This window comes from Christiangramia sp. (genome assembly GCF_029937855.1).
Classification (GTDB): Bacteria; Bacteroidota; Bacteroidia; order Flavobacteriales; family Flavobacteriaceae; genus Christiangramia.
On sequence record NZ_JAPYPC010000031.1, the window covers coordinates 1 to 43426 of the forward strand.

The 43426-nt window shown below is 37.2% G+C and carries 32 protein-coding genes and 1 tRNA gene; 16 read left to right on the forward strand and 17 right to left on the reverse strand.

Translation table 11 applies throughout. The features are described from left to right. The first annotated feature begins 270 nt into the window (after positions 1–270). The 6 genes from Q1K34_RS14555 (at position 271) to Q1K34_RS14580 (ending at position 12086) form a co-directional block, all read left to right on the forward strand. Complete coding sequence (locus Q1K34_RS14555; RefSeq protein WP_300440389.1) at positions 271–2994, forward strand: substrate-binding domain-containing protein; 2724 nt, start codon at positions 271–273, stop codon at positions 2992–2994. A gap of 233 nt (positions 2995–3227) precedes the next feature. Further along, positions 3228–4568: a sugar porter family MFS transporter gene (locus tag Q1K34_RS14560; protein ID WP_300440391.1), complete on the forward strand. Its 1341-nt coding sequence runs from the start codon at positions 3228–3230 to the stop codon at positions 4566–4568. A 5-nt stretch (positions 4569–4573) separates the two neighbouring features. Then, positions 4574–6178: a glycoside hydrolase family 32 protein gene (locus tag Q1K34_RS14565; protein WP_300440394.1), complete on the forward strand. Its 1605-nt coding sequence runs from the start codon at positions 4574–4576 to the stop codon at positions 6176–6178. A 10-nt stretch (positions 6179–6188) separates the two neighbouring features. Beyond that, positions 6189–9341 (forward strand): TonB-dependent receptor, encoded by a 3153-nt coding sequence (locus tag Q1K34_RS14570; protein ID WP_300440396.1) that lies wholly within the window; start codon positions 6189–6191, stop codon positions 9339–9341. Between the two features lie 10 nt (positions 9342–9351). Beyond that, entirely contained in the window at positions 9352–11094 is a 1743-nt protein-coding gene (locus tag Q1K34_RS14575) for a RagB/SusD family nutrient uptake outer membrane protein (RefSeq protein WP_300440399.1), read from the forward strand. A gap of 98 nt (positions 11095–11192) precedes the next feature. Continuing rightward, positions 11193–12086, forward strand: coding sequence for a carbohydrate kinase (locus tag Q1K34_RS14580; RefSeq protein ID WP_300440472.1), 894 nt, complete (start codon positions 11193–11195; stop codon positions 12084–12086). 297 nt (positions 12087–12383) lie between these two features. Here the strand turns inward: Q1K34_RS14580 and Q1K34_RS14585 are convergent, their stop codons facing one another. The 9 genes from Q1K34_RS14585 to Q1K34_RS14625 form a co-directional block, all read right to left on the reverse strand. Then, positions 12384–12830: a DUF6730 family protein gene (locus Q1K34_RS14585; RefSeq protein WP_300440401.1), complete on the reverse strand. Its 447-nt coding sequence runs from the start codon at positions 12828–12830 to the stop codon at positions 12384–12386. A 12-nt stretch (positions 12831–12842) separates the two neighbouring features. Further along, positions 12843–13709, reverse strand: a complete 867-nt coding sequence (locus Q1K34_RS14590) for a relaxase/mobilization nuclease domain-containing protein (protein ID WP_300440404.1) — start codon at positions 13707–13709, stop codon at positions 12843–12845. After that, positions 13706–14002, reverse strand: a complete 297-nt coding sequence (gene mbpA / locus Q1K34_RS14595) for a mobilization protein MbpA (RefSeq protein WP_300440406.1) — start codon at positions 14000–14002, stop codon at positions 13706–13708. Before mbpA ends, Q1K34_RS14590 begins: the two co-directional genes overlap by 4 nt. Before the next feature lie 118 nt (positions 14003–14120). Next, the gene (locus Q1K34_RS14600) at positions 14121–15011 is read right to left on the reverse strand and encodes a toprim domain-containing protein (RefSeq protein WP_300440409.1); all 891 of its coding nucleotides are present in this window, start codon (positions 15009–15011) and stop codon (positions 14121–14123) included. 306 nt (positions 15012–15317) lie between these two features. Further along, the gene (locus tag Q1K34_RS14605; protein WP_300440411.1) at positions 15318–16526 is read right to left on the reverse strand and encodes a DUF5906 domain-containing protein; all 1209 of its coding nucleotides are present in this window, start codon (positions 16524–16526) and stop codon (positions 15318–15320) included. A gap of 339 nt (positions 16527–16865) precedes the next feature. Beyond that, complete coding sequence (locus Q1K34_RS14610; RefSeq protein ID WP_300440414.1) at positions 16866–18086, reverse strand: site-specific integrase; 1221 nt, start codon at positions 18084–18086, stop codon at positions 16866–16868. 235 nt (positions 18087–18321) lie between these two features. After that, positions 18322–18403 (reverse strand) — tRNA-Leu (locus Q1K34_RS14615). A 215-nt stretch (positions 18404–18618) separates the two neighbouring features. Continuing rightward, the gene (locus Q1K34_RS14620) at positions 18619–19419 is read right to left on the reverse strand and encodes a LuxR C-terminal-related transcriptional regulator (RefSeq protein WP_300440416.1); all 801 of its coding nucleotides are present in this window, start codon (positions 19417–19419) and stop codon (positions 18619–18621) included. A gap of 321 nt (positions 19420–19740) precedes the next feature. Further along, the gene (locus Q1K34_RS14625) at positions 19741–20553 is read right to left on the reverse strand and encodes a LuxR C-terminal-related transcriptional regulator (RefSeq protein WP_300440419.1); all 813 of its coding nucleotides are present in this window, start codon (positions 20551–20553) and stop codon (positions 19741–19743) included. A gap of 548 nt (positions 20554–21101) precedes the next feature. On the opposite strand from Q1K34_RS14625, the gene Q1K34_RS14630 reads away from it, so the two are divergent. From Q1K34_RS14630 to Q1K34_RS14640, 3 genes are all read left to right on the forward strand, one after another. Further along, entirely contained in the window at positions 21102–21689 is a 588-nt protein-coding gene (locus Q1K34_RS14630; RefSeq protein WP_300440421.1) for a HupE/UreJ family protein, read from the forward strand. Positions 21690–21778: 89 nt separating this feature from the next. Continuing rightward, the gene (locus Q1K34_RS14635; protein ID WP_300440423.1) at positions 21779–22210 is read left to right on the forward strand and encodes a dCMP deaminase family protein; all 432 of its coding nucleotides are present in this window, start codon (positions 21779–21781) and stop codon (positions 22208–22210) included. Beyond that, a complete protein-coding gene (locus Q1K34_RS14640; RefSeq protein WP_300440424.1) occupies positions 22207–23796 on the forward strand; it encodes a S41 family peptidase in 1590 nt (529 codons plus the stop codon). Before Q1K34_RS14635 ends, Q1K34_RS14640 begins: the two co-directional genes overlap by 4 nt. A gap of 309 nt (positions 23797–24105) precedes the next feature. Here Q1K34_RS14640 and Q1K34_RS14645 read toward each other — a convergent pair whose 3' ends face one another. From Q1K34_RS14645 to Q1K34_RS14655, 3 genes are read right to left on the reverse strand one after another with little or no spacing between them, the layout of a single operon-like run. After that, positions 24106–24714, reverse strand: a complete 609-nt coding sequence (locus tag Q1K34_RS14645; RefSeq protein WP_300440426.1) for an FAD-dependent oxidoreductase — start codon at positions 24712–24714, stop codon at positions 24106–24108. A gap of 2 nt (positions 24715–24716) precedes the next feature. Next, positions 24717–24911: a hypothetical protein gene (locus tag Q1K34_RS14650; RefSeq protein WP_300440429.1), complete on the reverse strand. Its 195-nt coding sequence runs from the start codon at positions 24909–24911 to the stop codon at positions 24717–24719. Continuing rightward, positions 24908–25489, reverse strand: coding sequence for a MarC family protein (locus tag Q1K34_RS14655; RefSeq protein WP_300440432.1), 582 nt, complete (start codon positions 25487–25489; stop codon positions 24908–24910). The genes Q1K34_RS14650 and Q1K34_RS14655 overlap by 4 nt, the downstream gene beginning before the upstream one ends. A 134-nt stretch (positions 25490–25623) precedes the next feature. Here Q1K34_RS14655 and Q1K34_RS14660 point away from each other — a divergent pair, with 134 nt between their 5' ends. The 5 genes from Q1K34_RS14660 (at position 25624) to Q1K34_RS14680 (ending at position 33154) form a co-directional block, all read left to right on the forward strand. After that, positions 25624–26199: a DUF3109 family protein gene (locus Q1K34_RS14660; protein WP_300440435.1), complete on the forward strand. Its 576-nt coding sequence runs from the start codon at positions 25624–25626 to the stop codon at positions 26197–26199. A gap of 579 nt (positions 26200–26778) precedes the next feature. Continuing rightward, complete coding sequence (locus Q1K34_RS14665) at positions 26779–27756, forward strand: ribonucleotide-diphosphate reductase subunit beta (RefSeq protein ID WP_300440438.1); 978 nt, start codon at positions 26779–26781, stop codon at positions 27754–27756. 154 nt (positions 27757–27910) lie between these two features. After that, a complete protein-coding gene (locus Q1K34_RS14670) occupies positions 27911–30370 on the forward strand; it encodes a ribonucleoside-diphosphate reductase subunit alpha (protein ID WP_300440441.1) in 2460 nt (819 codons plus the stop codon). A 194-nt stretch (positions 30371–30564) separates the two neighbouring features. Then, positions 30565–31911 carry a dGTP triphosphohydrolase gene (gene dgt, locus Q1K34_RS14675; RefSeq protein WP_300440444.1) on the forward strand — a complete coding sequence of 449 codons (1347 nt, stop codon included), beginning with the start codon at positions 30565–30567 and terminating at the stop codon, positions 31909–31911. A gap of 109 nt (positions 31912–32020) precedes the next feature. Beyond that, positions 32021–33154: a sensor histidine kinase gene (locus Q1K34_RS14680; RefSeq protein WP_300440447.1), complete on the forward strand. Its 1134-nt coding sequence runs from the start codon at positions 32021–32023 to the stop codon at positions 33152–33154. 59 nt (positions 33155–33213) lie between these two features. Here the strand turns inward: Q1K34_RS14680 and Q1K34_RS14685 are convergent, their stop codons facing one another. Both Q1K34_RS14685 and Q1K34_RS14690 read right to left on the reverse strand, forming a co-directional pair. Continuing rightward, a complete protein-coding gene (locus tag Q1K34_RS14685) occupies positions 33214–34206 on the reverse strand; it encodes a DUF3078 domain-containing protein (RefSeq protein WP_300440450.1) in 993 nt (330 codons plus the stop codon). 39 nt (positions 34207–34245) lie between these two features. Next, the gene (locus tag Q1K34_RS14690) at positions 34246–36021 is read right to left on the reverse strand and encodes a 1-deoxy-D-xylulose-5-phosphate synthase (RefSeq protein WP_300440453.1); all 1776 of its coding nucleotides are present in this window, start codon (positions 36019–36021) and stop codon (positions 34246–34248) included. Positions 36022–36112: 91 nt separating this feature from the next. On the opposite strand from Q1K34_RS14690, the gene Q1K34_RS14695 reads away from it, so the two are divergent. After that, on the forward strand, positions 36113–36562 hold the full coding sequence (locus tag Q1K34_RS14695; RefSeq protein WP_300440456.1) for a nucleoside deaminase: 450 nt from the start codon (positions 36113–36115) through the stop codon (positions 36560–36562). 389 nt (positions 36563–36951) lie between these two features. Here Q1K34_RS14695 and Q1K34_RS14700 read toward each other — a convergent pair whose 3' ends face one another. The 3 genes from Q1K34_RS14700 to Q1K34_RS14710 are packed head-to-tail and all read right to left on the reverse strand — an operon-like array spanning position 36952 to position 39486. Then, entirely contained in the window at positions 36952–37734 is a 783-nt protein-coding gene (locus Q1K34_RS14700; RefSeq protein WP_300440459.1) for a glycoside hydrolase family 16 protein, read from the reverse strand. Then, positions 37734–38894 (reverse strand): glycoside hydrolase family 3 C-terminal domain-containing protein, encoded by a 1161-nt coding sequence (locus Q1K34_RS14705; RefSeq protein ID WP_300440462.1) that lies wholly within the window; start codon positions 38892–38894, stop codon positions 37734–37736. The genes Q1K34_RS14700 and Q1K34_RS14705 overlap by 1 nt, the downstream gene beginning before the upstream one ends. 16 nt (positions 38895–38910) lie before the next feature. Then, the gene (locus Q1K34_RS14710; RefSeq protein ID WP_300440466.1) at positions 38911–39486 is read right to left on the reverse strand and encodes a hypothetical protein; all 576 of its coding nucleotides are present in this window, start codon (positions 39484–39486) and stop codon (positions 38911–38913) included. 197 nt (positions 39487–39683) lie between these two features. On the opposite strand from Q1K34_RS14710, the gene Q1K34_RS14715 reads away from it, so the two are divergent. Next, entirely contained in the window at positions 39684–43301 is a 3618-nt protein-coding gene (locus Q1K34_RS14715; protein ID WP_300440469.1) for a metallophosphatase, read from the forward strand. The last annotated feature ends 125 nt before the right edge of the window (positions 43302–43426 follow it).

The following is a 43426-nucleotide window of genomic DNA, read 5'->3' on the forward strand; positions in this document are numbered from 1 at the left end:
AAACTTGCGCATGGTTCCTGTGCTGTTTTTATAGCGTACGGGAAGTTAAGCGTAATGTAAAAACAACATAGGGCGCACCTACATATACGATTGTGGCAACTGGGTTGGCCGTTTTAATATTGCGATTCTACCATTGATATAGCTTAGCTAGTTTCCTACCTTATCATCTTTGTATTGTCCCCATTTACAATAGAATTATAATTTTATTTGAGCTTTCTGGTGTTAAATAATCTTTAAATTCTATTTTAGAAGGTAGATTAAAACTAATCAATGAAGTCTCTAATTAAGTTTCTACATCTCATATTTATTTTTTTATTATTTATCTCATGCAATCGGGAAAATATTGAAGATAAATATAAAATCGGTTTCTCACAGGCGATGACCACAGATAATTGGCGTAGGGAAATGAACAAATCCATGAAGCTGGAAGCCGCTTTACATCCGAATGTCGTACTCGAAATTAAGGATGGAGAGAATAGTATAGCTAGACAAATTATTCAGATTGAAGAGTTTATCAAAGATGATATAGATGTACTCGTAGTTTCTCCTATTCAGTCCATCCCTATCACCCCGGTTATTGAAAGGGCTATGAATGCGGGAATCCCAACGATAGTTATAGACAGAAAGATTGAAGGAAGCAATTTTACGGCTTATATAGGTGCAAATAATATTGAGGTAGGGCGCAATGCCGCCAAATATATTATATCTAATTCAAAAGGACCAGCAAATATTTTTGAGATCACCGGCGAAGAAGGTTCTTCTCCTGCCTTTGAGAGAAGCGAAGGCTTTAGAGGAACGATCAATCAGGTTTCAGAGTTTAAAATCACTCATACTATTAAAGGAAATTGGGAAAAGGCCTCTATAGAAACTGAATTATCAAATCTTTTAGATTCCATTGAGCCACCTAAATATATTTTTGCACATAACGACCGAATGGCTTTAGGAGCCTGGGAAGTTGTGAAAAAAAAATCTCTTGAAGATCAAATTGAAATCATCGGAGTGGATGGCCTATTTGGCCCTAATGGGGGTATCCAGTTAGTAAAGGATAATATTCTGGCCGCGACCGTGCTCTATCCAACGGGAGGCATGGAAGCAATAAAGCTGGCAGAGGATATACTTAATAATGAAAGTATAGATAAAAGTAACATCCTCAAAACAGTTATTATTGATTCTGTGAATGTTGGTATTATGCAAAATCAGTTTGATAAGATGAACCAACAGCAAAATGATATTGAAAATCAACAAGCTGTTATAGACAGACAGATCCAGACCTATAATTCACAATCTGAACTTGTTCAGTTGATGATAGTCTTATTAAGTTTGCTTTTAATATTAACTATCTGGAGTATTTATCTTGTGGTTAAACTTAGAAAAAGAAAACGAAATCTTGAATCAAATAATACTAAAATTACAGCTCAACGAAATAAGATTAAGGAATTTGCCGACAAGTTAAAAATTTCCAATGAAAGTAAGATTAACTTTTTTACCGCATTATCGCATGAATTCAAAACGCCCTTAACGCTTATTACAAGTTCAATCGAATCTATTTCAGAACGTCCGTTAAGAGAATCTCAAGAAATCACCTACGAAACCAATCTTATAATCAATAACTCCAGAAGATTATTAAGGCTAATAAATGAGCTATTGGATTTTAAAAAATTAGAAAATGGAACTTTTATACTCAGACCTACAAGAACTAAAATCAAGACCTTTTTAGAAAATATTGTAAATGATTTTAAAAGTGAAGCCGTAAAGAAATCTATTGAATTAAAATTTTTTTCAAAATCTGATGATCTGGAAGTATATATTGACAGGGAAATGATGGATAAGGTTTTCTTCAATATTTTGTCAAATGCCTTCAAGTTCACACCAAAGAATGGATCCATCCAAATTTCAATTGAAGAAGATGAAGAGCATATTAAAATTATTTTCAAGGATTCAGGAATTGGAATTCCGAAAGAAGAATTCCAACATATTTTCGATCCTTATATGCAAGGCAGCAATAATTCAAAACCTAGTTCGGGGCTAGGTTTATATATTACCAGGCAATTTGTAGAATTGCATAAAGGAAAAATCGTTGTTTCCTCTCGTCAGGGAGCTGAATTTAAAATTTCGTTATTGAAAGGCTTCTCACATTTAAATGAATATGATTTTACTGATATTCGGCAAAAAGATGAGGGTGAAGACCGCCGCAATATAAGAGAAGTCACTATTCCGGAAAATTTTTCTAAAAATATTAATTTAAATGAAAATGCAGAATCTGTTCTAATTATTGAAGATAATATGGAACTCTCCTATTTACTTCAGAAGAGATTAAGTTCTGAGTATCATGTCCAAATTTCCGATGGAAGCGATGGAGTTGAGAAAGCTCTGGAATTAATTCCAGATATTATTATTTGTGATATCCATTTACCTGATAAGGATGGCTTTGAAATTTGCACAGAATTAAAGAATGATTTGCGAACCTCTCATATCCCAACTATAATCCTAACAGCTTTAAATGATCAGGAATCCAGGCTGAAGGCCTTAAAGGCTGGTGCAGATGTTTATATCACCAAACCATTCAGTAATGAGATTCTTATGGAGTCTATAAAATCAGCTCTGTTCAACCGGGAAAAGCTTCGATATTATTATACAAATAGAATAGACAAAGTAACCGATGAGAATTTCGCCGGAGCTGAGCAGTTGTTTTTGAGGGAGCTTAATACTTTGGTGGATGCTAATCTTAAAAATTCTGCATTTACTGTAGAGGATTTGGCCTTGAAATTAGAAATTTCGCGAGTACAATTATATAGAAAAATTAAAGCGCTGTTGGGAATTAGTGTTAATGAATATATTAATTCTCAGCGTTTGCGTAAAGCTAAAATCCTTCTACAGGAATCTGATATGAATATTTCACAAATAGCTTATGACGTTGGGTATTCTTCTCCAGGTTATTTTTCTACATCTTTTAAGAAAGAATATGGAGTTTCTCCAAAAGAGATAAAACCCTGATTTAGTCAAAAGATAAATTTCTCTATTAACCATGATACATATTTGTAATTATAGTATCATATTTAAAACTATATCGATTTCGTGTTTTTATCGGTTATCTTCTAAAGCCCTACCAATAAAGAGTTTAACTAAAAATTCACTATTCCTTAACATTATTGAAACTATTTGCTGAATTATTAAAATATAGCGAGATATTTTAAACATAATTTAGTTTTTAGATAAAATAATTAAGGATGAATAAAATTATCACCTGGTCTATAAGTGCTGCACTCGCCGGTTTCTTATTTGGATTTGATACGGTTGTCATTTCAGGGGCAGACAAACAGCTTCAAGAATTATGGAATACAACAGATGCTTTCCATGGTTCTGTTGTAATGGCTATGGCATTATGGGGTACTGTAATAGGCGCTATTTTTGGAGGAATCCCTACCAATAAATGGGGAAGGAAAAATACTCTTATAATTATAGGAGTTCTATATTTTGTTTCAGCCTTAGGATCTGCATTTGTTAATGACCCTATTAGTTTTGCTGTGTTCCGGTTTCTTGGTGGATTGGGAGTGGGAGCTTCAACGATAGCAGCTCCTGCATATGTGTCAGAAATTGCTCCCGCCAGTCAAAGGGGAAAACTTGTCTCTCTTTATCAATTCAATATAGTATTGGGAATTCTTATCGCTTTTCTTTCTAATTACTTATTACGAAATACAGGAGCACAACCATGGAGATGGATGGTTGGTATTGAAGCTTTGCCTGCCCTTATTTATGTTGTTTTTGTATTCTTTATTCCAAGAAGTCCAAGATGGCTTGTTTCGAAAGGAAGAATAGAGGAGTCTAAAAAGGTCTTGCAAACTCTCAATCCAAATATTGATGTTAGCAACAAAATTATGGAAATCCAAGAGCTAGACGCAAAGGAGAAAACAGGGGAGAATATTTTCATGAAAAAGTATCGTTTTCCATTAATGCTTGCTTTTCTTATCGCTTTTTTTAATCAATTATCAGGTATAAATGCCTTTCTTTATTACGCACCAAGAATTTTCGAATCTGCAGGTTTAGGAGAAAGCACCGCGCTACTTAGCAGTATTGGAATTGGTGTGGTAAATCTATTGTTTACACTTTTAGGGGTCTTTCTTATTGATAGATTAGGTAGAAAACAATTAATGCTTTATGGCTCCGTAGGATATATAATTTCTTTGTCCCTGGTCGCTGCAGCATTCTTCTTAAACTGGGGCGGCCTCTGGGTTCCAATTTTTTTGTTTTTATTCATAGCATCCCATGCTATTGGGCAGGGAGCGGTAATCTGGGTATTTATATCTGAAATTTTCCCGAACAGACTAAGAGCTTCAGGACAGGCCTTTGGTTCTTCAACACATTGGGTGCTGGCAGCAATAATTCCATCTTCCATCCCATTTCTGTTTTCAAGTATAGGTCCGGGATACGTATTTGCCTTCTTTGCTTTTATGATGATTCTGCAGCTAATCTTCGTAATTTTTATGATGCCGGAAACCAAAGGAAAATCTCTAGAGAAACTTAGTGAAGAATTTTCCCTTAATCACAATATATCAATTTCAAATAATTAATCCACATGAAAAGAATAGTCAATTTAATAGTATGCATGGTACTCTTCCTTTGCCTTTTTATCTCCTGTAATGGTTTTAAACAGAATTCCGAAAAAAATTCTGAAAAGGCCATAGCGGAAGTTCAAAAAGATGAGGATTTTCGTCCTAACTTCCATTTTACGCCTGAAAATAACTGGATGAACGATCCTAATGGGATGTTTTATTTTAACGGTTATTTCCACCTGTATTTTCAACATTACCCTGAGGATAATGTATGGGGCCCCATGCATTGGGGTCATGCAATTAGCACCGATATGGTGACCTGGAAAGAGCAGCCTATTGCAATCTATCCAGACGAAAAAGGATATATTTTTTCCGGAAGTGCGGTAGTAGATAAGAACAATACTTCCGGCTTCGGAAAAGATGGTAAGACACCTATAGTAGCAATGTTTACTTATCATGATCCTGAAGGAGAGAAGAAGGGTGAGAAAGATTATCAATCCCAGGCGATTGCATATAGCCTGGATGAAGGGCAAACCTGGACCAAATATGAAGCGAACCCCGTAATTGAAAATCCTGGAATTAAAGATTTTCGGGATCCAAAAATAACTTGGGATGGAATTCATCAGCAATGGGTGATGGTCCTTGCCACCTACGAGAAAACTTTGTTCTATACTTCTGAGAACCTAAAAAGCTGGACTCGACAGTCTGATTTTGGAGAAGGTATTGGAGCACATGGTGGAGTGTGGGAATGTCCGGATTTTTTTCCCATGTATGTTGGAGATACTGATGAAGTGAAATGGGTGCTAATTCAGAGCCTGAACCCTGGTGGATATAATGGTGGATCTGGGACACAGTACTTTATTGGTGATTTTGATGGTAAAACATTTACTCCGGTTAAACAAATGGAAAACCTGGGAAAAGATCACTCCTACTGGCTGGATTTTGGAAAAGACAATTATGCCGGAGTCACCTGGGCAAATATTCCTGAAGAGAATGGCAGAACCTTATTTATGGGCTGGATGTCCAACTGGCAATATGCCCAGAAGGTACCAACAGAAACTTGGCGAAGTGCAATGACTATTGCGCGCGAATTGCAATTGGAAAAAATGGATAATAATTATATCATCAGTTCTACTCCGGTAAATGAACTAAAGAGCTATCGCAGTAAGAATTATAAAGACCAGAATGTTCAAATAGAAGGAAATACAAAAATCATCGATTCAGCTAAAATAGATCTTACCAGTGCAGAGATAAGATTTAAAATTTCAAGTCTTCAGGATTCAAAATATCAGTTCAAACTTTCTAATGCTTCTGGGGATGAGCTTCTTTTTGGATATGATCATTCCTCTCAGGAATTTTTTATTGACAGGTCTAAAGCCGGTCAGACCGAATTTTCTGAAGATTTCGCAAATAAAGTTTCTACAGCCCCTCGAATATCAAATTCAGAAGATTTAAGGGGTATAATAATTCTGGATAAAACTTCCATTGAATTATTCTTTGATGAAGGAAAAACGGTAATGACTGAAATTTTCTTTCCAAACCAACCATGGGAAACACTTTCGGTCAATTCCGAAAAAGGATCATTTACCCTGGATGAAATAGAAGCCTATCAATTAAAATTTAACTAAAACTAATATTATGAGATTAAAACTAATTTTACTCATTCTTTTTATAGTGCCCATAAGTTTTCTTTCGGCACAAGAAATCGAGGTTTCGGGAACCGTTACTACAGCCGAGGAAGGAATGCCTCTTCCGGGTACCTCGGTATTCGTTAAGGGCACAAGCAATGGAACATCCACAGATTTCGATGGAAATTACCTTCTGCAAAATGTTCCGGAAGATGGCGTGCTGGTATTCACTTTTGTGGGATATAAAGAAACAGAGATACCTGTAAATAGCAATACACAGATAGATGTAGCATTGCAGGCAGATGCTGCTTTATTAGATGAAGTTGTACTTACCGGTTATTCAAGAGAAAGAAAGGTAGATGTAACCGGAGCTATCACGGTGGTCGAAACGGCGCCTTTAGAGGGGCAAAGTAGAAGTTCAGGTAATGCCATGCAGGCATTACAGGGAAGAGTTCCTGGATTATTTGTAGAAAAATCAGGAGATCCAACCGGCGCAAGCAGTAGGGTTCTTATTAGGGGTATAACCACCCTAGGTAATAATGATCCATTATATGTAATAGATGGAGTTCCTACCCAAAGACAGGAAGTATTCTCTTCTCTTAATCCAGATGCTATAGAATCTATTCAGGTACTTAAAGATGCTTCAGCTTCTTCCCTATATGGAGCAAGAGCGGGTAATGGTGTGATCGTGGTTACCACCAAGAATAAAAGTGGACGTGCAGAGAAAGTAAGTGTGAGTTTCAATTCAAATTTTTCAGTACAGTCTGAAAAACAACAACGTTACGACATGCTCAATGCATTACAGAGAGGCGAGGTTTTATGGAGAGCTTCTGTAAATGATGGTGCCGATCCTGCTTCCGGTTATGGAGAAATTTATAATTTTGACTGGAATATGGATTTTGATAATCCTGTATTAAATAATGTATCAGTAAGGCCGTTTGTTGGAGGAGACGAAACTGTTCCAGTGGGAGATACCGACTGGCAGGAAGAAACTTATGAAACAGGATATGTTTACAATAATGAACTAACTGTTTCAGCTAATTCTGAAAAATCTTCATTCCTTGTAAATCTTGGTCATCTTAAGAATACAGGTATTCTTAAATACACCAATTATGAACGTTATACAGCTAAGATCAATGCAAATACAAGTTTGTTTGAAGATAAGGTGCGTTTTGGTGTAAATACTCAGTTTTCAACCTCAGACGAAACGCTGGCATCTCCCGATGTAGGAAATGCACCTACTCCTGGTTTGGCTATATCCCTTGCTCCAACAATTCCTGTATACGATATTAATGGAAATTTCGCAGGACCTATTGGAGCCGGGTATTCAGACAGAAATAACCCTGTATTGATACAATTTTTAAATCGCTGGGATAATGCCGAAAAAAATAATTTCTTCGGAAATATTTATGTTGAGGCAGATCTTCTGGAGAATTTAACTTTTAGATCCAGTTTTGGTATAGATTTTAGCGATTTCAAAAGAAAAGATATAGAGCCACGAGTAAATAACGGCTTTATAACCAGAAGTAATAACAGCCTCACATTTGATACTAATAAGTACACGAGTGTAGTTTTTACAAATACGCTTAACTATAAGCTGGAACTGGGAGATCATAATTTTGGTGTTCTCCTGGGGTTAGAATCTGTTAAGAACGATTTTGATAGAGTGCTTGCAAGAGCTGAGGGTTTTGCCGTTGAAGAAGAATCTTACTTTGTACTCGATGCCGGGACAGGTGCCAGAACTTCAAACGGAAATTCTTCAGGTAGCAGATTGCTTTCTCAATTTGGTAAGGTAAACTATTCCTTTGATAATAGATATTTAGCTTCTGTGACTGTGCGTAGAGATGGTTCTTCCAGGTTTGGGAAGAATAATCGATACGGTGTTTTTCCAGCAGTGACTGCAGGTTGGAGGTTAAGTAATGAAGATTTTTTAAATGAAAGCGAAATTATTACAAACCTTAAGCTAAGAGCTGGTTATGGTGAAGTGGGGAACCAGTCTATTGGAGACCTTGCCAGATTCGGACTTTATGAAGCGAGATACGGGTCAACTCTTTCTCAATTTACCGGGGGGTTCTTTGAGCAATATTATAATGTAGGTACTGCTTACGATATCAATGGAAATAATACAGGAAACTTGCCTTCTGGTTTTGTTTCTGTTCAGGCTGAGAATCCAGACCTTAAATGGGAAACCACTAAAGAATGGAACTTTGGGGTAGACTTTGGACTTTTTGATAATAAACTGAGCGGTTCGTTTGATTATTTTACAAGGGAGACAGTAGATATTTTAACCACTCCTCCCATTCCTTCTGTACTTGGAGAAGGACAGCAGCGGGTTTTAAATGGAGCTACAACGGAGACTAAAGGTTGGGAGTTTGCCCTTGCATATAGCAATACTTTAGATAATGGGCTTACTTTTTCGGTGTCAACCAATCTATCTTCCTTTTCGGATGAGATTACATTTCTACCTGAAGAAGTACGCGCAGGATTCCCGGGAACAGCAGAAAACTCTATACTGGGACAATCTCAATTTTCCATATTTGGATACAGAACAGATGGATTGTTTCAAAGCCAGGAGGATATAGATAATTCTCCGGAACAGGTAGGTGCCCGCCCAGGAGGTATCAAGTTTCAAGACCTTAATGGTGATAATGTTATAGATACTGACGACCGTGATTTCATAGGGACAACTTTACCAGACCTTGAATATGGTGTTAGAATAGACCTTGGATATAAGAACTGGGATTTTTCAGTATTTGGATCTGGCGTGACAGGAAGAATTGGTCAGGATCCTTATATATTCTGGAACAATTTCGTTCAGGGAAGGGAAAATGCCGGGCTTGGTGTGCTAGATGCATGGACCCCAACCAATACAGATACCGATATTCCTTCCTTATCACTGGCATTTAACGACTTGAGAACTTCCGATTATTTGTACAGGAATAATTCATATTTCAAGATTAGAAACGCCCAGTTAGGATATTCCCTGCCTGAGGCTCTAATTGAAAAACTAGGTGTCCTGGAAAGCTTCAGAATATATCTTCAGGGAGAAAACCTGTTTTGGTTTACACCTAATGATTATATAGGATCTGATCCGGAAAGAACAGATGTAAATCGAATCCCTGTACCTACCGTGGTTTCCCTTGGTCTAAACGTGAATTTTTAAAAATACAATCATGAAAAATTTTAAATATATTATTACAGGACTATTGCTTTCGAGTTTATTTATATCCTGTTCAGAAGATTTTCTAGAATACGAACCGGAAGGAGTTCTTTCCAACGAAAATGTAGCTACTGCTGAAAATGCTGAATCTCTCGTGATTGCGGCTTATGCAGGCATTGCAAATGACGATATGATAGGCCCGTTAACAAATATGTGGGTGTATGGAAGCGTTCGCTCTGATGATTCTTATAAAGGCGGCGGAGGTCGTGGCGATGTTGGTGAAGTAGACAGATATGAACAGTATTATTTAACAGTTCCAGATCAAGGAGAATTTATGGCTCCAAGAACATGGACTAACTATTATAAGGCAATTTCAAGAATCAATTTTGCCTTAAGGGTTATCAATGATATTCCTGATGAAGAATATGATCTTAAAACTACCAGACAGGCAGAATTAATGTTTTTAAGGGCTCACTGTCACTTTATGCTTAAAAGAATCTTTAAAAAAATACCCTATATCACTGAGAACCTAACACAGGACGAGGTTGCAGATACAGGGAACGACCTTCCGAACCAGGAATTATGGGACATGATCGCTATAGATTTTCTTTTCGCTTATAATAATTTGCCTCAGTCTCAGTCTGAAGTAGGAAGAGCTAATAGGAATGCTGCTGCTGCTTATCTTGCTAAAACGAGACTCTATCAGGCATATGAACAGAATGAAAATCATCAGGTAGTGAATATAAATACTGCTATGCTTCAAGAAGTGATTGATTATGCGAATGAGGTTACTGGTAGCCTCGAACCTGATTACGGTAATAATTTTCTAGTAGAATTTGAGAACGGACCAGAATCGATTTGGGCAGCTCAATTTTCTATTGATGACGGTACCAGAGTTGGAAGAGTAAGTTTCGTTACAGGATTAAATTCTCCTCATGGAACAGGGCTTTATGGATGTTGCGGATTTCATCTAGCCAGCCAAAATATGGTAAATGCATTTAAAACGGACGCTAATGGATTACCTCTTTTAGATTCCTTTAATGATTCAGATATTTTGAATAATGTTCAGGAAGATGGAACAGTATCTGTTCCGTCTAGTCTAACGGTGGATCCAAGATTAGATCATACTGTGGGAGTTCCTGGTAGACCTTTTAAATATAGAAATACGGTGAATGAACAGGGAGATATGATCTACAAATTTAGTTGGGCCAGAGATCCCGGCGTGTATGGATTTTTCGGCAATATGAAAGAACAACAAGCTCCCGATTGTTCCTGTTATGTGAAGGAAGGGCCTTTTGTAGGTACCTCGCGAAACGTCATCTTTATTCGGTATGCAGATGTTCTACTGTTTAAGGCAGAGGCACTTATTCAGTTAGACCGCTATGATGAGGCTTTACCTTTAATTAATGAAGTGAGAACAAGAGCAGCAGCAAGTACCCAGAAGCCTGTAGATGCGGGAGCTTCGGATATCTATAATGTAGGACTATATGATTCTTTTCCAAGTAAAGAAGTTGCCTGGAAAGCACTTAAATTTGAGAGAAGACTTGAATTTGGAATGGAAGGTCCAAGATTTTTCGATCTTGTGAGATGGGGTGAAGCTGAGGAAACCCTGAACGCTTATCTTGAAGAAGAAAAAACAAAAAGAGATTTTTTAGCCAATGCGGTTTTTACTGCTGGTAGGGATGAGTATTATCCCATTCCACAACGTGAGATCGATTTTACCGGGGGACTGTATGTTCAAAATCCTGGATATTAATTTAATTTTTTTGATTTAGTCTTTAAAAACACGGGGTTCATCCTCGTGTTTTTTATTAAAAAAATATTATCTCGCTTTATAATCCTAATACAAAAATGATGACAAGAAAATTAAAAGCAGTATGTTTTGGAGAGATACTGTATGATGTCTTCCCTGATAAAGAGAGAATTGGTGGTGCACCATTAAATGTAGCCAGCAGACTGAGCAGTATGGGAGTATCTACAGAGATGATTAGTAAGATTGGTGCTGATGTGGAAGGAAATCAATTGCTATATTATCTTAACTCACGAAATATAAAAACTGGGAACATTCTTAAAGATGAAAAGTACAAAACCGGAATGGTAAATGTTAGCCTTTCAGCCAATGGTTCTGCTACTTATGAAATTAAGTATCCTTCAGCCTGGGATAAAATTGATGTTACCCAATCCATGATTAATTCAGTTGAGCAGTCTGATGCATTTATATTTGGTAGTTTGATTGGCCGAGATGAAGTAAGCAGAAAGGCCCTCTTTAAACTTATACCACAAGCCAAATACAGGATACTGGACTTTAACCTACGTTCGCCGCATTATTCAAAGGAGCTACTAAAAGACCTAATGCAGCATTCTGAATTTATAAAGTTCAATGACGAAGAGCTTTTTGAAATTGCCGGTATACTGGGTTCCAAATATAACTCCTTAGAACAAAATCTGCTTTTTATTGCGGATAATTCTAATGCAAAATCTATTTGCGTGACAAAAGGTAGACATGGTGCTGTGCTCCTGCACGACAAAACACTTTATTATAACTCCGGTTATAAGATAGCAGTAAAAGACACTGTTGGCGCAGGAGATTCATTTCTTGCTACATTGATTGCAAAACTTATGAAGGGAGTATTACCTCAATCAGCATTGGATCAGGCTTGCGCCATGGGTGCTTTAGTAGCTGGGAATATAGGTGCCAATCCTGATATTTCTGAAGAGACTTTAGAGCGGTTTATACATCCAAAATAAATAATTTTGAATTTTCCACAACGTCATTTTTAATATAAAAAAAATTAGGTTTAATTACCATTTTTAAACTTAAACCTTCTACAAATTTTCCCATTTCTCCCATAACTAACCTTGCGCGTGGTTCCTGTGCTGTTTTTATAGTGTACGGGAAGTTAAGCGTAAAGTAAAAATAGCATAGGGCGCATAACACTTATGCGACAAAATTTACTGTAATAAATTACCATTTTATAGGGATTTCCAAAGCATTTACTGTAATAATTAGGATAATTTGCGACAAGGAAATTGTCATGACAAATGCTACTTATTTTCTTCCAGCCACTCGCTATATCCATTTTTGATTTCTGGATTTTCTGAAAGATAATTTTTAAAGAATTCACTTTCGGAATTCATCATTTGGTACATTTCAAATTTCTCTTCGGCTGCTTTTGTGGCGGATGATTTAAAATATCCCAATAAGCCTAACATTAATATTCCGAAAATACCGAATAGGAGGAGCATATAATTGGGCATCAGCCTGGCATTTTTTAATTTCTGATCAATGCCTTTCAGTATATCATCCTTCAACTGATCATTCTCTTCCTGCTTTTCCAGGAAAGCGTTCAGGTTCTTTTCCAATGCCTCGGTGCTTATGGGAATACTCATTTGCTCAATTTCTCCGGAGAGTTTGCGCAGCTTTAAAATGGCCAGCTTAAAATCAGCCATCTCATCGGTCATCAGCTCCATGATCTCATCTAGTTTTTTCATATCTTATTTATTTTAAAATCCCATCCCGGTATCCAGCCCTCTTTTGATCACTTGTTTTATTAAGTCTTTGGCTATTTTACTAGCCATATTCGTACTAAGCTGTACCGTCTTATCCATCAGTTTTAAACCACTGGATATTTCTTTCATTCCAATACCTTTCGCATATTGGCTAATTTCTCCAATAATTTTTCCTCCAGTCATGGACCGGTGTACCTCACTCCCTTTTAAATTAGCTCCTTTGTATTCAAACCGAAAACCCTGTAGTTGATTTGATTTATTGATGGAAGGAATTACCTGTACATCACATGACTTCATTTTACTGATATATTCATCCAGTGATTTAGGCCGGGTTTCCATTACTTTATTATTGATATGTCTAATGGCCAGTCGCTGCCAGTTCAATTCTTTTAGTTTTTCCTGTTGTACATCCCGAACCCTGGTAAGCCCTAGCTCCTTGGCTACATTGTCTGCTGCGATCTGACTTCGTTTTCCAATGAAACTATCATTATAAGCTTTTCCGTCAAAACCAATCCGGTTCACATATACATGCACATGGGTATGTGCCTTGTCCCGGTGAACAAAAGCAATGGCCTGCCTGTTCTTTAATTCCATTTCTTTGAGGAATCTGCTGGTGATCTCTTTAAGTTGCGCTTTGCTCATCTCCTGTCCATCCTTAACGGTGGGACTTAATATAAAACTGAGGGTATTCTGGGTGCACCGCTCATTCTGTGACTGGATGATCTTAAATTCTTCTGTGATCTCTTTCGGGGTCTCTCCGGCCAGCTGGTCTTTATAAATCACTTCGGCCTCTTTTTCCTGGTTCCATCCATATTCTATAGAGGCACCGGTGCTAGCTATAGAATGTCCTTTCCCAATCATTTTTTGAAGCTTTTTAAATGGTTCCTGATTTCTTCAGCTAAATGCTGTACTTCCTTTGACAACTGGGGATTACTTTTTTTAAACATATTGCTGATCCGGCTAAAATTGTTTTTATACTGAACCAGTAGCTGATAGCATTCTAATTGCTCTGGGGTAATGCGTTCGACCATATTGATCTTAAAAGCAGTAGAACGCAAATATTCAGAAAGGGAAATTCCCGCCCTGGCTGCTCTTTTTTTGAGTAGCTTTTTCTCGTAGATCGAGCAGCGTATCTGGATGTATTCCCGTTTCATTTTTAATATTTATTTTCTTTGCAACCTCCGGGCGCAAAGCAAGATTGTCATGACAATGACACATCTTGCTTTGCCTTCCAAAATGAAATCTCCCTTGTGGCATTTACTTTTTTTAAGGTTATTTTTTATTCAATTCTTTCATTACTATCTTAGTTGAAATCAGCTTTTCATTCAGGTCTTTATATCCCTGAAATAGCTCATTTCTATCTTTTGTGTTCTTATAATCCTGAAGTAGCTTTTTTCTATTTTTATTTCCAGGCAGATCATTGTCGAGGTACAGATCAACTTTCGTATAACTTTTAAAATGGGGAGTGACTTTTTGTAAAAAAGCTAAAGAGTTCAAAACAACGATATCTGAATTTATAAATTCACCGGGAAATAATTCAGCCAGGGATAACAAATCAAACATGCCTTCCAAAAGAATCAAGCGATCTGAATGTGTCTTTAGATAGGTATAGGTTTTTGGTGAACTGGATCCTTTGAAATATCTATTCCGAAGTTCCCATCCCCCTTCGTTGTTTTGCAGACCCAAAGCGAAATACTCCTTCCCATTTAATCGATACCAGACTTCTTTACAATATTGTACTGCTATGTAGATCGAAATTTTCCTGGAGCCTAAATATTGAATCAATCCCGGATGTTGTATTGGCTTCACTTCAAACACTAAAATTTTTGAAGCAGTCCTCTTTTTTAAAATGGGCTGCTGAAAAGAAAAAGAAAGCTGCTTATTGTTTAGAAATTCTAATGCTTGTTTTACCGAACACTTTTGTATTGCTACAATCAAATCCAGCACGTTTCCGCCCGTTCCTATTCCATGGTCATACCATCGGTTCAATTTTAGAGACACCTTGAAAGAGGCCTGCGTTTCTGACCGTAGGGGACTCAGAAACCAGGCTTCTTTTTCCGCTATCCTACTTGGAAAGTGCCCTAGTTTTGCGAGTGTTTTCACGATGCAAATACTACGGGCTCTTTCGCAGGTAAGTCCTGGTATGTTCCTTTTTTCTTTCATCAGCATATTATTTGACTTAAAATGCACCTATATGAGTATTTTCTTGTTTTCTCAATTTTTGTCATCATTTTTATTTTTGATGCCACTTTGATGACAAAACGATGACAGTCTTAAGTCTTACTATTACTGGTCTAAGAAGATTCTGTCATCATTCATCAAAAAATGAAGAAATGATTAATCTTATTTTCTCAGCAGTATCCAAAAAAATGATGAAACGATGCCAACTGACGTAACCTCCCGAAAAACCAGGAGTTTCCGTGTCATCACTTTGTCATCAATTCATCATTCCACTTCAATTTCTGTGATTCAGTCCGAATGCTGATCTTCAAAATTATCCAGGATAAAATTTTTATTTATAGTGAAATAGCGTCCTTTGGTATTCGATAGGTTGGAGCTGCCATCCTCCCAAAGCGTAAACTTTTCATAACGGTTCGAGTTGGATATATTTTCAAGATTCCAGTCTTGCTTTAGAATTTTCCTAATCTGGGTCAAATCTGTCCTTAGCCTTGTTTTACTAAGTGCATTTAACGCGTCCATGGGGCATAAATTTATTTCCTTAAGATCATGCTCTTCCATGACCATTAGTAAAATACTGGCCAACTCCTTCTCTACTCGGTTTCGGTTATTCTGAACCAGCTTGAATAGAGCTGGAGTTTCAATTTGTTTGGGGGTAAACCACATTCGGGTTTGATGTGTACTATGTAAAGAACGGTGCTGAAGGAAGTGTAAAAAAGCTGGGATCTCTTTTTCCAGGGCTTCTAAAAATCCGGTATTTTCCTTTTTAATCGAAGGAATCTTTAATACCCAGAACCGGGTTTCATGATGATCTATTTTTATGAAATTCTCTTCATTATTGCTACAAAGGATAAACTTCCCAAAAAATTCTACTTCCCGCTTGTCTTTGCCCTTAGCCTCCAGCTTGTTGAAATTTGTCGTGCTTAAATATTTGATACGCTCGGTCAGTTCTTCTTTATTGAATAAGACCTCGTCAATACAAATCAGTAATTTATTAGCCCAGTCAGCATTAAACTGACTGCTAAAACTGTCATTGGTAAGATAGGTCAGGTTATTTTCAAAGATCTGTTTCAGCCATTTTAAAAATGTACTTTTTCCGGTAGATCGCTCCCGGGATACCAAACACAAAATGGGAAGTATTTGAGTAGGTTTAGTAAATAATAATTGCAGGTAATCTAATCCCAACTCATAATGATCCCCGAAAATATGTTCTATAAACTCCCGAGATTTGGGACAGCTTCCTTCCACAATCTGATGACTTAGGGGAGAATAAATATTGTAAAAATTATGATAGGTAGATTGAAAGTTTAAATGGCTTGGAATACAGGTAAATCCATCAAATTTCGGAATGCTGGCCAGAAATGTTTTGCCGTGGTCCTGCCGAATGGTTTCAATGTTCCATGACACCAGAATTTCATTTCCATTCCCGTTAATAGTAGGAGCCTCTACAAGTTTAAAATATTGTGTGCCTACTCGTATATATTCAATCTCAGTCTTCATCTTAATCTGGATGTAAATCAGCTTAAAAACTTACTGACAAAACATCAATTAAATATACTGAAAATCGATTATAATTACATATTATTCAGCAATAATATAATTTGACTGAGAATAGTGTAATTTGATGCGCTGAAATTTATTTTATGTAATTTCTGTGTAGCAAATTGTATCAAATGATTGCTTTTGAAATTTGATGTTTTTTCAATAAAAATAAAAAAACAATAAAAAATGTCTAATCTGGAGGTAATTAACAATAGATATTAAATTACGCTGGCTATCCTATTTACCAAATATTATGTTTTTTGGTGATCATATTCACCAAATATTGATTTTTTACTTTTACTCTCGATCATTTGCTAAAATTCGTGCTTTCAATAAATTCATATCCTCACTCAGTTTCTCATCCAGGATTTTCGCATAATGCTGGGTAGTTTTTAAAGAGCGATGTCCAAGCATTTTACTCACCGACTCTATTGGAACTCCATTAGTGAGGGTCACTGTAGTAGCAAAAGTATGTCGAGCCATATGAAAAGTCAGATTCTTTTTGATTCCGCAGCGATCAGCAATTTCTTTTAAATAACTGTTCATACGTTGGTTAGTATATACCGGTAAAAGTTTTCCGGTTGGATTATCCCGGTTCTTATATTTTTCAATAATTTTTTCTGCAACCGGAAGTATAGGAATACTGCTTAAGGTTTTAGTCTTGGCCCTCTTTACCTTAATCCATTGGTTGCCATCAATCCCTTTTACGATATCATCGGCGGTCAAATTAAATACATCCACATAAGCGAGCCCCGTATAGCATGAAAAAAGAAAAATATCTCTCACCTGTTCAATTCTTGGAATATCGAATTGCTTTTCCATGATTTTAATAATCTCCTCTTTGTTTAAAAACTCCCTGTCTATAACCTCGCGTTTAAGTTTTAAATTATAGAAGGGGTCTTTTTCAATCCAGCCGTTGGCATGTGCTACACGAACAATTTTTTTAACATAGGCCAGATACTTCATGGCAGAATTATGGGAAAGATTTAGTTCCGTTTTTAGATAGTAGATAAAGCTGTTTATAAATTTTATGTCAATATCCTTTACTGGATAGTCTTTAAGTTTAAAATAAGACGAGATGAATGCAGCTAAGTGTTTTTTCGTTGTTTTATAACGTTGGAGCGTTCTAAAGGAATAGTCCTTTCCAACCAGCCTGTCCATTCTCGTATTGTGCTCATCAAACATTTCAAGTATGGATTTCTGAGTATTAGAATTACCTAAATAGACATTCTTAATAACCGTCACATTGATATCGTCCTGTCTGTCCAATAGCTTTTGATGGATTTCATGAACCCGGTTACGCATTATATCCAAATTTCTATTAATGATCTTAGCTTCTGAAGAATACCCTCTAACCATATTACCTTTAGAATTCCATTTCGTTAAATCTACCTTTCTCATAGCACTAATCTCTGCTCTTTTACCATTGTAGGTAACTCGCATATATATTGGAACTTTTCCCTGCTTATCTATTTTATTTCTTTTGATATAGAATAGAACTGACAATAAGTGTTGCATAACCTGAGTATTTTGTTTCTAAGATATGCAATTATTTTAAATTTAAAATCTTATAAAACACTGTATATCAACGTTTTTAACACCATTCGGTGACCTATTTTTTGATTCCCAAAAGGTCACCGAATAGGACACCTTTTAGATGTATTCAATTGATATTATATGATGTCAGGAAAAATAAAAAACCCCGTAAACAGTGAAGTTTACGGGGTTTTGATGTAATTTGATACGTTAAAAGTACTCGAGGCGGGAATCGAACCCGCACTCCCGAAAGAACTGGATTTTGAATCCAGCGCGTCTACCAATTCCGCCACTCGAGCTAGTGGATGGCAAAAATATAAAAAAATTGGTTCAGAAAAATGAAATAGCAAATTATTTATCTGAAGATAAAATTGTGAATTATATAATAGAAGTCGATTTTTTCAAACAGAGAATGTTTTACCAAAAATTCGATTACGATAATTTATATCACCACGCAAATCTTGCCAACAGGAGGAATTAATTATAATTAAATGGGACGCATTTTACAAAAAACTTATATTGAGATTACTCCCCCCGTAAGACACTTGGCCACAAGTTGTGGGGTATTGCCACAACCACTTTTTTCAAGTATATTTTTCCTGTGGGTTTTAATGGTATGTGGTGAAAGATTTAAAGCACTCGCAATTTCATTTGCATTACGTCCTTTAGCCAACTCACTCAAAATCTCTTTTTCTCTTTCAGATAAAAGATCTTTGAGATTTTCATTTTTAAATTCTGAAAATTTGGGATCAAAACAACCATGCGAGGTATTGATATTATAATATGACTCCCCGTTTGAAAGATTTATAAATGAAACATCCTTTGTACTGGCAGCTCTCAAATGCGAAATATCTGAGTGTACACTGAATACATGTTGAAATATTCCATCTTCTGTAATTGAAAGGGGTGTTGCTTGCTGTAAAATAGTACGAATTTTGCCATGAGCATCTTCCATCTGGTAAGTATAAAGAACTTTATATGAAAGTATTTCTTCAGAATCGAGAAATCTCAGGTAGAAATCCCGAATCACGTTTTCTTTTTTTTGGATATTTTCAATTTCACCGGGTAGAGCGGTTTTAAGCAGATCCTGCATGCTTACATTTTCACTATCTATCCCAATAAAATCTTCTACTGAATTGGAAACAAGATCCAATTCAAGATTATGAAAGTTGATTATATAATAATAAGATCGCCCGGGAGCGAAAAATGCGGCAAGCTGTTTAAACTGTTCCGAAGCATCGTACTCCTGGTTATTTTTTATCTTTTCAGAATATTCTTTTTTCCAGTAATCTGAGATTTCTCTGAATTGATTCATTTTTTGAAAGTTAAACAATCTCCAATATAAGTAATTCGCCATCAAAATAAAAAGCAGTCAATGACCACTTTTATTAAGCGGATTAAAATTATTCTATTCAGCAGAAATCGAATTTAATTCTGAAGAGCTTAAGGGTAAGAATAAGCATCTTATTTTTTCCGGATATTGCTCTTGAATTTTTTTTAAAGGAGCCGTAGGAACCTTATAATAGTTTGAAATCTTCTCCTAATACATCCTTCAACGATCTAAATCAGGTTTTAGATTTTGGCAAAATATAGGTGGATTGACAAAATTCCAAGACGTGTTCCGAAGCCTTAGCTATTAACCCAGACTTGGAGAAATGATGCCATTAATAAGGCACTTTGCCACTAACTCTGTGGTGTTTGTGCAGCCGCTTTTCTGTAGAATATTTCTTCGGTGGGTTTTAATGGTATGATGGGAGAGATTCAGCTCCCTGGCAATTTGTTCTGCATTTAAGCCTCTGGAAAATTTTACAACTATCTGCTTCTCCCTTTCAGAAATAAGTTCAGATAGATCATTATTACCGTCATGACAGGCCCGGGGATCAAACTTTCCCCTAGCGACATCTACATTAAAATAAGATTTTTTGCCCTCTATATTAATAAACGATACCGCATTGGTACTGCTCACTTTCAAATGAGAAACATCAGTTTGGATACATAATACATGCTCTGGCATCCCATTTTTCAACACGCTTAATGGAATTGCCTGATAAAGCATTGTTTTTATTTCCCCGCTGGGAGCCCTCATTCTATAGGAAAACATATTCTTATATGAAAGTGCACTATCTGTATCTAAAAACGAGGTATAAAAATCACTAACAACCCTGCTTTTAAGTTTAATATTTTCAATTTCTTCAGAAAGTACCGTTTTCATCAGGTCTTGAAGTTCTACATCTTCAGCCTTCATTCCCACAAAACCTTCTACAGATTCTGAAACATATTCCAGTTCAAAATCATGAAGATTTACGATATATAAATAAGAATTGCCAATAGCAAAAAGGGAGGCATAGCGCTTAAAATCGGCAGAAATTTCAAAAGGACGATATTCCTTTACCTTGCTGGAATATATTTCTTTCCAGTAATCTGAGATCTTCTTAAGATCTTTATCCATAATAATTGGCTTGGAAAGGTAAATATAAAGCTTGTGAAAAATCTAACGAATTTGTTTGGACCTTTTTTATTTATCCGTAAAGTTTCCTAAACCGAAAAAGAATCTCATACTGAATTTGTTTCAGAATCTTATAATGTAAATCAAGGGAATATGGAGACCCTCAAATCGAGTCGACGGAATCAAATAAATTCAGGAAATGAAAGAATTTTTTAATCTAAGTGGAAAATATAAAAAGCCTCCAGAGAAATTCTGAAGGCTTTTACGTGACCAATAACAGTCAAAATTGAAAATTTAGATACACATTATCTGTTCTACCCCAACAAAACAATTCGGAAATTCGACCCTACTCAAATTCCCGCAAGTATCAATCAATAATCACAAGTACCATTTATTGGACGATGCTAAGATAACCCCAAGGCTTTGTTTAAAAAATACCATCAAAGTGGTATTTTAAATAGGTAATGATCTGCAATTTTTGGCAGCGTAAATACCACTTTGCTTTTATAGGAATAAATTGTACTTTCGATAATTCCCTAATACCACCAACCATGTCCCAATTTTGGCTGTATTTTGAACTTGGGCTAGACCACGTTTTGGACTGGCAGGCATACGATCATGTACTTTTCTTAATAGTTCTGGTAGCTTCGTACGGTTTTAGCACCTGGAAGCGGGTCTTATGGCTGGTCACTCTTTTTACGTTGGGCCATACTCTTGCTCTTTTCCTGTCGGTTTACGAAATTGTAAGGGTTGATGCCAATTATGTAGAGTTCTTAATTCCCGTAACCATCTTGGCGACGGCTATTTTCGATATCGCCACAGCGGGGAGAAAAGTTAAAAATAACAACTTTAGTATACTTTATTTCACCACCGCCTTTTTCGGAATCATTCACGGCCTTGGTTTCTCTTCTTACTTTAAAATGATCGCTGCGGGATCTGAAAGTAAATTCTGGCCATTGGTAGAATTTGCTTTAGGAATTGAAACTGCACAAATTATAGTGGTGCTGGCTGTTATGATCATCGGCTTCCTGCTTCAAAATATACTGAATGTTTCCAAAAGGGATTGGATCATAGTCACAGCCTCCATTGTCATAGGAATTATTCTTCCCATTCTCGTAGAAAGTTATCTGGCCTTGTAGATTAAAAAATCTTTAACCTCAATTTTTCACAATAATCTTTTAATTTGCAGGCTATTATTAATATCTGCTAATGAGACTTTATAGTTGCCATGAATAAGAAAAAACAGCTAAAATACGATAAGGCATATTTGAGAATTGCCCGGGAATGGAGTAAATTATCTCATTGTAATAGAAAACAGGTTGGCGCGTTAATTGTAAAGGATAGAATGATAATTTCTGACGGATACAATGGTACACCAACTGGGTTTGAAAATTTTTGTGAAGATGAAGAAGGTTATACCAAATGGTACGTTTTACATGCTGAAGCCAATGCAATCCTTAAAGTAGCAGGTTCCACGCAATCATGTAAAGATGCTACGCTGTACATTACCATGTCACCGTGTAAGGAATGCAGTAAATTAATACACCAATCTGGTATAAGCAGACTGGTTTATCAAATTGATTATAAAGACAATTCCGGGCTCAATTTTCTAAAAAAAGCAGGAGTTGAACTTGAGCAAATAACAGCACTCGAAGATTGAAAGGAAGAAAAATATACACGCCACTATTACTTAGTATCGCCTGCGCCATTGGCTTAATTCTCGGCGCCAGGCTGGATTTTGATCCTACAGATGAGCTTTTTTCTGCGAACCCTAAAAAACAAAAGCTTAACCGACTTATAGACTACATAGATTATGAATATGTAGACGACGTGAATACAGATAGTATTGTAGATGTAACGGTAAATAAAATTCTGGAGAACCTCGATCCTCATTCGGTATATATTCCAAAGGAGGAATATGCCCGGGTTACCGAAAATATGAAAGGTGATTTCGTGGGTATTGGAGTAAGTTTTTACAAAATTCAGGATACTATAGTGGTGATAAAAGCACTGGAAGGTGGGCCAAGCGAAAAGATTGGTATTCGCGGTGGAGATAGAATTCTATATGCCAATGGTGAAAAACTATTTGATCGGGAAATAAGTGATGACTCCATTACCACTCAACTTAAGGGTAAGGCAAATACAAAAGTTACCCTAAAGGTTTTAAGAAAAGGAATTAAAGACCTGCTCACTTTTAAACTGAAACGCGGAAAAGTTCCTCTTAAAAGCCTTGATGCTTCTTATATGCTTACTGAAGATTTAGGCTACATTAAAATAGACCGTTTTTCTGAAACCACTTATGAAGAATTTAGCGAGTCAATTAAAGACCTGAAGCGAAATGGAGCAAAACAAATAGCTCTGGATCTTAGAAACAATCCCGGCGGGTACCTTTCAGAAGCCATCAACATTGCCGATGAATTTATTAAAGACGATAAACTCATCCTCTTCACCAAAAATAAAAGCGGAGCTATTGAAGAAACCTATGCGCAAAAAAAAGGCGACTTTGAAAACGGGAAAGTTTTTGTGCTCATCAATGAAAATTCTGCCTCCGCAAGTGAAGTGGTGGCCGGAGCTTTGCAGGATAACGACGTGGGCATCATTGTGGGACGCCGTTCTTATGGCAAAGGCCTGGTGCAACGTGAAATGGAATTAGGTGACGGTAGTGCTGTTAGGCTCACTATTGCGCGGTATTACACTCCAACGGGAAGATCTATCCAGAAACCTTATGAAAATGGCAACGAGTCTTACTTCAATGACTATATGCGGCGCTACAAAAATGGCGAATTGAATAATGCCGACAGTATCGAGGTAAATGATTCTTTAAAATATAAAACTCCGGGTGGCAAAATTGTCTATGGGGGCGGCGGTATCATTCCAGATATTTTTGTTCCCAAAGACACCGATTCTGAAAAAGAGAAGCTTACATTTTTACTTCGCAGTGGATATATGAGCCGTTTTGTTTTTGATATCCTGGAAAAAAACAGGGAATATTACAATGCTGTCCCTAAAGAAGATTTCAGGGACAAGATCATAATTACCGAAGAAATGATCAACGATTTTGATCGGTATTTACGTACTATGAACCTGGGAATTGAAAAAACAAGCGAAGAACGCAAACCACTATTAAAGAAATATTTAAAGGCCGAAATTGCTCAGCAACTTTTTGGCACTAATGCATTTGAACGATATTTAAATGAAGATGATCGAATAATTCAGAAAGTGATTGAGTTGTCCAGGGAAAAATAATACTTTGGAATTCTGATGGAAAATTTTTTACAATATCTATCGGCGATTTGGCCCCTAGCACCTTTATTCCTGTTCATTATCGCCATCTCATTCAGACTCCTGGATAATAGCACTTATCTTTTTCTCAAAAAGGATATTCTGGTTAATTCTTCTAATGTTTCAAGAAACCTTCTAAAAAAACAAATAGCTTCCAGCGATGATACTCAGTTTAAAAAACAGTTAAAACGTGCCTTATTATTTAGAAATCTCCAGCAGAGTTTCATGATAATGGCTGTGGCTACACTTCCCCTGAGTTTTATATTATACTTTTTAAGATAGTTTATCATGCACCTTCGTATGCTCTCCATTATTCCAGTCGGTTAAAATATCGGTTGCTACCGCAGCACCGCTTCCGCTGGCAATAGCAAACTGACTGCGCCATCCGGCCAGTGTACCCGCTACATACAAACCAGGTCTCACTATATGATCCTCATTCTTTAGTTGAATTCTATTTTTAGCGGCTTTAGCCTTTTTATGCGGAATAAGGTACTCTTCAAGTCCATTGATATTAAACGGATTGTTATAGCCGACTGCTACCACGACTTTTTTAGAAGAGTATTCACTTTTATTGGTAATTACACGGTACCCGCCATCTATTTCAGTGACTTCTTTTACTTTTTCCTTCGTAATCTGTTGCATTTCCGGGTAGAGATCAGAAAGATGTTTCGCCCCTGCTTTTAAAACATCCAGTCCTTTTGTCCCGGGTAAAATTCCGAATACATTTTGGAGTAAGGCAGATTGTAGATGGGAAGATTTTTGATGCAGGATAATTCCCGCTTTTCTATTTTCAGCGTAAGGCTTATCAAGGGCAGAACCTATTACGAGTGCGCAGGAAAGGCCTGCAGCCCCACCACCAATGATTAATACATCAAAATCCATATTTATTGGTGTTTTTTAGAAATGGTTCTGGAAACCAGTAGAATTACCATAAGCACAATCACACAAAGACTGGCAGCAATTACAATCAACGCATTACCACTATCACCTTCCAGTACATTATCCAGGTCTAGAGACTGAACACTAATTCCAATAAAAGCGACAGCTAAAAAAATAATAGTATAAATAAAATATTTCATGAAAATAAATTCTGAATGTTCGTAGCGAAAAGCTTTACGGCGATTGCCAAAAGGATAACACCAAACACTTTTCGTATTACATTAATCCCCTGGCTTCCCAGAACCTTTTCAATCTTTCCGGAGGATTTTAAAACCAGGTACACAAATATAATATTGATAACGATAGCTACAATGATATTTACCGTTTCATATTCAGCCTGTAAAGAAACCAAAGAAGTCATAGTACCGGCACCTGCTATCAATGGAAATGCAAGAGGAACCACTGAAGCGGTTTCCGGGGCATCATCCCTGTAAAGGCTTATTCCCAGAATCATTTCTAAAGCGAGAAAGAAAAGTATAAAAGAACCCGCCACCGCAAATGAATTTACATCTATACCTATAAGATTTAAAATCTCCTTTCCCAGAAAAAGAAAAACGATCATAATAATCCCCGCGACGATAGAAGCCTTTTCACTTTGAATGTGACCAACTTTTTTACGCAGATCAATGATGATCGGGATATTCCCAATAATATCTATCACCGCAAAAAGAATCATCCCTGCAGTAAATATTTGCCTGAAATCTAATACTTTAAACATCACCAGTAATTTTCAAAATTGCGTGCAAAAGTACTTTAGATTATCTGATTGACAATTCAAGTACCCTGTTAATTTTATATGAATTTTATCCTTCAAATTCTTCTTCGTAAAACATAGAAAATTATCTTTGTCCCATGTTTCAATTAGGCAAAACTTTAGTTTCTGAAGAGATCATTAAGAATGATTTTGTGTGTAATCTTTCATCCTGTAAAGGCGCCTGCTGTATAGATGGGGAAGCTGGCGCTCCCGTTGAGCCAGAAGAAAGAGCGATTATGGAAAAAATTTATCCTAAAGTAAAACCATATTTGCGTAAAGAAGGTATAGAAGCCATTGAAAAACAGGGCGTTTATATCACCAGGGAAAATGGTGAAATAGAGACTCCCTTAATAGATGATGCCGATTGTGCTTACGTAACTTTTGATGATAAAGGCACAGCGCTCTGCGGAATTGAAGAAGCATACAACCAGGGAGATATCGACTGGAAAAAACCGGTTTCCTGCCATCTGTATCCGGTTCGGGTTCAGGATTATTCTTCTTTTGCTGCTGTAAATTACCATCGCTGGGAAATTTGTGATGACGCCTGCAGCCTTGGAGCAGAATTACAGGTTCCTATTTACAAATTCACCAAAGATGCCCTTATTCGGAAATTTGGTGAGGATTGGTATAATGAACTTGAAGAAGTTGCTAAAAATTTCACTGTTAACAAATAAGGCAATAGATTAATTTTCAGTAATATATATTATATTTTTCGCTACTAATTCCCTATATTTAAATTCTTCAAATCCTGAAACCTACTGAAAAGATTTTTTTTTAAATCTTTCCCCCCCCGCGATTAAATACAAGTAAAAATTTTAGGTGTCAGATTTCTATCCTGGAAGTTGAATGTGGCATATTACCTAATTAAAAAAAATTTTATTCCAATAATTTTATAGGTTGCCAACCAAAAAATTAGTTCTGTTTTCTAGAAAACCGGTAAAAATTTTACCGGTTTTCGTATTAAATAAAACTTCTAAAGAAAGGAATTTGAGTGTTTTTTTGGCTCGTTAATTTCTTTCATTTTAGATATTATATTTTTAAATTCATAAAATTATTAACAATTTATAATATGTTGTAATACAGTATTTTACACTTTACCTTTAACAAGACCCTATGAAAAACTTAGGTTTAAGCGTGTTGAAAACTTTGTTGAAAACGTTTAGCCAGAATTCTTTCATTATACGTCTCATTTTTAAATATTTGTTAAACACTTTTCAATAAAAACCAGCTGAAACCCAAATAACTAGAAAAATATGGCCCAAACAGAACCCATTTTACAGGAAAATAAAGATCGTTTTGTGATCTTTCCAATTAAACATCATGACATTTGGGACTGGTATAAAAAAATGGAAGCTTGTTTTTGGACCGCAGAAGAAATAGATCTTCATCAGGATCTTACAGATTGGAATGACAAGCTAAATGCCGATGAACGCTATTTCTTAAAACATATATTGGCATTTTTTGCTGCATCAGACGGGATTGTAAACGAAAATCTTGCTGAAAACTTTGTAAATGAAGTTCAGTATTCGGAAGCCAAATTTTTCTACGGATTTCAGATCATGATGGAAAACATCCATTCTGAGACTTATTCTTTACTAATTGATACTTATGTAAAAAATGAAAAGGAAAAAGATCAGTTGTTTAAAGCTATAGAAGTGTTTCCTGCCATCAAGAAAAAAGCAGACTGGGCATTGAAGTGGATCGAATCTGATTCATTCGCTGAAAGATTAATTGCGTTTGCAGCGGTAGAAGGAATTTTCTTTTCAGGAGCCTTTTGTTCTATATTTTGGCTGAAAAAACGTGGATTAATGCCGGGTCTAACCTTCTCTAATGAATTAATCTCCAGGGACGAGGGGATGCACTGTGACTTTGCAGTACATCTTCATAACCACCACCTGGTGAACAAAGTGCCTAAAGAAAAAATACGCGAGATCATTATTGATGCTTTAAATATAGAACGTGAGTTTGTAACTGAATCACTTCCGGTAAGCCTTATAGGAATGAATGCCAAGTTGATGACTCAATACCTTGAGTTTGTAACCGATAGGCTACTGGTAGAGCTGGAATGTGAAAAAGAGTACAATGTGTCTAATCCATTCGACTTTATGGATATGATCAACCTGCAGGGTAAAACCAATTTCTTCGAAAAACGCGTTAGCGAATACCAGAAAGCAGGCGTTATGAACAAAGACAAAGAATCAGATGAAATCAGTTTTGATGCTGATTTCTAAAGAGCAACTGCGCTGCGTCCCCCAACGTAGCGCCGGTTGAGCTTTAATATTTTCACCCGAAATTTTAATTTAATAATCCGGTTATAACCACCGGCCTGGGATGCTAATGCTTTTTCCCAAGAGGTTTCAGCATCACTAACTAAAACTGTAGCGTATGTACGTAGTAAAAAGAGACGGCAGGAGAGAACCCGTCATGTTCGACAAAATTACAGCAAGAGTTAAAAAACTTTGCTATGGCCTGAATGAACTTGTAGATCCCGTAAAAGTAGCCATGAGGGTAATCGAAGGCCTTTATGACAATGTTACCACCAGTGAGCTTGATAACCTTGCAGCAGAAATTGCAGCGACCATGACTACTGCACATCCAGATTACGCTAAGCTTGCAGCAAGAATTTCAGTTTCCAACCTTCATAAGAATACTAAAAAGACATTCTCTGAGGTAATGACAGATTTATATGAGTATGTAAATCCCAGAACAGACGAAAAGGCTCCGTTGCTTTCAGATGAAGTTTACCAGGTAATCATGGACAATAAGGAGAAACTGGATTCTACTATTATCTATAACCGTGATTTTGGCTATGATTATTTCGGATTTAAAACGCTGGAAAGATCTTATCTTTTGAAATTAAACGGGAAAATTGCAGAACGCCCACAGCATATGTTGATGCGCGTTTCTATTGGCATACATATAAATGATTTAGACGCTGCTATAGAGACTTATGAGCTGATGTCTAAAAGATATTTTACACACGCTACACCTACTTTATTCAATTCTGGCACCCCAAAACCACAAATGTCTTCATGCTTTCTTTTAACCATGAAAGACGACAGTATTGATGGGATTTACGATACGCTAAAACAAACCGCAAAGATCTCCCAGTCGGCCGGAGGTATCGGTTTATCTATTCATAATGTTCGTGCAACCGGATCTTATATTTCGGGAACAAACGGTACTTCTAATGGAATTGTACCTATGCTTCGTGTTTTCAACGATACCGCCCGATATGTGGACCAGGGAGGCGGAAAAAGAAAAGGATCATTCGCGATGTATGTGGAACCATGGCATGCAGATATCATGGATTTCCTGGATTTGAAAAAGAACCACGGAAAAGAAGAAATGCGCGCTCGCGACCTGTTTTACGCCATGTGGATGCCAGATCTATTTATGAAAAGAGTGGAGCAGAATGCACAATGGACCTTAATGTGTCCTCATGAGTGCCCAGGCCTTTTTGACACCTACGGCGAAGATTTTGAAAAGCTATATGAAAAGTATGAAGAGGAAGGTAAAGGCCGAAAAACCATAAAAGCACGGGAGCTTTGGGAAAAAATTATGGAATCCCAAATTGAAACAGGAACTCCCTATATGCTCTATAAAGATGCGGCTAACAGGAAATCTAATCAAAAGAATCTGGGAACCATCCGTTCTTCAAATCTTTGTACTGAAATTCTTGAATATACGAGTCCAGATGAAGTTGCAGTTTGTAACCTGGCTTCGATCGCACTTCCAATGTTCATCAAAGGAAACGAATTTGATCATAAAGAACTTTTTAAGATCACCAAACGTGTCATAAAAAACCTGAACACGGTAATCGATAGAAATTACTATCCGGTTAAAGAAGCTGAAAATTCTAATATGCGTCATCGCCCTGTAGGATTAGGTGTGCAGGGGCTTGCCGATACTTTCATTAAATTACGCATGCCATTTACTTCAGATGAAGCTAAAAAGTTAAATCAGGAAATCTTCGAAACCCTATATTTTGGTGCCGTTACGGCTTCAATGGAACTGGCTAAAGAAGAAGGTCCTTATTCCACATTTAAAGGTTCACCAATTAGTGAAGGTGAATTTCAGTATAACCTCTGGGGAATTAAAGATGAAGATCTCAGCGGGAGATGGGATTGGTCAAATTTACGCAAGCAAGTGATCAAGAATGGTGTTAGAAACTCACTGCTTCTTGCGCCTATGCCCACAGCTTCCACTTCACAGATATTAGGAAACAATGAGGCATTTGAGCCCTATACGTCAAATATTTACACCAGAAGGGTGCTTTCCGGAGAATTCATTGTAGTGAACAAGCATTTACTGGAAGACCTGGTTGCCCGGGATCTTTGGACAGACGATGTGAAGAATGCCATAATGCGTAACAACGGTTCTGTTCAGGATATTGATATTATTCCTGATGATCTTAAAGAACTTTACAAAACGGTTTGGGAGATGAGCATGAAGGATATTATTGATATGTCCAGGCATCGTGGCTACTTTATAGACCAGTCACAATCCCTTAACCTGTTCATGGAAAATGCCAATTACAGCAAATTAACTTCCATGCATTTCTACGCCTGGAAAAGCGGACTGAAAACAGGCATGTATTATCTTAGAACAAAATCTGCGGTGGATGCCATTAAATTCACCCTGGAAAAAGAGAAGAAAAAAGAGCCTGTCGCGGTAACATCTGAAGCACCTAAAAAAGCTGCCGAGAAATTAAAAGCAAAAGCTGAACCGGTAATATCAAAACAATCTGAACAGGAAGGTGCGCTGTCTCCAGAAGAATTAAGAGCGATCATTGCTCAATCTAAAGAAGGCGAAGGCGATGACTGCCTGATGTGCGGATCTTAAAAATTTGGCTAATTCAAATTTGAATTAAGAAGAGGGAGGTAAGTTTTTGCCTCTCTTTTTTTATTTCTACTGGCATTAAGATTCTGAATAAAATACCCGGATCCCTTCCGCAAAATTTTTAAACGAAGCTTTTTTAATTATTTTTAGCCCACTGAAATCTACCGATTATTAATTAGTGACAACTATCATTAAAAATGAACTGGGAACAACTCTTATCTTTAAAGCGATTTGGAGACACACATAAAAGACTTAGAAAAGAACAGGATGAAACCAGACTTGGTTTTGAAGTAGATTATGACCGGATAATTTTCTCATCTGCATTTAGGAGCCTTCAGGATAAAACACAGGTGATCCCGCTTTCCAAAACAGATTTTGTCCATACCAGATTAACTCACAGTCTAGAAGTTTCAGTAGTAGGTCGCTCCCTGGGCAGGCTAACCGGGCAAAAGTTATTGGAAAAACATCCACATTTACGAGACACCTACGGCTATCAAATGAATGATTTCGGAGCCATCGTTGCTGCAGCTGCCTTATCCCATGACATTGGAAATCCCCCCTTTGGCCATTCCGGAGAAAAAGCCATAGGCGAATATTTTAGTCATGGAAACGGAAAACGGTTCAAAGATCGCCTTTCAGAAAAAGAATATCAGGATCTTATCAAATTTGAAGGTAATGCCAATGGTTTCAGGATCCTTACAGAAAACAGGCCGGGAATTGAAGGAGGCCTTAGATTGTCTTATGCCACCTTGGGTGCATTTACCAAATACCCAAAAGAATCCCTTCCACATAAACCTTCTAAGAACATTGAAGATAAAAAATTCGGTTTTTTCCAAAGTGAGCGTAAAACTTTTGAAGAAGTTGCTGAAGAATTAGGTCTTAAGACCACAAGAGAAGGAAACAATATTGGTTATACCCGCCATCCATTAGCTTTTCTTGTAGAAGCGGCAGACGATATTTGCTATACCATTATCGATTTTGAAGACGGTATCAACCTGGGATTGATCGATGAAGATTATGCATTGGAATATCTTATTAAACTGGTAAAAAATAACATCAACACAGGGAAATATAACCAGTTAAAAAACACGGCAGACAGGCTTGCTTATTTACGCGCATTGGCTATAAATACTCTTATAACGGAAGCTGCCGAAATTTTTCTTCAAAATGAAGATTCGATTCTAGAAGGTGAATTTCACGAATCTCTTTTTGACAAGAGCAGTTATGAAGCACAGATCAAAGATATTATCAAAATAAGCGTAGAGAAAATTTATCAGAGTGAAGAGGTGATAAGCAAAGAGATTGCCGGCTATAGAATGCTTTCTTATTTGCTGGATATTTATACCAAAGCAATACTTCCGGAAGGGAATGATGAAGATTCTAATTTTACAAGGCTCGTCCTAAAATCAATTCCCCAATTAAATTATCTTGGAGAAGAACATTCAGTGTATCAAAAATTAATAGGAATTTGTTCTTACACCGCTTCCCTTACCGATGGCATGACCGTGGCTTCTTTTAAAAAATTTCAGGGATTAAATGCCTGAATTTAAGAATTTTAATTATTAGCTTCCATATTAATTAGATATTATTATATTTCAGCGGTATTCACAATATTGGTGTTTCAAATCCCAGCCTGCCACCCAAAATATTTACATGAAAAAAATTACGCAAATTCTTAAAAATAATCATCAACAGATTATTGAGACCTGGGAAAAGGAAGTTTTACAAAATGTAGTTGCATCGAGATACACTAATAAAATTGCTCTTTACGATCATATTCCCAATATTCTTGATGATATTATAGATATTACCGAAAGACATGAAACAATAGAATGGGATACCGAAGATTATAAAATCGCCAGGATTGAAGAAAATAGTCTGGAACATGGTAGGCACAGAGCTTCTTCAGTCAATTTTACGGCAGACCAGATCCTTCGCGAATACATAATATTCCATAATGTAATTTTACAAATATTAAACGAGCATAATTACCAGGATGTTGCGATCTTCCATTTGCTTAAATGCTGTATAGATAAAGCTGTACTTAAATCTATACAGTCTTTTACTGAATCTATTCAGGAAATGCAGAATAAACTCATCGGGACCCTTGCGCACGATATTAGGAACCCATTATCTGCAGCACGCCTGGGAGTAGAAATGTTAGACCTTGACACCAGCCCCGAACGTATTCAAAAAGTCAAGAAAATGACAATGAACAGCGTGGATAAAGCCTTGAATATGGTAGAAGGCCTGTTGGATTCAATCTCCATAAAAGCTGGTGAAGGAATGATGTTGAGTTTTTCTAAACTAAATTTATATAAGGAAATCAAAACAATATTTGAAGAAGCTCAGGTAATTTATTCCGAAAATATAACTTTTGAATGTGAGGATGAGGATCTGGACGGAATTTATGATCCCATTGCCATAAGACGGCTTTTAGAAAACCTTCTTACTAATGCAGTTAAATATGGAGAATCTGGAAGACCTATAAGATTAAAGGTTACTAAAGAGAATGACCAAAATTTAAACCTGTCTTTACATAATCACGGCGCCCCTATTCCTGAAGAAAAACAAAAGGAAATTTTTGAATTTTTAGATCATAATAAAGATGGCAATCGCAAAGATCTTAAAAGTTGGGGAATTGGCCTTACGCTGGTAAAAATGGTTGCTAATGCCCATGGTGGCAAGGTTTCTCTTAAAAGTGAAGAAGGTTTTGGAACTGAATTTACTGTCACTATTTCCCGTACTATTAACGAACCCGGAAAACAACGTACAAAGCTTAAATAATTTCTTGAAACCGACGATCTATCCCCGACGCAGAGCCCTCGGAATTTAAAAGATTAAAATCAGAATTCGTAAACCACTCCCACACCCAGCATTTGTTTCAATTGAATACGCGGACCGGAAGTTTCCAGTTTACCATCATTATTGGTGTCCTCCTTAAATTTCACATCATCATCATAACGAATATGTGTGCCTACATTGGCTTTTACAAAATCGTTCACCTTCATATTCACGGCTAATTGCCAGTCTACATCGATGTTCCCAAATTTATTGAGATAATCTGAATATAGACTCAGCTGATTGTTTAGGTTGATATTCTCCCATACCTCTTTACTAAAATCGCTGGTAACCAGGAAACCAAATTCAGTTCGTAACTTTTCACCTTCCCTAATAATATTCCCAAGCTCGTCTGTTACCGCAGGTTCCACTCCAAACATTCCTTCATTGGCTAGTTTTTGATCAAGCACAAAAGTAGATTTAAATGTGATAGGCGAAAGATAAACGGTTAAGTCTTCTTCGGGATGGGAGAATTCGGTTCCCGCACCAAGGAAAGTATAACCAGGAGCCATAAACTGAGAAATAGGAACCTCCGTATCTGGATATTTATACCCGTTTGAAAACTGCGTATTAAAACTAAACCTGGCTGAATAATACCAGTTTGAGATACTGTCCTTTCTAAATCCAAACGAAGAACTAAATCTAAGTTCATCCTCTGTTTTCCTTATTTCCCTACCTTCCTGGGCATTGATCCCGTAGCGTAAAGTCGCCGCATTTTTCCAAACGGTATGATCTTTTTCAAAATCCCTCTGGAAATTGGCATAAAATAATGCTGAAACCGAATTATTTCCTCCTGAATTCCAGTTCACAAAAGCTACTTCACTAAGATTAAGTCCGAACGTATTCTTTTCTGTCCAATAGATCAGCATGGAATCTGAAGTAGTAGTGTCCTTTGAAGCTACTGCCGTAGTATCATTTTCCACAACATACTTAAATTCAGAAGCTAAAGTTTTAATTGATATAATACAGAATAAAAATAGTAAGATTTGGAGCTTCATTTATGGGCTAAGGTTTTCGGAATTGCGAAAATAAAAAAATCAATTCATAGATTCCAGCGTTTGCTGTATTCCTTGAACGTTAATTTTTGCGATTTCTTGTAATTCGTCCACACTTCCTTGCTCAATAAATTCGTCAGGAATTCCTAGTACTTCTACATCTCCCTTATAATCATGCTTTGAAGCATATTCTAAAATTGCAGATCCAAAACCTCCATTCTTAACTCCGTCTTCCACAGTGATAATTTTAGAAAACTTCCTGAAAATTTTATTCAGAATTTTCCTATCCAGGGGCTTTACGAACTTCATATCATAATGAGCGATCTTTGCCTGTTTACTTTTTTCAAGATTTTCAATAGCGTTTTTTACATTTCCCGCCATATTGCCAATGCTCAAAACTGCAATTTCCGATCCTTGCTTTAAACACGCTGCTTCTCCAATTTCAATCTTTTTAAATGGCAACTTCCAATCTTTTAACACACCTCTCCCTCTTGGGTACCGAATAATCATGGGAGAATCCAATCCCAACTGCGCGGTATAAAGCAAATTTCTAAGTTCTACTTCATTTCTGGGGGCGGCAATGATAAGATTGGGAATAGGCCTGGCATAAGCGAGGTCAAAAACACCATGATGGGTTGCGCCGTCTTCTCCCACAAGTCCCGCTCGATCCAGACAAAACACTACCGGCAATTTTTGAAGAGCCACATCGTGGATTAGTTGATCGTAAGCTCTTTGTAAAAAGGTGGAGTAAATAGCACAAAAAACAATAAATCCCTGTGTAGCCATTCCTGCGGAAAGCGTAACGGCGTGTTGTTCGGCAATCCCAACATCAAAAGCACGCTCCGGAAATGCCTCCATCATATATTTCAGGGAACTACCGGTAGGCATTGCGGGGGTAATCCCAATGATCTTTTCGTTCTTTTTAGCCAGCTCTACAAGGCTAAGCCCAAAAACATCCTGGTATTTCAGCGGAAGACCATCGGTATCATATTTCAGTAATTCCCCAGTTTCTGGCTCAAATTTACCTGGGGCATGATACTTCACCTGGTCTTCTTCAGCCTTTTTAAGCCCTTTTCCCTTTTTGGTGATTACATGAAGGAATTTAGGTCCCTTGATTTGCTTCATTTTCCTAAGGATATCCAAAAGACCTTCAAGATCATGACCATCAACCGGACCAAAATATTTAAAATTGAGCGCCTCAATTATATTATCGCGGGCAGGTTTATGCCCAACCCTCGCTTTGGTAAGGTATTCCTTTAAAGCGCCAACACTGGGATCTATGCCTATAGCATTATCGTTAAGAATTACCAGTAAATTTGCTTTGGTTACCCCGGCATGATTCAAGCCTTCAAAAGCCATCCCACTGGCAATAGAGGCGTCCCCAATTACAGCTATGTGTTGTTTTCCAGTCTCCCCTTTTAAATTTGAGGCTATGGCCATCCCCAGTGCCGCCGAAATAGAAGTAGAAGAGTGTCCCACCCCAAAAGTATCATAATCACTTTCTTCCCGTTTTGGAAATCCGCTTAAGCCATTTAACTGCCTGTTGGTATCAAAAATATCCCTTCTTCCTGTTAGAATCTTATGCCCATAAGCCTGGTGGCCAACGTCCCATACCAGAAGGTCTTCAGGCGTATTAAAGATATAATGTAAAGCCACGGTAAGCTCCACAACGCCGAGACTCGCACCAAGGTGTCCTTCTTTAGTAGCTACGATGTCAATTATGAATTTACGAAGTTCCTGCGCGAGTTGCTGCAGTTCTTTTGGATCCAGCTTTCTTAACTCTTCAGGACTGTGTATATTTTTAAGAATCTCGGCCATACCCAACAAAGTTACATTATGCAAATTGAATTCTGATTAAGACATTCCAAAGGAATCCCAAAATTTATATCTTTCCTGAAAATTTTAAAAGATGCTGTCTCCCTTTAACGATGAATATTTTATGAAAAAAGCTTTGGAAGAAGCTGAATTAGCTTTCGAAAAAGGGGAAATTCCGGTAGGGGTTGTGGTAGTTATAAATGACCGTATCATCGCCCGCGGCCACAATCTTACCGAAACACTGAATGATGTAACTGCTCATGCTGAAATGCAGGCCATCACTGCGGCCGCAAATTTTCTGGGTGGAAAGTACTTACAAAAATGCACCATGTATATCACTCTGGAACCCTGCCAGATGTGTGCCGGAGCACTTTATTGGAGTCAGATCTCGAAAATTGTGTTTGGAGCTGAAGATTCACAAAGGGGCTATAGAAAATTCGGTGTACAGCTCCATCCAAAAACCGAAGTAAAATCAGGAGTTTTGGAAGAAGAAGCCTCCTCTTTGTTAAAACGTTTTTTTATCGAAAAGCGGAATTTGAATTAGCAAATAAAATGTTATTAAGAGCAGAACATAGTGGAGTGAAGGATCTTCTCAAATGAAAATTCTGCCGGATTGAGATTTCTCCCTACGGTCGAAATGACAAAATATCTCGACAGGTTCACGGCATCACCCTCAACTAGTTTAAGGATCTCTACAGATGCTGAAATAAATTCAGCATGACGAGGATTAAAAGTATATGACACGGTGAACGAAGTGAAGCAGTCTCTATGTAAGAGATTCCTTCGCTACGCTTGGAATGACGTGAAAAAACGTACTCACCTTGTAAAAGAAAATCCTCACGTTCCCGGAATGACAAGGTCACCCTGAACTCGTTTCAGGGTCTCTAGCTAAAGATGCTGAAACTAGTTCAGCATGACGAGGAAGAACGAAAATTATTTCAATTCTTCAGGTAATTCAGTTACTTTGATATAATCTACATAGAATTTATCTGGAAGGGCTTCATCTTTAATTTCAGCTCCACCTAAATTTCCGCCTACCGCCATATTGATCAAAAAATAGAAGTCTTTTCGAAAAGGATAATGTTTAGCATCATACTGTTCCGGAGTGAATTTATAAAGCTGCTTATCGTCAACGAAAAATTCGATATAATCTTTAGTCCAGACTGCTTTATATTTATGAAAACCTTCTTCAATACCTTCAATTTTCGTCTTTTTTGTATTCACCGTATTTCCATGACTTGCCGGGGTATGTAGTGAAGTAAAAATCATTCCCGGCTCCCGCCCTATGTATTCCAGAATATCAATTTCACCACTGGCAGGCCAGCTAACCTCGCTAATATCAGTACCCAACATCCATATAGCAGGCCAGAGGCCTTTGCCTGTAGCTACTTTTGCCCCTACTTCTATAACTCCAAACGTAAATTCCACATTATCTTTCGAATTTATCTTTCCGGAATAATATTGATTATCTTTTTTCACGGCGGTGATCACCAGATTTCCACCCTTTACCTCCACATAATCGCGGTCATATATCTGTCTTTCATTATTTCCCCAACCACACAAATTTGGGCAACCATCCCCTTCTTCATAATTCCAGATACTCGTATCCAGGCTATCTCCATTAAAATCCTCCTGAAATATCACTTTTTCCTGAGCTTTTATTGAGTTGACAATTCCGAAGAATAAACTTAAAAATAGAACTGGATAACTTTTCATTATTTGCTGAAATTAAATTTTACGGTTTGTACTTCCTCTGAATTTCCACCTACCATAAGTTCAAACTCTCCATCTTCTGCTTCCCATTTTCCTGAAGCGGTATAAAATGTAAGCATTTCTTCAGTAATATTAAATGTAACAGTTTTGGTTTCTCCCGGTTCAAGCTCCACCAATTCAAAGCCTTTTAATTCTTTGATGGGCCGGGCAATGCTTGCCACAAGATCATGCAAAGAAAGTTGCACAACTTCTTTTCCCTTTACCTCTCCGGTATTAGTTATTCGTACACTTAAACTAATTTCTCCTCCTTCATTTAAATTTTCAGAAGAAAGTTTTGGTGCTCCATACTCAAAATTGGTATAACTAAGTCCGAAACCAAAAGGATAAAGAGGTCCGTTTTCAATATCTGTATAATGAGAATATGTCACATGTTGATCGTTAGATGGCCTGCCCGTGCTCATTCGATTGTAATATAAAGGTTCCTGCCCTACAGCTCTTGGAAAAGAAACCGGTAGCTTACCGGAAGGATTATATTTTCCGGTAAGAACATCTGCAATTGCATTTCCACTTTCAGACCCCAGTTGCCAGGTCTCAACAATAGCAGGAATATTTTCAGAAGCCCAGCTTAATTCCAGCGGTCTTCCGTTTATAAGTACGAGAACAATATTTTTATTGACCTTTTGAACTTCTTTCAGCAACTCCATCTGCAATCCGGCAAGGCCTATATTTACCTGACTTCTTCCTTCTCCAGACTGGAATGCATCCTCTCCAAGCGCCATAATCACCAATTCCGCTTCTTTTGCTTTATTCACCGCCTCAGGAATTCCAGATCTGTCGGTCTTGTTGATTTCCAATGGCATTAAAAAGCTGCGTTCTCCTTCTCCCAATGTTACTCCTTTTGCATAGGTAATTTCAGCATCTAAATTGGCATTCTTTAATCCTTCAAGTACTGAAGCTGCGGAATTGCTTTCTCCCTGCGCTCTCCAGTTCCCAATTGGAGTATCTTTATCATCGGCCAATGGACCGATCACCGCTATTTTTTTTACCGAAGATTTTATCGGCAAAAGATGACCTTCATTCTTTAAAAGAACGATTGATTTTTTCGCAATATCACGTGCAATTTCCTGATGTTCAGAATAAGGAACTTCAAGATCTGCATTCATATATCGATAAGGATTCTCAAATAACCCTAATTTGAACTTTAAAGAGACCCTCTCCTACCAGTTGAAAAAACAATTCTCCCTCATGATTGTAAATTCCCGAGACTGGTTTCCCCAGGGCATTATCCATCATATACATTGAATCTTTTAAAGGATCGTAATAATAGATGCCGCCAAAACTTCGAAATAGAATAAAACCATCGATGATTTCAATGTCCCAAAACTGTTCTCCATCCCCAATCCCATTAGGAAATCTGGACACCAGACTGGTATATTTTAAGACACCAAGTTCATTCCTCTCCCAATAACCAGCTTCCATATAAGCACCGGTATAAATACGCTCTCCAACCACTTTGAGAGATCTAACTACCGTATTATTTGGAACAGGATATAGATGCCATTTTTCGCCATTATATTCCAGTAAACCGGTACTATTGGCAAAATACAGATTTCGATGTACGTCCTGGGCAATCATCCAATTTTGGTTACCTGCCGAATATTTATTTGGGTCATAATTCGCAACCGGTGGCAATTCCTGCGTCCGCGTTCCGAAAAAACAAAAAAGAAGAAATAGTAAAATAAGTTTTTTACTCAAAGGAATAAATCAAATTAGGTATTGCTAAAAACTCAAGGAAAATTATCTTAAATTTCTACAGCATTTTTATTAATAAAAATTTTAGTCCTGGATGTTAAAGTATTATAAAGAGCTATGCTATCCTAAGATTATTAGATTTTTTTGAAAGTTATAAAAACTACAAAGGCAACTCAATCAAACAAACACCCCTAGCTTCTATGAGCATTATAAAAGACCTATACAAAAATAAAATTTCCAAAGATTTAAGCTTTTTAACCCTATCCCTACTTTTCACAATTTTTTCAATCCAGGCACAAGAAGGACTTTCGAACAGTAAGGAGAAGGTGCATTCAGTCTATATTACCTCCAATACGGCGTTGAGAAGTAATGAATCCAATCAGAAAATACTAAATCAGATCGTGGAAGCTTCAAAAAAAGGAGATTCTGCTAGCCTTGTGATCGTAGGTAACATCGTACCTAAAAAAGGATTCCCGGATAAGGATAATGGTCGTGACCAGGTAGAACAGGATCTTCAGAAAAACTTACTCGATCTTATAGAGGATTTTAAGGGGAATATCATTTTTACTCCGGGCTATAATGAGTGGCAGGATGACGCTCCGGATAATATAGATGATCTTGAATCCTTTTTACAGGATAATTCCAGGGCAAAATTTTGGCCTAACGATGGTTGCCCTATTGAGAGTGAGAGCCTGAGTGAAGAGGTGCAGCTTATAATGATAGATTCTCAATGGTATCTTGAAGATTGGGATGAGCATCCCTACATTAATAATAAATGTGAAATTAAAACCCGGGTCCAGTTTAGGGAAGCATTTAATGATGAACTGGAGGATAGCCAGCTGAAAACTGTAATTGTGGCTGTTCACCACCCCGTGATGACCCAAACAAAATTAGGTTTTTTTCAGAAAATCATAGGTGCAGGAAGCCAGACCCGGAGAAACCCTCAGCTTAAACAACTGATGGGAACTCTTGAGGCACTGGCCAGGCAGTATAATGATGTTATTTTTGTATCTGGGAACGACCAAAATCTGCAATATGTTCAGGACGATAATGTAGAACAAATCATAGCCGGAGTTACTGAAAATCCTGCAAAGGCAAAACCCGAGAAAGACAATGGGGATTTCGCTACTTACGACCTTGGTTATGCTAAAATAAATATTAATAAAGATGGAAGTTCCAATGCAGAATTTTTTAAAGTTTTGCCTTCAGGTTCAGAAAAGATTTTCAATGCCCAAATCTCCAGAGAACGTTTAAGCCTGGACGAAGTTGAATGGCCAGAAACCCGGCTTGGGAAAACTACCATGGCTTCTGTGTACACCGAAGAAGAAACAGATAAAGATGGCCTTTTCAAGGCGATCTGGGGAGAACATTACCGTCCTTTATATAGCAGAAAATTTGAATTCCCGGTTTTGTACCTGGATACAATTCCGGGAGATCTGGAAATTTTAGGTGCAGGAGGAGGCCACCAATCCAGATCTTTAGGCTTTGTTGATGAAGATGGACATGAATACACGATGCGGGCTCTTAAAAAAAGCGCCTTACAGTTTCTACAAACTACTGTAGTAACTACTCATTATGTCGAAGATTTCCTGGAAAACACCGTAGCTGAAAGATACGTTCAGGATTTTTATACCACTGCATTTCCCTACGGAACCTTTCCTGCCGGAAGGTTTATGGATGAATTGAACATTTTTCACCCAAATTCAAGTCTTTATTATGTTCCTAAACAGGAAGCATTGGGGATTTATAATGAAGATTATGGCGATGAATTATATATGTTTGAAGCACATATAGGTGGTGAAAATAAAGATCTTGAAATCTTTGGAGGTGCTGAGGATATTTTAAATACCTCAGATCTTTTACTCGATATGCGGGAAACCAAAGATGTGTATGTAGATGAAGACATGTTTATTAGGGCAAGGTTACTTGATATGTTGCTTGGAGACTGGGATAGACACGAAGGCCAGTATGAATGGGCCGAATTTGAAGATAAAAACGGCAGGAAAAAGTACCTTCCCATTGCCAAAGATCGTGATCAGGTATTTCCTAAAACCGATGGTTTTGCATTATCCCTCTTGCGAATTGGCTTTCCGGACTTTAGAGCGATGGAAGAATATAGTCCTATGGTGAAAAGACCAAAATGGTTCAATATTGCCGGTTATCCACTGGACAAGGCATTTATTAGAAATGCAGAATGGGAAGATTGGCAAAAACAAGTTAATTATATTCAGCAAAATATTACTGATGAGGTAATTCAGGAAGCTTTCAATGTTTTACCTGAAGATTTAACTGAGGATGCTTATGTAGCTGAAATAAAAAAGACCATGAAAGCTCGTAGAGGCAACCTTGAAAAAATTGCAAGGGATTATTATAAGCACCTAGCAGAGTTTGATATGTTCACAGGAACCGAAGATGACGATAAGTTTATAATTACAAGAAAACCAAATGGAATAACCACTATCAACCTGAAAAATAAAGATGGTGAAGATCTTGCTGAAAAATCTTATAATTCAGATAATACGAGAGAAGTTTGGGTGTATGGTCTGGATGGAGACGATGAATTTCAAATTACTGGAAAAGGTTCCAGTTTGGTTCCACTTAAAGTAATAGGTGGCGAAGAAAACGACATTTATGATTTTCAAAATACAAGACGCGCCAAATTATATGACTATAAGAGCAAGGAAAATACTATTAAAACTCCGGGCGCACGTAAAATGCTGGTAGATTCTTATGAGATCAATAATTATGATCCCTATAAAAAGAAAATAAGACAATATACTTTCTTTCCGAGTGCCGATTTTAATTCAGACCAGGGTTTTAGCCTTGGAGTGAAAAACACCTATACCACGAAAGGACTCGTTAGGAATCCTTTTACTGCCAGGCATAGTTTATCTGCTAATTATTTTTTCGCTACGACCGGATTCGATGTAAAATACTCAGGTGAGTTTGCACATATTTTTTACAACTGGAATCTGGGGCTTGATGCCTATTATTCCAGTCCGAATTTTGTCATCAACTATTTTGGAACAGGGAACGAAACAGAATACGACCAGGATGAAGTAAGTAAAGATTATAACCGGGTGAAAATTCAGCAGTGGAGATTTGCGCCTTCGTTAATTTATCGAAAAAATGAGAAGGTAAAATTCAATATTAAGCCCATCATTGAATCTCTGGAAATTACTTATGATGAAGGAAGGTTTATAGCCGATGCTTTTAATCCGTCCAACGATATATTTGAAAGTCAGCTTTACGCGGGGGGAGAATTAAATTATAACTACTTTAATAAAGACCGTATTGCATTCCCTTCCAGAGGTATCGAGTTTGATCTTATTGCAGGTTATAAAACCAATATTGACGATCACGATAACAAATTTGGGTATGTAAGCCCAATGCTTTCCTTAAATTATCCGCTTCACGAAAGTGGATTCGCCGCTATCGCTACTAAAATAGGAGGTAAAGCCATTCTTGGAGATAATTATGAATTCTATCACGCCGCTACCCTGGGAGGTGGAAACAGAAACAGCCTGAGAGGCTATAGAAATGAACGTTTCAACGGTAAATATGCCTTTTATCAGAATTTTGATATAAGAAGTGGGATCACCCAATTTAGAACAGATTTTGTTCCGGTAAGAGTGGGAGCTAGTTTAGGTTTTGACTATGGTAGGGTTTGGGTAGAAGAAGATGACAGCAATGACTGGCACACCAACTATGGTGGATCTATTTTTATAAACGCTTTTAAAGCCTTCACAGGAAACATTGGATATTACGTAGGTGATGAAGGAGGCCGAATAAATTTCACCTTTAATTTCGATTTCTAAAATTAGGATATAATTAAAAGGAGGCTGCCTAAAAAGTTTGAAAAAACTCATCCTGAATTCATTTCAGATCTTCTAAGTTCAATATATAAATGCAACTCAAATTAAATCATTGGGGGCTAGCCCCC

Coding starts and splice junctions, on each gene's coding strand:
- Q1K34_RS14555 (WP_300440389.1), top strand. CDS start 271: ATGAAGTCTCTAATTAAGTTTCTACATCTCATATTTATTTTTTTATTA.
- Q1K34_RS14560 (WP_300440391.1), top strand. CDS start 3,228: ATGAATAAAATTATCACCTGGTCTATAAGTGCTGCACTCGCCGGTTTC.
- Q1K34_RS14565 (WP_300440394.1), top strand. CDS start 4,574: ATGAAAAGAATAGTCAATTTAATAGTATGCATGGTACTCTTCCTTTGC.
- Q1K34_RS14570 (WP_300440396.1), top strand. CDS start 6,189: ATGAGATTAAAACTAATTTTACTCATTCTTTTTATAGTGCCCATAAGT.
- Q1K34_RS14575 (WP_300440399.1), top strand. CDS start 9,352: ATGAAAAATTTTAAATATATTATTACAGGACTATTGCTTTCGAGTTTA.
- Q1K34_RS14580 (WP_300440472.1), top strand. CDS start 11,193: ATGACAAGAAAATTAAAAGCAGTATGTTTTGGAGAGATACTGTATGAT.
- Q1K34_RS14585 (WP_300440401.1), bottom strand. CDS start 12,830: ATGAAAAAACTAGATGAGATCATGGAGCTGATGACCGATGAGATGGCT.
- Q1K34_RS14590 (WP_300440404.1), bottom strand. CDS start 13,709: ATGATTGGGAAAGGACATTCTATAGCTAGCACCGGTGCCTCTATAGAA.
- mbpA (WP_300440406.1), bottom strand. CDS start 14,002: ATGAAACGGGAATACATCCAGATACGCTGCTCGATCTACGAGAAAAAG.
- Q1K34_RS14600 (WP_300440409.1), bottom strand. CDS start 15,011: ATGAAAGAAAAAAGGAACATACCAGGACTTACCTGCGAAAGAGCCCGT.
- Q1K34_RS14605 (WP_300440411.1), bottom strand. CDS start 16,526: ATGAAGACTGAGATTGAATATATACGAGTAGGCACACAATATTTTAAA.
- Q1K34_RS14610 (WP_300440414.1), bottom strand. CDS start 18,086: ATGCAACACTTATTGTCAGTTCTATTCTATATCAAAAGAAATAAAATA.
- Q1K34_RS14620 (WP_300440416.1), bottom strand. CDS start 19,419: ATGAATCAATTCAGAGAAATCTCAGATTACTGGAAAAAAGAATATTCT.
- Q1K34_RS14625 (WP_300440419.1), bottom strand. CDS start 20,553: ATGGATAAAGATCTTAAGAAGATCTCAGATTACTGGAAAGAAATATAT.
- Q1K34_RS14630 (WP_300440421.1), top strand. CDS start 21,102: ATGTCCCAATTTTGGCTGTATTTTGAACTTGGGCTAGACCACGTTTTG.
- Q1K34_RS14635 (WP_300440423.1), top strand. CDS start 21,779: ATGAATAAGAAAAAACAGCTAAAATACGATAAGGCATATTTGAGAATT.
- Q1K34_RS14645 (WP_300440426.1), bottom strand. CDS start 24,714: ATGGATTTTGATGTATTAATCATTGGTGGTGGGGCTGCAGGCCTTTCC.
- Q1K34_RS14650 (WP_300440429.1), bottom strand. CDS start 24,911: ATGAAATATTTTATTTATACTATTATTTTTTTAGCTGTCGCTTTTATT.
- Q1K34_RS14655 (WP_300440432.1), bottom strand. CDS start 25,489: ATGTTTAAAGTATTAGATTTCAGGCAAATATTTACTGCAGGGATGATT.
- Q1K34_RS14660 (WP_300440435.1), top strand. CDS start 25,624: ATGTTTCAATTAGGCAAAACTTTAGTTTCTGAAGAGATCATTAAGAAT.
- Q1K34_RS14665 (WP_300440438.1), top strand. CDS start 26,779: ATGGCCCAAACAGAACCCATTTTACAGGAAAATAAAGATCGTTTTGTG.
- Q1K34_RS14670 (WP_300440441.1), top strand. CDS start 27,911: ATGTACGTAGTAAAAAGAGACGGCAGGAGAGAACCCGTCATGTTCGAC.
- dgt (WP_300440444.1), top strand. CDS start 30,565: ATGAACTGGGAACAACTCTTATCTTTAAAGCGATTTGGAGACACACAT.
- Q1K34_RS14680 (WP_300440447.1), top strand. CDS start 32,021: ATGAAAAAAATTACGCAAATTCTTAAAAATAATCATCAACAGATTATT.
- Q1K34_RS14685 (WP_300440450.1), bottom strand. CDS start 34,206: ATGAAGCTCCAAATCTTACTATTTTTATTCTGTATTATATCAATTAAA.
- Q1K34_RS14690 (WP_300440453.1), bottom strand. CDS start 36,021: ATGGCCGAGATTCTTAAAAATATACACAGTCCTGAAGAGTTAAGAAAG.
- Q1K34_RS14695 (WP_300440456.1), top strand. CDS start 36,113: ATGCTGTCTCCCTTTAACGATGAATATTTTATGAAAAAAGCTTTGGAA.
- Q1K34_RS14700 (WP_300440459.1), bottom strand. CDS start 37,734: ATGAAAAGTTATCCAGTTCTATTTTTAAGTTTATTCTTCGGAATTGTC.
- Q1K34_RS14705 (WP_300440462.1), bottom strand. CDS start 38,894: ATGAATGCAGATCTTGAAGTTCCTTATTCTGAACATCAGGAAATTGCA.
- Q1K34_RS14715 (WP_300440469.1), top strand. CDS start 39,684: ATGAGCATTATAAAAGACCTATACAAAAATAAAATTTCCAAAGATTTA.